Raw genomic sequence first — 54,018 nt, forward strand, 5'->3', positions numbered from 1 at the left:
GGCGAGGCATTTCCTCAGCGATACAGAACCAGCTCGCCGTCCTCGTGGGGGGCGGTCAGGCGTCCGCTGCGGCCGCGGAAGATGGCCACGGCGTTTCCGCCGGCGCGGTACAGGACCACCTGGCCGTCCTCATAGCCCCAGGACGACACGAACATCAGCGGGCCGAAACAGCCCGAGCTGGAGCCCGCATAGCGGCCGAAGGCGGGGTTGGTGGTCAGGTTGACCGTGCACTGGCGGCGCATGCCGGTGTTGGAGACCTCGGTATGGCGCCAGGTTCCGGCGTAGTCCTCGGCCCAACGGCCATAGCGTCCGCCCCGGCGGGGACCGTCGTCGTAGTCGCGATGATCGCCGGCCTCGGGCCCCGGGCCCGTATCGTCGAGGCGGCGCATGGTGATTCCGGCGCCGACGAATCGGCCTTCCACAAACATCAGACGCGTGCCTTCGCTGTCGCCCGCGGTCCGGTACATGGCCAGCTCGCCGTTCTCGACCCGCCAGTTGGACAGGCGGCCGAGACGCGAGGGGCAGTCATGGGTCTCGATCCGGCGGATGCCGAGGAAGCCGTTTTCGCGCATGTCGAATCGACAGTCGCCCACATCACGGCCGCCATCGGTCACGACCCAGTCGCCGAAAACGTCCTGGGGACGGGCCGGTTCGGCGCGGCGGCGCAGGCCCTGATCGGGATCGTCCCGTCGCTCGGCCATGCCCAGCAGGGCGTCGAAGGCGGCGTCGGCGTCGAAGGACACCTCGCCGCTGCGCGTGGTGGTGCGGGTCTCGGTGCGGGTGGTGTTCCCGTCCTGGGTCGTGGTGGTCGTGGATCGCGTGGTCGAGCTGGAGCGGGACTGGGCCGTGGCGGCGTCGGCCGCGAGCAGGGCGGACACGGCCGCGACGACGGCGAGAACAGACTTGGACATGGAACCTCCCCCGAGTTTTTAGGGGGCCCTTTCTAGGGTGGGTTAACGCCGTTATCAATCGTCGCGGGCGCGGCCGGCCACCGCGTTCAGGTGCGCGCCGACGGCTTCGATAGGGCGTTGGCCCAGCGCCTTGCGGCGGGCCAGAAGCTCGGGTGATCCGGCGTCATAATCGGCCATGAGGCGGCGGACGAAGGCGCCGTCCCGGACTTCGACCAGCACGTCGTCCATGGCCTTGCGCGAGGCGTCGTTGATGACGCGGGGGCCGGTGAGATAGGCCCCGTATTCGGCGGTGTTGGAGATGCGGGCGAAGGCGCCGGCGATGCCGCGCTCGAACATCAGGTCGGTCACCAGCTTGACCTCGTAGAAGCACTCGAACCACGCCACCTCGGGCGGATAGCCGGCGTCCACCAGCTTCATGAAGGCCTGATCGATCAGCTCGCCGACGCCGCCGCACAGGACCACCTGCTCGCCGAACAGGTCGCTTTCGCACTCGTCCTTCATGGTGGTCTCGAGAATGCCCTTGCGGCCGCAGCCCAGCGCCGCGGCGTAGGACAGGCCCAGCCCCCTCGCCTGCCCCGTGGCGTCCTGATGCACGGCGAACAGGCAGAAGACGCCGTCGCCCTGTTCGTAGATCTCGCGGATGCGCGGGCCGATTCCCTTGGGCGAGGCCAGGATCACGTCCACGTCCGGCGGCGGCTGGATCAGGCCGAATCGCACGGACAGGCCGTGAGCGAACACCAGCGCCGTGCCCGGCCGCACATGGGGCGCCAGCTCGTCGGCCCACAGGTCGCGGTGGGCCTCGTCCGAGACCATGATCGCCAGCACCTCGGCCCACCGGGCGGCCTCTGACGCCGTGACAACCTTGAAGCCGTCGGCCTCGGCATTCGCCCGCGTGGCGGAGTCGGGCTTCAGGGCCACGCGGATGTCGGCGACGCCGGAGTCGCGCAGGTTCAGGGCGTGGGTGCGCCCCTGACTGCCGTAGCCGATCACGGCCACCTTGCGGGCGCGGATGATCGACAGGTCGCAGTCGCGGTCATGGAAAACGGGCAAAGGCGTGCTTAGGTGTTCAGTCATGAGCACAGACATAACCCCTTCCGCCGTCGTCGCCTTCTGGAAAGAGGCCGGGCCCGCAAAGTGGTTCGCCAAGAACGACGCCTTCGACGCCGAATTCCGCCGCCGTTTCCATGACGCCCACGTGGCCGCCGCCCGGCGTGAGCTGGACGACTGGATGGAGACGCCCGAGGGCGCTCTGGCCCTGCTGATCCTGCTGGACCAGTTCCCCCGCAACAGCTTCCGGGGCACCGCCCACGCCTTCGCCACCGACCCCCTGGCCCTGATGTTCGCCGAGGACGCGGTGGAGCGCGGGCATCACGAGGCGTTCGACTTCCCCCTTCGCAACTTCATGCTGCTGCCGTTCGAGCATTCCGAGCGGCTGGAGGACCAGGACCGTTACATGGCGCTGGCGGCCGGAGACGCCGAATCCTTGAAGTGGGGCCGAATCCATCGGGACATCATCGTCCGCTTCGGGCGTTTTCCTCATAGAAACCCGGAACTTGGCCGCAAGACCACACCCGAGGAACAAGCCTTCCTGGACGAGGGCGGCTTCGGCGGCTGAGTGAGACTCCGCGCGCGAAAAACAGTGCAATGGGAGTGCAACTTCCATCAGCCCAACCTTTCCTCCCGCTCACCCCAGCGAAGGCGGGGGTCCAGAGGGCGGGCGCCGGATTAGACGTTCGTACTGCGGCCTCCTGTCCGCCACCTGGCCTTATGATCTGGATCCCGGCCTTCGCCGGGATGAGCGGATGTGTATGTCCGGTGAGACTCCGGAAGCGAAAAACAGTGCAATGAGAGTCTCACTTCATCGTCCAGAGGGCGGGCGCCGGACTAGACGGTCGTATCCGCGGGCTCATGTCCGCCACCTGGCTCTATGATCTGGATCCCAGCCTTCGCCGGGATGAGCGGATGTGTGTGGCGCCCCCCTGCCTGGCCCCCGACGTTCGGAGGAAGTTTACGGCCTCCCCGGGGTGTGCGGAGAAAGTGCTCCGCAAAAGCTGGCAAAGCCTTTGTTCAAGGGGAACTGGCCTTGCGAAATGCGGGATTAACCGGCCCCTTTCCTCGCCAGCCAATCGGACCTGGAGGCTGACGAAGCCTGACAGTTGAGCGGCGCCCCATAGGCTGTTACGGCGATCAGCGTTAGGCGATTTCCACGATCTGACCGGGGAGGTTCACATGGCTCGTTTCAAACTCATTCTCTGCGCCGCCGTCGCGAGCGCCACGGCCCTGGCGGGCGCCCTGCCCGCCGAGGCCCAGAACCGCCGATCGGGCGCCCAGCGCACCCAGGACGACATGATGGCCCAGATCCCGCGCTGCGCCCGCAATCTGGGCACCGTCGCCATCGCCGACGGCCAGGCGGACGTGTTCCGCGAGTTGCAGCTGTCGCCGCCCCAGAGCCTGTTGCGGGCGGTGATCCAGCGTTCGGGCTGCTTCACCCTGCTGGACCGGGGCGCGGGCATGAGCGTGGCCCAGCGCGAGCGGGACCTGGCGGCGGGCGGCGACCTGCAGCGGGGCTCCAACGTGGGCGGCGGCCAGATCCGCGCGGCGGACTATGTGCTGGTGGGCGAAGTGGCCAGCCAGAACTCCAACTCCGGCGGCAACGCCTGGCGGGCATCGCGGGCGGGCTTCTGGGCCGCCGCAACTCGACCCTGGGCGCCGTGGTCGGGGGCATCAGCACCCGGCGGTCGGAAGCCAACACGGTGCTGTCCCTGACCGACGTGCGCACCTCCGAGACGGTGATGGTCACCGAGGGCTACGCCTCGCGCAACGACATCAGCTGGGGCGCCGGCGGCGCGGCGGCGGGCGGCTCGGGCTTCGGCGGGGCGGTCGGCGGCGGCTACGAGAACACCGAGATCGGCCGCATGGTGGCCCAGGCCTTCATCCAGGCCTATGCGGACATGGTCACCCAGATGGGCGGCATGAGCGCTGACGCATCGGAAGCCGCACCGGTCCAGACCTTCGTGGTGCAGCAGGCCACCACCATGCGCTCGGCGCCCGAGACCGGCTCGGTGGTCCGCGCCCTGCCCGAGGGCCTGCGCGTCTATCCCACCGGCAACCGCGACGGCATGTGGTGGGAGATCATGGACGACAACGACAACATCGGCTGGGTCCAGAACGACCGGCTGGCGCCGGGAACCTGATCGACCTTCAAACGCGAACGGAAGACGGCCTCTGAAGCGATTCAGAGGCCGTTTTCGGAGGCCCAGCGGTCCACGGCGCGGCGGGCGGCGAACAGGCTCATGCCCGGATTGGCGGCGCGCACGGCGTCGGCGGCCTCGTTGCGGGCCCCTGGCGGGCATGGTGTTTGGCGGCGCCGGGCAGGTCGGCCTCCTCGACGGCCACGCCGCCGGCTTCATAGCGGCGGGCCCGCTCCACCGTGTTGTCGGCGCGGATGTTGCGGCGTCGGCGGTTGCCGATGCGCTGGGGGTCCTTGCGGGTGTGGGATCGCCCCATCAGGTAGCCGAACAGGAACATGGCCGTCAGGGCGACGATCGACACCAGATTGATGTTCGCCGCCAGGGTTTCCAAAGCGTCCACAAGCGCCTCCGTCATGTTGTGCATCAAGGGTACAGGAGGCTAACCCCCCACACCGCGAATCGGTTCTGTATGGCGTCATGAACGCCCTGGCCGCCATCGCAGACCCTGAAGCCCGCACCGACGCGACGCCGGCGCCCGCCGACCATCCCGAGTTCCAGTATCTTGGCCTGCTGGCCGACATTCTGCAAAACGGCGTGGAGCGGGGCGACCGCACGGGCACCGGGACGCTGGGGGTGTTCGGCCGTCAGATGCGGTTCGACCTGTCCAGGGGCTTTCCCCTTCTGACCACCAAGAAGCTGCACCTGCGCTCGATCCTGGTGGAGCTGCTGTGGTTCCTGCGCGGCGAGACCAACATCGCCTGGCTGAAGGACAACGGGGTCAGCATCTGGGACGAATGGGCGGACGCCCAGGGCGAGCTGGGCCCGGTCTACGGCAAGCAGTGGCGGTCGTGGTCCGCGCCGGACGGACGGGTCATCGACCAGATCACCCGGGTGGTGGAGAGCCTGAAGACCAACCCCAACAGCCGCCGCCACATCGTCACCGCCTGGAACCCGGCGGATGTGGACGACATGGCCCTGCCGCCCTGTCACTGCCTGTTCCAGTTCTTTGTCGCCGACGGCAAGCTGAGCTGCCAGCTGTACCAGCGGTCGGCCGACGTGTTTTTGGGCGTGCCGTTCAACATCGCCTCCTACGCCCTGATGACCCTGATGATGGCGCAGGTGACCGGGCTGAAGCCCGGCGAGTTCGTACACACCTTCGGCGACGCGCACCTGTATCTGAACCATCTGGATCAGGCGAAGCTGCAGCTGACCCGTGAGCCGCGCCCCCTGCCGACCATGACGATCGCCCCCCGGGACGACCTGTTCGCCTTCGGGCGGGAGGACTTCGTGCTCGAGGGTTATGACCCGTGGCCGCACATCAAGGCGGCGGTGGCGGTGTGATCCTTTCCGAACTCTCAGCCTCGGTCCTGCGCATCTCCGACATCTACGCCCGGGAGCACGGCATCGACCGCGACCGGGACTGGGCGCTGCTGAAGATGCAGGAGGAGCTGGGCGAGCTGACCGCCGAGCATCTGCGGATGAGCGGGCGGGCGCGGGGCGAGGCCGATCACGACAAGCTGGGCGACGAGGCGGCGGACGTGCTGGGCATGCTGCTGATCTATTGCGACCGGGCGGGCATCGACATCGAGGACGCCATGCGCCGCAAGTGGCTGAAATGGCTGGAACAGGACGCGGCCTGAGATGATTCCCCTGTCCCTCGTGGTGGCGCGCGCGCGAAACGGCGTGATCGGGCGTGACGGCGATCTGCCGTGGCGACTGAGGTCCGACCTGAAGCGGTTCAAGCAGATCACCCTGTCCAAGCCCTGCATCATGGGGCGCAAGACGTGGGACAGCCTGCCGCTGCGGCCCCTGCCCGGCCGGCTGAATCTGGTGCTGACGCGGGATTCCTCGTTCGAGGCCACGGGGGCGGTGGCGTGCGAGAGCTTTTTCGAGGCGGTCGAGATCGCCGCCGAACAGGCCGAGGAGGAAGGCGCGGAAGAGATCTGCGTCATCGGCGGCGTGGCGCTGTTCGAACTGGCCCTGCCCCGGGCGAAGCGGCTGTACATCACCGAGGTGGACGCGGAGCCCGAGGGCGACGCGGTGTTCCCGGCCTTTGACGAGAGCGCTTTCGTGGAACTGGCGTCAGAGCGCCATGAGCCGGGCGAGGCGGACGATCACGCCTTCACCTTCAGGATTCTGGAAAAACGCGTTTAGGGACAGGGCGCCCAGCGGCGGCCCACGCGCGGCGCGTCTCCGCAGCGGGCGATCAGGGCGGCCTTGAGCTGGCCGGACAGCAGGCGCGCCAGAGAGCCGATGGCGAACATCATCAGGCCCATGAAGGCCAGCATGGCGCCCAGGGCGATGCGTCCGCCCAGATCATGACCGCCGACGCCGAACACGCCCAGGGCCACGGCCGCGCCGAGGAATCCCAGGGTTCCAGCCACGCCCACGAGCCAGGTCGCGCGCCACAGGAAGAGCGCCAGCATGCCGACGCGGGGCCGGTTCGCCAGGTTTTCGATCAATTTCGGGTCCATGTCCGCCCTCCTGAAACGCAGGATCACTCATGAACGAACAACGATCCATGAACGAAACCTGACGGCGCCTCATCCAGATAGGAAGCGGCGGAAGAAAGGCCAGAGGCTTAAGCTCTCGTAATGCGCGGAATTCCGGCCAGTCCCGGCGCGACTGTGGCACTGTGTCGGCAGGCCCGTTGACGGCCGGGGGTCGAGGGGACGGCGATGGGTGTTTTCAGCTGGCTGACCGGCAGCCGGGCGGCGCTCCCGGGCGTGGCGCGCGAGTCGGCGGCGGCCCTGCGCGAGCGCCTGCTTGGCCTGAACCGGGACACCGCGCCCTGGACGGTCCGCGATGGCGCGCCGGAAGGCGTCGATCTGGTCGCCGAATGGCGGATCGTCGATGCCGAATGGTACGAAATCTTCGCCAAGGCCGGGACCCGGCGGGTCTTCAAGGTGCTGATGAAGTTCGACGAGGCGCAGGGTGTGGTGCGCTCGGCCGATCAGGAATGGTCGGTGGAATGGCGGGCTGGGACGCCGGACCTGAGTCTGGCGGGATCGGCGTTCCGGGGCCAGCAGTGGGAAATGAGCTTCGAGAGCGTCCATGCCTTCCGCGAGGACGGCTCGTGGGGCGAGGTCTACAGCTACAAATTCAACACCGGCGAGCTCAAGGGACCGCTGCGCAAGGCGGTCGCCGAGGCGGGCTGGGGCTGGAAGGGCGTGGCGTTCGGCAGGCTGTGAACCCGGGTCTGCCCCTGTAAACCCGTCATCCTCGGGCTTGCCCCGAGGATGACGGAATATTGAAATTGCTGAACGATCTGGCGCGGCTTGCCGGTCAACGACCTAGCTCAGCGTCATCATCGCCGAGCGTTCGAAATCCTTCAGCTCGTCCAGCCGGCCGTCGCGGATCTTCTCGACCCAGTGCGGATCGGCCAGCAGGGCGCGACCGACGGCGACGAGGTCGAACTCGTCAGCCTCGAGCCGTTTGATCAGGCCGTCCAGCGAGGCCGGCTTGGAGCCGGCGCCGCCGAAGGCCGCGATGAACTCGCCGTCGAGACCCACCGAGCCGACGGTGATGGTCGGCAGGCCGGTGATCTTCTTCGTCCAGCCGGCGAAATTCAGGTCGGAGCCCTCGAACTCCGGCTCCCAGAAGCGACGCTGCGAGCAGTGGAAGACGTCGACGCCGGCCTCGATCAGGGGGGTGAGCCACTGTTCCAGTTCGGCCGGGTCGTGGGCGTTCTTCACCGTGAAGTCCTGCGACTTCCACTGCGACAGGCGCAGGATCAGGGCCATGTCCGGGCCGACGCCCTCGCGCACGGCCCGAACCACCTCGGCGCCGAAGCGGGCGCGGTCGGCGATGGTCCCGCCGCCCCAGCGGTCGTCACGGTCGTTGAGGGCGGACCAGAAGAACTGGTCGATCAGATAGCCGTGGGCGCCGTGGATCTCGACGGCGTCGAAGCCGAGTTCGCGGGTGGCGCGGGCCGAGCGGCCGAAGGCGGCGATGGTGTCGGCGATGTCCTCGTCGGTCATCGGCTCCAGCTTGCGTTTGCCGGGGGCGGTGAAGCCCGAGGGGCTGTCGATCTTGCCGAGCGGGGTCCAGTCCTCACCCTGCCGCGGGCCGAGCCCACGTGCCAAAGCTGGGGCGCGATCAGGCCGCCGGCGGCGTGGACCTCGTCGACCACCTTTTTCCATTCGGGCAGGGCCTCGCCGTGGAAAACCGGCACCTTCGGGTCATTGCGGGCGGCGGGACGTTCGACGACCGTGCCCTCGGTGATGATCAGCCCGACCCCGCCCTCGGCCCGGCGGCGGTAGTAGCCGGCCACGTCGCTGGTGGGGACGCCGCCCGGCGAGAAGGACCGCGTCATCGGCGCCATGACGATGCGGTTGGGCATCTTCAGGGACTTGACCTGGAAGGGGCGGAACAGGGCGTCGACGGACATGGGCGGCTCGAGCTGAGTGACTGGAACCGTCAAGGTGGCAATTAGAGTTGCGTTTGGAAACCCTGGAGGTCGAGCTTTTTCGAAAGGGCTTCGGCAAGGCCTGAAAATCGGCCTGCGATGTCGCCGTCGGGATCGCCGGCCACGACCGGCACGCCGGCGTCGGCGCCTTCGCGCAGGGCCGCGTCGAGCGGCAGGTCACCGAGGAAGTCCACGCCCAGTCGGGCGGCCTCGGCCTCGGCGCCGCCGCGGCCGAAGACGTCGCCGGACATGTTCTCGATCAGGCCGAGGGTGGGCACATTGACCCGGTCGAACAGGGTCTTGGCGCGGCGGGCGTCGGCAAGCGCCACTTCCTGCGGCGTGGAGACGATGACGGCGCCGTCCAGGGGCGTCTTCTGGATCAGGGTCAGCTGCACATCGCCGGTGCCGGGGGGCAGGTCCACCACCAGCACGTCCAGCGGTTCGTCTTCCGTACCCCAGCGGGTCTGGGTCAGCATCTGGGTGATGGCCTGACTGGCCATGGGGCCGCGCCAGATCATGGCGTCGTCGGCCTTCATCAGCAGGCCCACGGACATGGCCTTCAGACCCCAGGCCTCGTGCGGGACCATGGCGCCGTCCTCATAGGCGGGCTTGCCGGAAATCCCCAGCATGGTGGGGGCCGAGGGGCCGTAGACGTCGGCGTCCAGCAACCCCACACGCAGGCCCCGCGCGGCCAGGGCGCAGGCCAGGTTCACCGACACGGTGGACTTGCCCACCCCGCCCTTGCCGCTGGCCACCGCCAGCACGCGGCGCACATGGGCGGGCCGGTCGGTGGGGACCGGGGCCTTGGCCCGGCCCTGATCCACGGCCTGGGGCGACAGGCCCGCGGTGCGGCGGCGCGGCGGGGTCGCCACGGCCTCGGCGGTCAGGACCACCGAGACGCGGGCCATGCCGGGGATGGCCTTCAGCGCCGCCTCGGCCGCGTCGCGGACGGGGGCGTAGAGCGCCGTGTCGCCGGCGGGGACCTCCAGGGCGAAGCCGGCGCGGTCGTCGGCCACCACCAGCCCCTGCACCAGCCCGGCGGCCATCAGCCCCTGCCCGCTTCTGGGGTCGATCACGGCGTCGAGGGCGGCGATGACGGCGGCGCGGTCGGGCAAGGAGTCTCTCCGGCGGGTTGCTTAGGGGGCGTGCGTCGTCATATCGGGTGTCATGGCCCAGAACCAAGCGCCGATCGCCCCCGTCACCCTGATCGGGGGCGCCACCGCCTCGGGCAAGTCGCGCCTGGCGCTGGATCTGGCGCGGGCGAGCGGGGCGGTGATCATCAACGCCGACAGCCAGCAACTGTATGCGGACCTGCGCGTGCTGACCGCCCGTCCGGGGCCGGACGAGGAGGCGCAGGCGGAGCATCGGCTGTACGGCGTGGCCGATGCGACCGACGCCTGGTCGGTGGGCACATGGTTGCGGGCGGCGGAGGCGCTGCTGAATGACTATGGCCCCGCCCGGCGGCCGGTGATCTTCGTGGGCGGCACGGGGCTGTACTTCAACGCCCTGACGCGCGGCCTGGCCGACGTGCCGCCGGTGCCGCCGGAGGTGCGCGCCGGGCTCGACGCCCGGTTCCTGGCCGAGGGCGAGGCGGCGTTCCGGCGCGCGCTGGCCGAGGTCGACGCGCCCGCCGAGGCGGCCATCGAGGCGGGCGACCGGCAGAGGCTGGTGCGGGCGCTGGCTGTGGCGCAGGTGGCGGGGCGTCCCCTGTCCGCCCTGCGCGCCGACAGCCGGCCGATCCTGGCCCCCGGCAGCTATGAGGCCATGGTGGTGGAGCCGGAGCGAAAGGCGCTCTACGCCGCGTGCGACACGCGGGTGTCGGTGATGATGGCCAACGGAGCGCTGGAGGAAGTGCGCGCCCTGATGGCGCGGGACCTGCCCCATGGCCTGCCGATCATGAAGGCGGTCGGGGTGCGCGAACTGAGCGCCCATCTGCGGGGTGAGCTGTCGCTGGACGATGCGCTGGACATCATGCGCCAGGCCACCCGCAACTACGCCAAGCGGCAGCTGACCTGGTTCCGGAACCAGACGCCGGACTGGCGCAGGGTGCTCCCGCCCGCCTGACGCCGGGAACGACCCCGCGATTGGTCGGTGGACGACGACGCGACAAGCCGGTTGACATATTTCGATGATTAGCTAATTATCGATTCATGAGCTCAGTCTTCAAAGCCCTCGCAGACCCGACGCGCCGCAAGGTGCTGGAGCTGCTGCGCGCCAATCCCATGACGGCCGGAGAGCTGTGCGAACACTTCCCCGTGTCGAAGCCCACCATGTCGGCCCACTTCAACGTCCTGAAGGAAGCCGACCTGATCGACGCCAGCAAACAGGGCACGACCATCACCTACCGGATCAAGCTGTCGGTTCTGGAGGACGCCCTGCTGGGGTTCGCCCAGGCGCTGGGCATCGGCCCGGATGCTGACACCGCCAAGGCGGATCGAAACACGCCTGAACAAGGAACAGGATCATGAAACGCCTTCTTCCCTCTATCGTGCTGACCATCGCCTTTCTGGCGGTGGCCGCGGGCCTGAAATACGCCGAGAGCGCCGGCCTGGTCGGCGACGACATGGCCCAGCGGGTCGTCCAGGTGATGATCGGCCTGATGCTGGCCGGCTTCGCCAATGTCGCGCCCAAACGGATCGGTCCCCAGCGGATGTCGCGCGAGGCCGAGGCCCGGATGCAGACGGCCCGCCGGATCGGCGGCTGGTCCCTGACCCTGGCGGGGCTGGCCCACGCCGCACTGTGGGCCTTCGCCCCCGTCGACTTCGCCGTGACCGCCGCCATGATCGTGGTGGGATCCGGCCTCGCCATCGCCATCGGCTACGCCATCTGGGCCTGCCGCAAGCTGGGCGCACCGCCGGCGTCCGAAGCGACCAACGGCTCCTGAGCCGCCGCCGTCGCTGACAGACGGCCCTCTCGGCGGCGCCCCGCCGCCTGAACCTCACCCACAGGATCATTTCCATGACGCATCAACATCGCGGCGCAAGCCGTGCGCGCACCCGCATGTCCGCCGCCTGCCGACTGGCGTTGGCCGCGACCCTGACCATCGGCCTGTTTCAATCGCCCGTCGGGGCGGTCCCGGCCCAGACGCCCGCGCCCCGGGAAGCCTCATCGCCCATCCAGGCGTCGGCCCCAAACCCCGCCCTCTGGGTCGTTCGCGACGCCGATTCCACCCTCTACCTGTTCGGAACCGTGCATTTCCTGCGCCCGACGACGGAATGGGAATCGTCTCGCGTCACCGAGGCTTTCGACAGCGCCGGCCTGCTGGTGCTGGAAGTCGCCGATCCCAACGATCAGGCCGCCCTTCTCCCGCTGATCCAGCGGCACGGCCTGGCGCCGGACACGCCCCTGTCCAGCCTGCTCACGGCGGAGGAGCTGGCCACCCTGGATGCTGCGGCGCGGACCATCGGCGCCAGCGCCGCAGCCCTGGACGGCCTGCGCCCCTGGCTGGCCGGCGTGACCCTGTCGGCCTCCAGCCTCGTCCGGGCGGGCTATGATCCCGGATCGGGGGCGGACCTGATCCTGCGCGCCCGCGCCGAGGCCGCAGGAACACCGATCGCGGGCCTCGAGACGCCGGAAGACCAGATCCGGATGCTGGCGGGCTTTCCCGAGGCGGGGCAATTGACCTTCCTGCGCCGCACACTGGCCGAGTTCGACAACGCCCTGACGATCCCGGACCAGCTGGTCGAGGCCTGGGCGACCGGCGACGTGGAAGCGATCCAGGCCCTCGCCGTCACGCCCATGCGTCTTGAGAGTGAGCTGATTTACCAGACCGTTCTTGTTGAGCGGAATCTCCGGTGGACGGACCGGATCGAGACCCTGCTGGAGGGATCAGGCACAACCTTCATCGCGGTCGGGGTGCTGCATCTGGTAGGCGACGACAGCGTGCCGGCCATCCTGCGTTCGCGCGGTGTGGACGTTGTGATCGCGCCCTAGGAGGCGCGCCCTATTGGAACCCCGGCCCTGATCGCCTATATTGGGGGTGTCCGGGTTCGCCCGGACTATAGCGATAAACGCGCTTGTAATAAGCGGACCGGACCCGGGTGCGATTCCCGGCGGCTCCACCACCTTCTTCCCCGCGTTATCGGCGGAGGCAGCATGGGGCCGACTAGCATCGACGGACGTGTAAAGAAGATTGCTTTCGCTCGTCCTGGCCCACCGTATCGGGCCTTTATCTAAATGCGAACGATAACTTCGCTGAGGAATACGCTGTCGCCGCGTAATGCGGTTCCGGCATTTCCGACCTAAGTCCTGAGGGTTCAGATCCTCAGGCGGGGCCCGGGAGGCGCCTGGCAACAGAAGCCTCCCACTTTGCCCTGTTTTGAACTTTCGCCGCGCCGCCGCCGCCGCTATCACTCCGCCACACGGGTCAGGCGGACCCGATCGGGCTTGCGGAGACAAAATGGCTGAGACGCCGGTGCGCGACGAGATGGGCTATGAGGCCATGGCCCAGAACGCCCTGAGGGGCGTCGTGCGCGCCGCGCTCGAGCGGGCCGCCATGCCCGAGGGCCTGCCCGGCGAGCACCATTTCTACATCACCTTCAGACCCGGGCGAAGGGCGTGTCCGTCCCGGCCGACGTGTCCGAAAAGTACCCGGACGAGATCACCGTGGTGATGCAGCACCAGTACTGGGACCTGACCATCGACGATGAAGGGTTTTCGGTGCTGCTGAAGTTCGGCGGGCAGCCCAAGAAGCTGGTGACGCCGTGGAGCGCCGTGGTGCGGTTCTATGACCCCAGCGTGCAGTTCCTGCTGCAGTTCGAGGCGCCCGAGCTTCCCACCGAGCCGGAGCCGGAGGATGAGCCGGAGACGCCGGCCCCGCCCGTGGACGACGGACCCAAGGTCGTCTCTCTGGACCAGTTCCGCAAGAAATAGGCTGACGTCGCCTGACGCTCACGCTTCTCCCTCTTTTCATCCCGGCCGCCGTTGCTAGGGTGACGAGGCTGGAGGGATGGGATGCGGGTGTTTCGCTGTCTTTCAATCGTCCTTTGCGTCCTGGGCCTGACCACGCCCAAGGCGATGGCGCAGTCGGGCGACTTCGACGGCTGGTCGGCCGTGGTCATCGCCGGAGACTGGACCGACAGTCGCGGACAGCCCATCCAGGCCTTCGACAACGCCGTGCGCGATCTGACCAGGTCCTTTCAGCGGGCCGGCTTCAATCCCGACCTGAGCGCCGCCTATTCGCTGCGGCCCGACGGCGGCGTCAGCACCCGAACCGCCATAGAGGGCGCGGCGGCGGTCGCGGGGCGGGGCGGCGACGGCTGTCTGGTCTATTTCACCTCTCACGGCGCGCCCGGCCGGATCGTGTTCGGGCCGGGTGAACAGCTGGAGCCCGGGCGCATGAACGCCCTGATCGGCGGCTGGTGCGGCCAGCGACCGACGGTGGTGGTGGTGTCAGCCTGCTATTCCGGCAGCTTCATGGGCGCCCTGTCCCGTCCGAACCGCATGATCGTCACGGCCGCGCGGGCTGATCGCAGTTCGTTCGGATGCAGCGCGGACGCCACCTATCCGTATTTCGACGACTGCGTGATCCAGAGCCTGGAGACGGCGAGCGACTTCATCGCCCTGGCCGGTCAGGCCCGGCGGTGCGTGGCCGAGCGCGAGCAGGCCGAGGGACTGACGCCGCCGTCGGAGCCGCAGGTCTTCATCGGCGGATCCATGCAGCTGCTGCTTCCCACCCTGCGGTTCGACCGGCCGTCGAAGTGACCGGAATTTCGCTGGCGTGATCGCGGCCCTCGCGCGAACATATCGGGAACATTGATCCAGCGGGAGGGATGACGATGCCAAACGGCGGATGCCATTGCGGCGCGGTGCGCTACGAGATGACAGCGGAGGTGGCGCACCATGCGTTGTGTCACTGCACCGACTGCCGCAAGGCCAGCGGAGCGCCGGCGGTGGCCTGGGCCATGGCGGCGGCGGATCAGGTGACGATCACCGGCGAGCCCGTCACCTACGCCTCGTCGGAGCATGGCCGGCGGATGTTCTGCGGCGCCTGCGGGACCAGCCTGTTCTACACCAATGAGACGATCTTTCCGGGCATGATCGACGTGCAGAGTGCGACCCTGGATGATCCGGATGCGATTCCGCTGGGCGGCCAGATCCAGACGGCCGAGCGGATCGGCTGGATGGGCCATCTGGACGACCTGCCCAGCTTCGAGCGATATCCGGGGCCGCCGGAATCCTGAGGCCGGTTCAGCGGGGCCGCACGGCGATGGTGATGCGCTCGCGTTCGCCCTCGTGCCGCTCCACCAGCAGGCGGGCCACCTGGGCGTCGTCGTGGAACAGATAGCCCTTGATGGCGTCCAGCAGGGCCTTGGCCAGATTGTCCAGGTCGATGTGCGGCGGCTCGCCCACATGCTCCATGCGGATGTCCACGGCGAAATCGCCCCACGACGGGCGCGACGACCATTCCTTGCGCATGAACTCATAGACCAGCGGCTTGTAGTATTTGGCCTGGGTGGTCAGGCCGTCGATCATGATCTCGACCGCGTCGCCCCGCTCGCGGGCGCGCACCTTGCCGGTTCCGATCCAGTCCTGATCCATGGCGCCCTCGGCTTGCCCCCTGCGGTCTGCGTGCTACACCGCCGCGCACCTTCCCGCCATGCCTGACCACGAGCGCATCATGACCAAGACACGGACAGAATCCGACACCTTCGGCCCCATCGAGGTTCAGGCGGACCGCTACTGGGGCGCCCAGGCGCAGCGGTCGCTGGGCAATTTCAGGATCGGCTGGGAGAAGCAGCCCCTGCCGATCGTGCGGGCGCTGGGGATCGTCAAGCGCGGCGCCGCCGAGACCAACATGGCGCTGGGCCGGCTGGACAAGGACCTGGGCAAGGCCATCGTCCAAGCCGCCGACGAGGTCATCGAGGGCAAGCTGAACGACCACTTCCCGCTGGTGGTCTGGCAGACCGGCTCGGGCACCCAGTCCAACATGAACGCCAATGAGGTGATCTCGAACCGCGCCATCGAGATCCTGGGCGGGGAGATGGGCTCGAAAAAGCCGGTCCACCCCAACGACCACGTCAACATGAGCCAGTCGTCCAACGACACCTATCCCACGGCCATGCACGTGGCCTGCGCCGAGGAAGTGGTGCACCGGCTGGTCCCGGCCCTGCAGACCCTGCGCAACGCCCTGAACGACAAGGCCGAAGCGTGGAAGGACATCATCAAGATCGGCCGCACCCACACCCAGGACGCCACGCCCCTGACCTTGGGCCAGGAGTTCAGCGCCTATGTGCAGCAGGTGACCAAAGGCATTGAACGGATTGAGCAAACCCTGCCCGACCTGATGCAGCTGGCCCAGGGCGGCACCGCCGTGGGCACCGGCCTGAACGCGCCCATCGGCTTTGCTGAGGGCGTGGCGGACAAGATCGCCCAGATCACCGGCCTGCCCTTCACCACGGCCCCCAACAAGTTCGAGGCCCTCGCCGCCCACGACGCCATGGTCATGACCCACGGCGCCATCAACACGGTGGCCGCGTCCCTGTTCAAGATCGCCAACGACATCCGCTTCCTGGGCTCGGGCCCCCGGGCGGGTCTGGGCGAGCTGGCCCTGCCGGAGAACGAGCCGGGCAGCTCCATCATGCCGGGCAAGGTCAATCCGACCCAGTGCGAGGCCCTGACCCAGGTGTGCGTGCAGGTGTTCGGCAACCATGCCGCCATCACCTTCGCCGGGTCGCAGGGGCATTTCGAGCTGAACGTGTTCAATCCGGTGATGGCCTACAACTTCCTGCAGTCGGTGCGCCTGATGGCCGACGCCGCGGTCAGCTTCACCGACAACTGCGTGGTGGGCATCGAGCCGCGCCGGGACAACATCCAGAAGGGCGTGGAGAACAGCCTGATGCTGGTCACCGCGCTGAACGCAAAGCTGGGCTATGACGCCTGCGCGAAGATCGCCAAGACGGCCCACAAGAACGGCACCACCCTGCGCGAGGAGGCCGTCGGCGGCGGCTATCTGACCAACGAGGAGTTCGACGAGTGGGTCCGGCCCGAGAAGATGATCGCGCCGGGCTGAGGGCGGTTGTAGCGGGCCGCGCCGTTTCGACGTAGTCTGGGCCCATGGGCAAGGTGGACCTGAACATCGGCATCGACCCCGAACTGCTGGCCCAGGCCGAGCGGCTGGGCATCGACGTCGGCGGCATGGACGAGCGGACGCTGCGGCTGCACCTGCAGAAGGTGGACCCCGCCGGCGCCGAAGACCGCGCCCGGCGATGGGCCGACGAGAATGCCGAAGCGATCCGGGTGCACAACGAGTTCGTCCGCAAGCATGGGCTGTTGTCGGATCACTTTCGGCCCTGGTGGCTGTGAAACAGTTCGATCTTTATCGGAATCCGTCTGCGGCTCTTCAGGAAGTCGCACCCTATCTTGTTATCCTGTCCTCTCACTTGTTTGCGGACCTTACCGAGGTCGTCGTCGCCCCGGTGGTCCGGCATGGACAGTTGGAAGCCAGCAATTTCGACGTACCGGTTGAATGGAACTCCGAAGCTTTCAACGTCAGCGTCATTGGCCTGGCCGCAATTCGCAGCATTCATCTGAGAGACTGCGTCGGCAACCTTCTCGACCATGAGTTCGACATCCGCCGGGCGCTGGACCGGCTGTTCACGGGGTTCTGAGGCGATGGCGGGCGAGATCATCAATCTGAACAAGGCGCGCAAGGATCGGGCGCGGGCGGAGGCCAAGGCGACGGCCGCCGCCAACCGGGCTGCATTCGGGCGCACCAGAGGCCAGAAGGACGCCGCGCGGCTCGAGGCCGAGCGGCTGAAGCGCGATCTGGACGGGGCGAAGCGCGACGACGATTAGGCGGCGGACACCCGCGGGGCCTTGATCAGCAGCATCTGGCCAGCCAGCACCAGCGCCAGCCCGGCGAAGGCGGCGAGGCCGAAGGTGGCGCCCTCGAACAGGACCGACACCAGCATGGCCACCGGCGGCGTCAGGGCCGAGATGTAGGACGCCAGGGCATAGCCCCGCGCCCGCGCCAGGGTGAAATACAGCAGGAACGCCACCACCGAGCCCAGCATCGACAGGTGCAGCAGGGACAGCACGTAACGGGGGGTGAACTCGAACGTCCACTCCACCCCGATGGCGAGGCCGAACAGGGCCAGGAAGGCCGTGCCGTAGGCCATGGCCCAGGCGGTGGCGGGAATGACCGGTGCGGCGGCCGTCTGAACCTTCCAGGCGAACACATTGCCCACGGCGGAGGCGCTGACGGCGATCAGGGCGAAGGTCAGGCCGATCAGGGCGCGCTGGTCCATGCCGGCGCGCAGCAGCTCCGACGCGAACAGCACCCCGACGCCCAGAATGCCCAGCCCGGCGCCGGCCCACGACAGCCGCGCGGCCTTCTGGCGGGCAACCACGCGGAAGATCACCAGATTGAGGAAGGCCAGGGCGGCGAAGATCACCGCCACCACGGCGGAGGCCACCCGCTCCTCGGCCCAGTAGACGAAGGCGTAGCCGATGGTGAAGACGAACAGCCCCTGCCCCATCAGCGCCAGATGCTGGGCCCGGGTCATCTTCAGGGAGCGGCCGGTGAGCAGGCACCCGGCGAAGATCACCGCCGCCGCGAGGCCGAAGCGATAGGTCACCGAGGCCACCGGATCGACCGTCCCCAGCTGAAGGGTGATCGCATACCAGGTCGTGCCCCAGATCAGGGCGCAGATGAGCACGCAAGCGAGGGCGACGGGGCGGGACACGGAGGGCGATCTCGAGCGTTTCAGGGGGACGGGGACGCTGCGATAACACCCCTGCCCCGCCGCGTCCCATCACAAGCGGAACCGGAATGTATCCGGCGTCCGATTACGGCCTCAGATGCCGCTGCCGGCCGCCTCGGTCGGGGGCGGGATGCCCAGCAGGAAGGCGCGGATCCAGGCGGTCATCAGGGCGCGGTCGTTGGGATGGCGCAGGGTCTCCAGCGCCTGATCCGCCACCGCATCGGGGATGCGGCCTCGCCGCAGCTCCACCAGGGCGGCGGCGTAGTCGGGCTGGAACTCCGGATGGCACTGGAAGGACACCGCGTCCTCGCCCCAGGCGAGACCCGCGTGGGGGGTGAAGTCGCTGGCGATGGTGACCCGGGCGTCGGAGGAGACGGCCACCACCTGATCCTGATGGGACACCGGAACGGCCACGCTGTCCGCTTTCGGGAACATCCAGGGCTCGTGGCGGAGGACATCATAGCGATGCAGACCGACGCCCCAGCCTTGTTCGACTTCTCGACGTGCCCGCCGAAGGCCTGGGCCATGGCCTGATGCCCGAAACAGATGCCCAGAATGCGGGTGCGGCCCCGCGCGGCGCGCAGCCAGTCCAGCAACTGCGGAATCCAGAAATGATCCTCATAGACCCCAGCCGCCGAGCCGGTGACCACCACCCCCTCGAAGGCGGACGGATCGTCGGGCAGACGGCCCTCCTGGACATTGAACCGCGTGGTGGGCACGCCGTCGCCCAGCAGCGCCCGGAAGCGCGCGGGATAGTCGTCGAAGTCGTCGCGCAGCGCCTCGGGCGGGACGCCGGTCTCAAGGATGGCGATGCGGGTCATGGTTTGCTCCGGGGAAGGAAGCGGCCCAGCATGGCGGCGTGATCGCCGTCGGGAAAGTCCTGCTCCACCCACCAGTCCTCGAACGCCCCCAGGGTCCGGCCCACCGCCGGGCCGGACGCGCCGGCCCGCGCCGCGTCGTGGCCGTCCACCGGCAGGCGCGGGATGGGCCAGGCGGCGGCCTGATCCAGCAGGCGCCGCGCCTCAACTTCCCGTACCGGCGCCGCAGCCCAGGCGCGCAGGACCTGATCCTCGAACCGACGGCGGCCGAGCCGGTACAGGGCCGCGCGTCCGGCGCGTTCGTCCATGGCCACGCTGACCGCGGGCTCTGCCGGCAGGGCCAGCACCAGCCGCTCCTTCTGGGCGTTGGACAGACGGAGGGCCCGCGCCGACGCCCGCACCCTGTCCGCATCGGCCGGGAGCAGGGCCGACAGACGCAGCAAGGCATCCGGAGAGACCCGGACCATGGACTCGAACAGGCTCAGACCGGCGTGATCGGGCAGCACCCGGTCCAGCACCCCGCTTTCGGCCATCAGGCGCAGGGCGGGCGCCGGGCCCGGCGCGGCCAGCAGCTTGAGCAGTTCCTTCGACACCCGCTCGGCCGACAGGCGGACCATGCCGTCCTTCAGGTCCGCGCACGCCTTCAGCCCCGCCGCGTCGGCCGGTCCGCGCCCGTACCAAGCGTGAAAACGGAAGAATCGCAGGATCCGCAGATAGTCCTCGCGAATGCGGGTCTCAGGCTCGCCCACAAAGACGATGCGGCCCGACAGGGCGTCATCGACCCCCTGCCCCGTCGGATCGAACACCTCGCCGTCCGGCGCGGCGTAAAGCGCGTTCAGGCGGAAGTCGCGCCGCCCCGCGTCCTCGGCCCAGTCGCTGGTGAAGGCCACGGTGGCGTTGCGCCCGTCGGTGGAGACGTCCCGGCGCAGGGTGGTGACCTCGTGAGGCTGACCGCCCGAGATCGCCGTCACCGTGCCGTGCGCCAGCCCCGTGGGCGCGGCCTTCAGCCCAGCGGTCTTGATCGCCGCCATGACCGCCTCGGGCGCCAGGGTGGTGGCGATGTCGATGTCATCCACCGGCTGGCCGATCAGGGCGTTGCGGACGCAGCCGCCGACGAAGCGGGCGCAGCCGGGTCCGCCCGCCGCCTCCAGCGCCGCGATCACCGCCCGCGTTTGCGGCGCCGTCAGCCAGGACTGATCGCTCAGGCGCGTCACGCCACCGCCTCGCGCGCCGGGTCGTGCAGACGGCCCCAGAGCGACCGCAGCATCCCCGCCGTGGCGCCCCAGATATAGCGCTCGCCCCACGGCATGGCCCAGAACCAACGCCGCGTGCCGTCGGGGGCGTCATAGAACTCGCGCCGGTGATTGGCGTCATCCATGAGGAAATCCCACGGCGTTTCGAAGGCGTCGGCCACCTCGCGCGGGTCGGTGGTCAGGGTGAAGCCCGGCCGCACCCAGGCCACCACCGGCGTGACCAGAAATCCGGTCACCGTCTCATAGGCGTCGGACAGGCCCAGCGGCTCCACATGGTCGGGGGAGAGCCCCACCTCCTCCACCGCCTCGCGCAAGGCGGCCTGCACCACCGTCTCGCCGGGATCGAGCCGCCCGCCGGGAAAGGCGATCTGGCCGGTGTGGCTGGCCAGGGAATCCGAACGCCGGGTCAGCAAAAGAGTCGGTCCATCCCCGTGGTCCACCACCGGAATCAGCACCGCCGCCGGACGCAAGGGCCGGTCCAGACGCGGCGCATCGGGGTTCAGATCGAAATCGGAGAACCGCGCCCGGCCGGAGGTCGCGTCCAGCGGGTCCAAGGCTACAATCAACTGTTGACGCAAGCCGCTCACGTCACGGCGCCCAGGGCGAAATCGATCCCGCCCGACCGCACCGTCATGCGGCCGTCCGCCAGAGCCGCCATCTCCACCAATTCATAGAAGACCGACCGTTCTATGCGAGCCTCAAGGTCGCCGCGCACATGCACATAGGGCGTCGGCTCGCCGGTGGCGGAATCCGTCTCGACGCGCACGGGGTGCTCGGCGCCGGCCGCGACCCGCTCGCCCATATCCGTGGTGAAGACCAGATCGTCGCCCTCGCGGTCCACCCGCACGGCGCGGAAGGGCACATCCTCCACCGTGATCTTCAGCTTCTCGACCGGCGTGACCAGATAATAGCCGTCCGGGTCCTTGCGCAGCACCGTGGCCAGCAGTCGCACCAGCTGGGGACGGCCGATGGGCGAGCCCTCGTGCATCCAGACGCCGTCGGCGCGGATGACCAGATCCATCTCGCCGCAGTTGTCGGGATTCCACAGATGCACCGGCGCAGGGCCGCGCCCGTCCTCCGCGTGTCCGGCGACCGACTGGATGAGGCTGAGGGTGTCTGGGGTCATGCCCTGATGGTAGGCGCCGCAGGTCTCATCGGAAAGGGGCCTCGCCGGAAAGGGCCCGCCGGAAAACGTCAGTCGGCGCGAACCGGACCGCCGGGCGCCGCGGCCGCTTCCAGCGCCAGCCACAACAGGCGCGCTGGATCGACCGGGCCGGGCATGACCGCGCCATCGATGCGCTGGAACCCGAAGCGTTCGAAATAGGGAGGATCACCCACCAGCAGGACACCCGCCGCCTGGGCCTCCCGGGCCCAGTTCACGCAGGTGGCGACCAACTCCGCGCCGATGCCGGCGTTGCGCTCGGTCCGCTCCACGGCGATAGGGCCGAGGAAAAGCGCAGGGGCGCCGCCGATGGTGATGGTCCACAGCCGCACGGACCCGATGATCCGGCCGTCCTGTCGCGCCACGTAGCCCACCGCCGGATCGCGGCCTTCGCGCAGCCGCTCGGCGGTCTTGGCCAGACGTCCGGGACCAAAGGCGGCCTCGACCACGCGCGCCACCGCCGCCGCGTCGAACACGGTTTCGGCCTGGATGACCGCGGGCTGGGGCGAAAGGGCGATGGTCATGGTGCGGCCAGGTTCGGAGGGACCGCGCATCTGCGGCCCGCGCCCCCGCCCGTCAAGGAAAATTGGGCGCGCACGAATCCACTTACGCGACAGTCGCACCGCTTATAGTTGTCCGCGAGCGCTGACCGGCCGTGTCATCACACCTATCAGGCATTGTGTCCCTAGGCGATCAGACGCAACCTACCCGACACGGAACGGGGAGAGGCGAAAATGGGCTGGCTGTTTTTAGCGCCTGCGTTGTTCGGAATCTGGAAGTATCGATACTTCGCCTATTGGCGTTGGGTGCTTTGGGTTGGCCTAACCCTCTACGTGTTCGCCGCTCTTTTTTGGTCGGGCGGAACTATGAATGATCCTACTGGGGACGGATTGATCACAGGCGCTATTCGACAAGCGAGCAACGATGGTCCCGAGGTTCTTTGGGGTCTTTTAGCGCTTGTACTCACGGTGGTGATTTGTGTGCTTCTGCTGAAGAGGGCGCATCGAACTACCAAGTCGCCTTACCCGGGTGGCGATGCGGCTAAGTCCGCCTCATGGCCACGTAAGCTGGCAGAAAGTGTCGGCCTAATAGCAGCAGTCTTCTTCGCAAATCTGCTCTTAGGGGGATTTCTGGCTTATACCCAAACGCAGTTCTATGAAGTGGGGCCTGATATCGTCCACCAAGACAGCTTTCTTTCTCATCTTGAGAGCGATGTTTTGTCGTCAGCAGCCCAAATAAACAGCAGCGTACCGACGCAAATAGACGAAATAACGGTTCTAGAGAGAGCGAGCGCCGAGGGAACTACGCTTGTTTATCACTACAATATTGAAAGCAGCGCCTCACCGAGAGATATTGAAGCAGCAATGGCTCCTCGTATTTTTCAAGGGGTTTGTTCGGACATCACCATGACTGCTGCGATGCGCGACGGCGCTTCCTTCCGATACGAGTACACCAACACCCGAGCGGAATTGGCCTCAGTCGAAATTTCAGAATCGAACTGCCACCCAGAAATGCCGATCATTCCAAACGGAGCATCGGCTAGTTTAGCTCCGTCCCCAAATCATGAATAGTTGGAGCAAACCCGAAGTCTTGTACCCACCAACTAGCCGGCTCTGGAGAAGTCGGGCGCGCGCCTCTGGCTGAAGGCCATGAAGGCCTCCATGGCTTCGGGGCTCTTCATCTGGGCGCCGAACGCCTCGCCCTCGGCCAGCATCAGGGCCCAGATCGCCTCGGCGTCGCGCATCAGGCGCTTGGTCGAGCGGATGGAGTTGGGGGCCCGCGCCGCCAGCAGGGCCGCGAGGCGCCGGGCCTCCTCATCGACCTGACCGGCCGGAACCGCCCGGTTGGCCAGGCCCCAATCCAGCGCCTGACGCCCCGTGATGGGCTCGCCCAGGGCGAACAGTTCGAAGGCCCGCTGGTGGCCGATGACGGCGGGCAGCAGCGCCGTGGACGCCGCCTCCGGGGCCAGCGCCAGATTGACGAACGGAACCGACAGCAGGGCGTCGTCCGCCACCACCACCATGTCGCAGTGGAGCAGCAGGGTCAGACCGATGCCCACCGCCCGGCCCCTCACCGCCGCCACGGCGGGGCGGTCCAGCTCGGCCAGGGCCTTCAGGAATCGGAACACCGACATGTCCAGCGGCTCATCGGTCTGCGACCCGATGGCGATGAAATCGCCGATGTCGTTGCCGGCGCAGAAGCTGTCGCCCTCGGCGCGGAACAGGATCACGCGCACGTCGGGATCGGTCTTCGCCCGCTCGGTGGCTTCGGCCAGCACCGTGTACATGGCCTGGGTGATGGCGTTCTTCTTGTCGGGCCGGGCCAGGGTGACGGTGAGCACGCCTTGCTCAAGCGCGACGTGAACATGCTCGCTCATGCGGGTTCTCCAGTTTCGATTCGGGTCCACCAGTCCACGCCGTCCGCGTCGCGATCGCGGCCGATACGGCCCTGGGCCTCCAGATAGTTCAGGTGGGCGATGGCCTCGCCCGTGGCCATGCCCAGCACGCCCTCGCCAACCGCGCGGCCGAACAGGGAGGGAAAGACATCCACCGCCCGCTTCGGCTCGGCCAGGGTGCGCTCCAGCCGCCGCAGGGCCACGTCATGGCCGCGCAGCAGGGCCTCCAGCCGGGCGTGAGCGCCCCGGAAGGGTTCGCCGTGGGAAGGCAGCACCAGGGCGTTTTCGGGAATGCGGCCCTTCAGGGCCTCCAGCGAGTCCAGCCAGTCCTTCAGCGGATCCGACTGCGGCTCGGTCGGCCAGACCGAGATGTTGGACGAGATGCGCGGCAACAGCTGATCGCCCGAGATGAACAGGTCATCCCGCTCGCGCAGCAGACAGACGTGCTCCGGCGAGTGCCCCGTGCCGACGATGATGCGCCAGGCGTCGCCGTCGATCTCGATCCCGTCCCCGTCGCTGAGGCGGGTGAACTCCGGCGGCATGGGCCGCACCGCCTTGCCGAACATGCCGTAACGGGTGCGATAGCCCTCGATCTGTTCGTCCGACCAGCCGGCGGCGCGATAGAAGGCCGCGCCCGACTCCGGCGCCGGGCCGGTGTCGGCCAGCAGCATGCGCCCGGTCACATACTCCAGCCGCGACATGAACAGGGGCGCGCCCGACCGCTCGCACAGCCAGCCCGCCAGACCGATGTGGTCCGGGTGCATGTGGGTGCAGATCAGGCGGGTGACCGGCCGGCCTTCGAGCGGTCCGGCGAGGGCCGTCTCCCAGGCGTCGATGGTGTCCGGCAGGCCCAGTCCGGTGTCGACGATGACCCAGCCCTCGCCGTCGCGGATGGCCCAGACGTTCACATGGTCCAGCGCCATGGGCAGGGAGAAACGCAGCCACAGGACGCCCTCGGCGACCTGGACCGCCTCACCCGGCGCCGGGATGTCCAGCGCCGGATAGTCCGGCCCGGCCGCGCCCTTGCGGGGCTCCGGTGCATTGGCCTGGCCGTCGGGCAAGCGCGTCTCCATTAAAAACTCATTGCCACTTTGCCCTCCGCATGATCGCGCGTCAAAGGTCATCTGAGCGCCACAGACGGAACACATGCCGCCGTTAGGACTTGACCCAACAATCAGAGCGGGCGAAGCGTCCGCCAACGTGTAAAGCTAGGTGAGGATAGCCCTTTGAAGCTGCGTAATTCCCTGCTCGCCCGGTCCGCCGTCGTGCTGACCGTCGTCGGATTCAGCCCCCTTCCCGCCGCTGCGGCGGCGGACTCGGCCCCTATGGCCGGCGTCGCCACGACCGCCGCTGCGGCGGCCATGCAGTCCCGCACCCGTCGAGGGGCTCAGTCGCAGGCGGCGCCCGAAGTCCGCACCGGTCCCGAGGTTCTGGCCGAGGCCCAGGCGGTCGTGACCGCCACCAATACTGTCTGCGACGTCGTCAACGCCGTCAGCCCGGGCCGCAACGGCGATATCAACATCTACGAGGTCGCCTGCGCCACCGGCCTGGGCCACATCCTCACCGACGGCGCACAGCCCGCGTCGCGGAACTGCATCATCGTCGCCCAGCAGGCCGAGGAATACGCGCTTGAAAACCCCGACGCGCCCGCCCAGGTGACCTGCACCCTGCCCGAGAACGCCAACGCCGAACAGATCATGGCGGGCTACATCCAGTCCGCCGGCGTCACCTGCCAGGTGGACCAGACCCGCTGGGTCGGCCGCACGCAATCGGGCGAGGAACGCTACGAAGTCGGCTGCGCCGGCGTGGACGGTTACTGGCTTCGCGTGAACCCCGCCGGTGAATACCTGGATCGGCTGGAGTGCATCGAGGTCACGGCCGCGGGCGGCGAGTGCACCTTCACCACGAACGAAGAGCAGCTGGCCGGCTTCCAGGCGCGTTTCGCGTCGGTCGCGCCCCAGGCCTGCACGCCCGAAGCGGGCCGCTTCGTGGGCGCCAACGCGGATTTTCGCTTCTATGAAGTGAAGTGCAGCGAGGGCTTCGGCTTCATCGCCCAGACCAACCCGGCCGGTGAACCGCAGGGCGCCCGTGACTGCAGCCGTCCCCAGCTCGTGCCCGGCGGCTGCACCCTGACCGACAGCGCGGCGGCCCAAGGCGCCGCTGCTGAGCAGCGGGCCGCCGCCCTGGCCCAGATCGGCCGCACCTGCTCGGTCAACGAAGAGCGCATCGTCGCGGTGGAGAGCCCGGCGGACGGATCTCCGGGCCGCGAAATCTACGAGTTCGAATGCGCCGATCAGCCTTTTGGCCTGACCGGCTTCTTCCCGGTCGCGGGCGGTTCGGGCGAGGTCGAGGCGTTCGACTGTTTCACCATGGATGCGCGCGGTCTGGAGTGCCAGTTCGTCTCCCGTGACACGATCAGCAACGAGTTGACCCGCATGGTCACGGCCAGCCAGCGCAACTGCAATGTGGTCGACTATCGCGTGGTCGCCCGTATGGCGAACCTCGAGGGCGACGTGGCCGAGGTCAAGTGCGACGACGGCCGCGGCTGGTTCGGCGAGTTCCCGGACGACCGTCAGGCCGCCGGGCAGTTGGTGCCCTGCGCCGCCGCCGCCCGTCAGGGCGACGAGTGCGTGCTGTAAGCTCCACCTCTCCATCCAACGGAAAGGCCCGTCGCGCTCGCGGCGGGCTTTTTCTTTTGCGCGGGTCCGCTGTGCGTTAGCGTGGCCCCGTCCTGAACCGCTGAGTCCCTGATGCGCATCGCCACCTGGAACGTGAACTCCGTCAACGCCCGCCTGCCCACCGTGCTGGACTGGTTCAGCGAGGCCCAGCCGGACGTGGCCTGCCTGCAGGAGATCAAGTGCGTGGACGAGAAGTTCCCGCGGGAGGCGTTCGAGGACCTGGGCTACAACGTCGAGACCCACGGCCAGAAAACCTACAACGGCGTGGCCCTGCTTTCGAAATTCCCCCTGTCCGATGTGCGGCGCGGCTTGCCCGGCGACGATTCGGACGATCAGGCCCGCTACATAGAGGCGCTGGTGGAGGCGCCGGCGCCGGTGCGGGTGGCGTCCATCTACCTGCCCAACGGCAATCCGCTGGGCACCGAGAAGTTCGACTACAAGCTGGCGTGGTTCGAGCGCCTCCGGCTGCACGCGTCGGACCTGCTGACCCATGAGGAGGCCGTCGCCCTGTGCGGCGACTTCAACGTCATCCCCACGCCCGAGGACGCGAAGAACCCCGAGGCCTGGGTGACAGACGCCCTGTTTCAGCCCGAGAGCCGCGAGGCGTTCCGGGCCCTGAAATGGCTGGCTTCGCCGACAGCCACGAACTGGGTGATGAGCCGGCGGGGACCTGGACCTTCTGGGACTATCAGGCCGGAGCCTGGCGGCGGGACCACGGCATCCGCATCGACTTCGCCCTGCTGTCCGCCCTGGCGGCCGACCGCTTCCGGGGCATCGAGACCCACCGCGACGCCCGCGACATGGAGAAGCCCAGCGATCACGTACCCGTCGTCGTCGATCTGGATCCGGAGCCGCCCGCGTGGTCGATGCGCTGAGGATCATTCTGCTGGTGGCCCTGGCCGCCGCCGCCCTGACCACGGCGGGCCTGACCCTGGCCTGGTGGATGGAGCCCCGGCGGCGCCTGCACCGGGCCCTGGACAAGACCCTGGGCGGCTCGCCCGAGGTCGAGGCGGTCTCTCCCGCCGAAGGCGCGCCTGCGCCCTGGATTTCGACAGCGCACAGGCGGCCGTGCTGTGGGATCGGGGCGCCAACGGCCTGGTCTATGACTTCGACGAGATCGACGGCGCCGAGATGATCGTGGACGGCCATGTGCTGGCCCGCGTGCGCCGGGGCGAGGCGCGCCGGGCGCTGGACGTGATGGCGCCGGACGCCGGTCAGGTGGTGCTGCGGCTGATGTTCGCCGACCCGCGCCATCCCGAATTCGAGCTGGACCTGTGGAATGTCTCGACGGGGGCCTCGACCGGCTCACCGCCGGAAGCGCTCAGGCTGGGGCGCCGCTGGCTGTCTCATGTGGAAGCCCTGATGAAATAGGCGCGCCGCGCCCTTTCGACATGTCGCCCGAAAGGCTAGAATCAAACCTCGTCATCCTCGGGCCTGTCCCGAGGACCCACGCGTCCGCCGCACGTTCATGAGATGTGTCAGCGGGATGGGCCATCCATCCGCTGTTCCCGCGACCTCATGCATGGGTCCTCGGGACAAGCCCGAGGATGACGGATTTCTGTAATTTCACCCGCGAGTTTTCCCGTGCCCCGCCTGTTCGACGCCTATGTCATCGCCAACTGGACCGCCGCCGAGGGCAAGAAGCTGGGCGAGCAGTCGCTGTGGATCGCCGTGGCCAAGCGCGACGTGCGCATGCGGCTGAAGGTCGAGACCCACAACGCCGCCACGCGCGCCGACGGCGAAAAGCTGCTGGCCGACATCCTGGGCGACCTGAACAAGCGCGGCGACCGGGCCCTGATCGGTCTGGACGCGCCGCTGGGCTTCCCCGTCGGCACGGCCGCCCGGCTGTCCCTGAAGGATCCGACCTGGTCCGGCCTGTGGGCCTTTCTGGCCGACAATGTGCGGGACAAGCCCGACAACACCAACAACCGCTATCAGGTGGCGGCCAAGATGAACCGGCTGATGACCGACGAGGCGCGGCCGTTCTGGGGCGCCCCGGCCAGTCAGGCCCAGCGCTGGCTGACCACCACCAAGCCCGAGGGCGGCTACGGCGACATCCCAGAACTGCGCGCCACCGAAGTCGCGGCCAAACAGGGCAAGCTGCAGCCCAAGACCGTGTGGCAGATGCACGGCGCGGGCGCGGTCGGCGGCCACGCCCTGATCGGCATTCCCACCGTGCGTCGCGTGGTTGAGCGGCTGGGGTCCGCCGCCGCCGTCTGGCCGTTCGGCACGGGCTGGCGCGCCTTGACGCCCGAGGACGTGGCGCCCCTGTCGGCGCTGGTGGTCGAGGTCTGGCCCGCCATGTTCGGCGGCGCGCCCGAACCGGGTGAGTTCAAGAGCCAGGCCCAGGTCCGCGTCGCCGCCGAGACCTTCGCGCGTATGGACGAGAAGAACGAGCTGGCCGCCGCCTTCGCCCCGCCCAAGGGCGCGTCGGACGACCTGATCCGTCAGGTCGAGACGGAAGAAGGCTGGATCCTCGGCGTCCGTTAAGCCGGCATCCGCCGCGCCACCCGCACAAACCGGCCGGTCAGCAGGGCCGCCGACACCAGGCTGGCCACGATCACGCCCCAGACGATGCCGTCCACGCCCATGCCCATGGGGAGCGCGAACAGCCACGACAGCGGCATCATCACCACCCCGTAGCTGAACACATGCATGGCCGTGGGCCACCACACGTCGGCGGCGGAGCGCAGGGCCTGGGCCGCCACCACCTGGATGCCGTCGGCCACGAAGAACAGGGTCGCCAGGATCAGGGCCGGGACCGCGATGGCCACCAGCGCCGGGTCGTGGTGTAGACGCCGATGATCACCTCCGCCCCCGGCCACACCACCAGGGCGATGACCAGCGCCAGCAGTCCCGTGACGCTCAACCCCAGCACGCCCGCGCGGATCAGGCCCGCCCGGTCGTTGGCCCCATAGGCCCGGCTGACCAGCACGCCGGTCGCCGCCGACAGGCCCATGGGGTTCATGAAGACGATGGCCGACAGGTTCAGCACGATGGCCCAGGCCGCCACCTCCAGCCCGCCCAGCCAGCCGGCCACGATGCTCATGGCCGCGAAGGCGCTAACCTCGATGAAGTAGGACGCGCCGGCGCCCACCCCCACCTTGTACTGCTCGCGCTCGACCACGCGGTCGCGGCGCGGCTTGCGGAAGATCCCCAGCGCCCGCGCATCGGGCATGCGCACGATATAGACCAGCAGAAACACCACCAGCGCCAGCCGCGCGGCGAAGGTGGCCCAGCAGGCCGCCACCGCCCCGTCCACCGGCAGGCCCGAGGTTCCCGGCACCAGCCACAGGTTCATCAGCAGGTTCAGCCCGTTGGCGATCCACATGGCCCACATGCCCGGCCGGGGCCGCGACAGGGCCTCGAGGAACAGCTGGGCCGCCACCGAGATCAGATAGAACGGCAGCGACAGGGCCAGCACCATCAACGGCGCCGCCGCATCCTGCCCCAGCCCGTCCTCCAGCCCCACGCGCACCAGCGCCCAGGGCCCCGCAAGGATCAAAGCGAGCGCTGAAATGAGACCAAGCTGAACCGAATAGACCAGGCCGCGCCGGAACACCGCCCCGGCCTCCTCCCGCCGCCCCTGGCCGATCAGGCGCGCGGTCATGACCTGGGTTCCCATCAGCAGGCCCACCGCCGTGGTCACGAACACCGACGACGGCGCCCAGGCCAGCGAATGAAGGGCCAGCTCGCGCGCCGCGTACTGGCCCACCACGATGGCGTCGGTCAGGCCCATGGTCATTATGCCCACGCGCGCCAGAACCACCGGCCAGGCCAGGGTCAGAAGTTCGCGCAGATCGGCGCGCATTTCGGGGCGGAGAGCGGCGGTCATCGAAGGGTCAGGTCAGGGCTTTGAGCAAAAGGGCGCGGAACCTGACGCCGCGGCCCCGGCTTGGCAATAGCGCCCCCGCCACACACTCTGATGAAACCGAACGCCGGGTGAGGGATTGGCAAAGGGAGACGACAGGGAGAGACAGATGGCGGGCTACAGAAACTGGTGCGGAATCCTGCACCCCCTTCACGCGATCCTGCTGGCCTTTCCCATCGCCCTGTTCAGCTTCGCGGTCGCCACCGACATCGCCTATCTGAACACGGCCCAGATCCAGTGGTCGAACTTCTCGGCATGGTCGATCACCCTGGCCTTGTTCTTCAACGGCCTCGTTGTGGCCTGGGCGATCGTCGAGGCGGTCATGGCCCGGCGCTCGCCCGGCCTGACGCGTAGCCTGATCTATCTGGCCGTCCTGGTGGTCATGTTCATCGTCGGCTTGATCAACATCTTCCGGCACAGCCAGGACGGCTGGGCCTCGGTCGGCGCGCCCGGCCTGATCATGTCCATCATCTGCGCCCTGCTGGCCCTGATCGCCGGCTGGATGCTCCATTCCAGATCCACCGTTCGGGAGGTCGTCCAATGAGGATGCGGCTCGTCAGCATCGCGGCCCTGTCCCTGGCCCTCGCCGGCTGCGGCGGGTCCAGCGACCCGGAGGTTCAGGAAACCGGCGCCACGCCGGACCTGCCCGAGCTGGACCAGAGCCTGATCCCGTCCATGCACATCGCCCCGCCCGGCGAATGGAACGGCGACCTGCCCACCGTGCCCGAAGGCTTCACCATCAGCATCGTCGCCGACGATCTGAGGATCCCGCGCCAGATGCTGATGCTGCCAAACGGCGACCTGCTGATCGCCGAAGGCTCAGGCGGCGGCGCGCCCGCGCTGCGGCCCAAGGATGTGCTGGCCGGGCTGATCAAGGCCCGGGGCCGCTCGTCGGTCGAAGGCGGCGACCGCATCACCCTGATCCGCGACGCCGACGGCGACGGCGTGCCCGAGCTGCGCACCGTCCTGATCGACGATCTGAACGCGCCCTACGGCATGGCCTTCGTGGACGGCAATCTCTACGTGGCCAATCAGGACGCGGTCATGCGCTTCCCCTATCAGGAGGGCCAGACCGAGATCACGGCGCCGGGCGAGGCGCTGACCCCCCTGCCCGCCGAACTCAACCACCACTGGACCAAGGCCATGACGGCCAGCGCCGACGGCCGCTTCCTGTATGTGGGCATCGGCTCCAACAGCAATGCAGGCGAGCGGGGCATGGCGGTGGAGGAAGAACGCGCGGTGGTCTGGGAGATCGACCGCGAGACCGGCGCCCGCCGCACCATCGCCCGAGGCATCCGCAACCCGACCGCCCTCGCCATCGAGCCCACGACCAACCAGCTCTGGTCCGTGGTCAACGAGCGGGACGAACTGGGTCCGCAACTGGTCCCCGACTATCTGACCCAGGTCCGCGACGGGGCCTTCTATGGCTGGCCCTACAGCTACTGGGGCCAGAACCTGGACCCCCGCGTCCGGCCGCAGGATCCCGATCTGGTCGCCACCGCCATCGCGCCGGACTATGCGCTTGGCAATCACGTGGCGGCTCTGGGTCTGGACTTCGCCGTCGACGGCGGTTTCGGCGGGACGTTCGCCAGCGGCGCCTTCATCGGCGAGCACGGCAGCTGGAACCGGCAGGACCTGTCCGGCTACAAGGTGTCCTGGGTCCCCTTCACGGGCGGTCGTCCGTCCGGCCCGCCCGTGGACTTCGTCACCGGCTTCCTGAACGATGACGACGAGGCCCGGGGCCGCCCGGTCGGCGTTCTGTTCGACCCGCGCACCCGCGCCCTGTTCATCGCCGACGACATGGCCAATGTGGTGTGGCGGGTCGCCCCGACGGCGTCACGCGGGAGCCAGTCGCCTCGGGAATAGTCTGACAATTGACTTTCCCACGCCGGGCGACCAACGTCTGATCAAATTTGCCGGGGAGGCGAACATGGTCCGGACGTTAAAGGTGCTTTTCCTCGTCGCCGTTGTTGCGGCGGCGGCCCCCGCAGTGGCGCAGCAGGCGCCCATGACGGCCATGGATGCGCCGGCGGAGCCGAACGCCCTCCCCCTCGACACAGGCGGCGTCGAGGGCTCCGAAGCCCCCGAGAGCTGGTTCAGCCAGTGGGGCGACACCTTCGTCCGCAACGTGACCGTGGCCACCCTGACCCCGGTCCTGCCCGAGCCGGGCACGGCCAACGGCGCAGCGGTGATCTTGGCGCCGGGCGGCGGCTTCATGTTCCTGTCCATGAGCAACGAGGGCTGGGAGGTGGCTCAGGCCCTGGCGGATCAGGGCGTGGCCGCCTTCGTGCTGAAGTACCGCGTCCGCCCGACGCCGGCGGACCTGGGCGAATTCGAGCAATCGGTGACCGCCATGTTCGCCGGGGCCGGCCCACGGCCCGCAAGGCCCGGTGGCTTTTCGCTGGCCGATCCGGTCGAGGACGCCACGGCGGCCTTCGCACTCGTCCGTTCGCGCGCCGATGAGTGGGGTGTCGACCCCGACCGCATCGGCATGGTCGGCTTTTCGGCCGGGGCCGGAACGACCCTGGCGACTACGCTCACCGCCCCCGAGACGCGCCCCGCCTTCATCGCCCCCATCTACGGCGCCATGACTGCGGTCGAGGTCCCCGAGACCGCGCCGCCCATGTTCGTGGTCCTGGCGGCCGACGACCCCCTGTTCGCCAACAGCGGATTCGGCCTGGTGGAGTCGTGGCGCACCGCGGGACGCCCGGTGGAGTTCCACCTCTATCAGAACGGCGGCCACGGCTTCGGCCTGGGCAATCCGGGCATGACCAGCCTGGGCTGGTTCGACGGTTTCATGCGCTGGCTGGAGCTGAACGGATTCCTGCAGGCCGGGCCCTGAACTTTTGCAACCGTGATCACCCCGACGCCGTCGGGGCGGCGGCGTCACGCGTCTTCCACAGCGACCAGAACACCCCGGCCGCCAGGATCGCGGCCGTGATCGCCAGCGACCACTCGGGCGGGATCTTGCCCAGTCCAAGCAGATCCGCCGCGAACACCTTGCCGCCGATGAACACCAGCAGCACCGCCAGCGCCTGTTTCAGATAGGCGAAGCGGTGGATCACCGCCGCCAGGGCGAAATACAGCGCGCGCAGGCCCAGGATGGCGAAGATGTTGGAGGTGTAGACGATGTACGGATCGGTCGTGATGGCGAAGATCGCCGGCACCGAGTCCACCGCGAAGATCACGTCCGCAATCTCGATCATAACCAGCGCCAGGAACAGGGGCGTGGCCGACAGCACCATGCGGCCGCTCGAATTAGGCTGACGCACGAAGAACTTCTGACCGTGGAGCTGGTCCGTCACCCTCAGGTGACGCCGCATCCACTTCACCAGCGGGTTCTTGCCGATGTCGGAATGCCCGTCCCCGGCGAAGAACATCTTCACCCCGGTCAGGATCAGGAACGCCGCGAAGATGTAGAGCACCCAGCCGTACTGGCTGACCAGGGCCGCGCCCGCGCCGATCATGATGGCGCGCAGAACGATCACCCCCAGGATGCCCCAGAACAGCACCCGGTGCTGAAGCGCGCGTGGAATGGCGAAATAGCCGAAGATCAGGGCGATGACGAAGACATTGTCCATCGCCAGGCTCTTCTCGACCGCGAAGCCGGTGAGATACTCCACGCCTGACTGCTGGCCGAGCTCCCACCAGACCCAGCCGCCGAAGATCAGGGCCACGGCGATGTACATGCTGGACAGCAGCAGGCTCTCGCGCACGCCGATCTCATGCTGGTCGCGGTGCAGCACGCCCAGATCCAGCACCAGCAGCGCCAGAACCACGCCCATGAAGGCCAGCCACATCCAGGCGGGCTTGCCCACCATTCGGCGGCGAAAAACGTCATCAGGTCCATCAGGACTCCCCTGTCTCATGGAGCGGCCCGCGGCGCGCGCATGTAGGGATCGGCCGGACAGGCCGTCGCGCACCGAGCTCGCTCGATGCGGTCCGACATCACGTCTGCCATCAGACGCCAGAGGGGCCCGGCCCGCCGGCGCGCAGATAGGCGAAACCGCGTCGCCATTCAAGCCGGGGGCTCGCCGCTCAGTCGGCCACATCCAGTTGCAGGGCCGGTCCGCCCTGGTGGCGCGGCCAGACCGCGACCCGGCTTCCAACGCGCTGGAAGATCAGGTCCAGCCGCGTTTCGCCCACGGCCAGCCCGGCCACGGTCAGACGGTCCAGGCCGGCCGGCAGGCAGGGCCGGTCGATGCGGATGGTCCTCGCCAGGGCGTCGATGGACAGGCCCAGGCTGGCCTGCAGCATCAGAAACACCGACCCGGCGGCCCAGGCCTGGGGCATGCAGGCCACGGGATAGGGAATGGGCGGCTCGCCGGTCTGGCGATTGAAGCCGCAGAACAGCTCGGGCAGCCGCATCTCGAAATGGGCGGCCGAGGCGTAGAGTTCGCCCAGCATCAGGGCCACGGCGTCGCGCTCGCCGTAATGCGCCATGCCCGCCACGCCCAGGGCGGTGTCGTGGGGCCAGACCGAGCCGTTGTGATAGGACATGGGATTGAAGCGCGGCTGGCGGCTGGCCAGGGTCCGCAGGCCCCAGCCCGTCCTGAACCGCCCTGACAGCAGCCGTTCGGTCACCCGTCCGGCCCGCTCCGCCGAAGGCAGGCCGCTGAACAACAGGTGCCCCGCGTTGGAGCCCAGCACCCGGCACGGCGCGCCCTCCCCATCCACGGCGATGGCGTAGAACCCCCGATCCTCCATCCAGAAACGGTCCTCCACCAGCGCGCGCAGGCGCTCGGCGCGGTCGCTCCACGCCGCCGGGCTCCCCTCTCCCAGCAGGGCCGACAGGTCGGCCAGCGCCCGCCAGGCGGAATAGGCGTAGCCTGGACCTCAAGCAGGGCGATCGGCCCCTTCGGATAGGCGCCGTCGGCGTGGAAGATGGAGTCCTCGCTGTCCTTCCAGCCCTGATTGGAGAGGCCGGTGTCCTCGGCGCGGGCGTAGTCGATCAGGCCGTCGCCGTTGGAGTCCCCGTGATCCGTCATCCATCCGGCGGCGGCCAGAAGGTTGGGCCAGATCTTGCGGATGAACGCCAGATCACCGGTCCGCCGGGCATAGGCGCCGGCCAGGGCCACGAACAGGCAGGTGGTGTCGACGCCGCCGTAATAGAGACCGAACGGAACCTCCTTCAGGGCCGACATCTCGCCCTGTCGGGTCTCGTGCATGATCTTGCCGGGCGCGGAGTCCTGGAAGGTGGAGGTTTCATCCGCCTGACGCGCCGCCAGATAGGTCAGGACGCCCCTGGCCAGGCTGGGATCCAGCCACAGCATCTGCCATGCGGTGATGATCCCGTCGCGCCCGAACGGCGTGGAGAACCAGGGCACCCCCGCATAGGGGTACGGGCCGGTGGGCAGGTCGGTGGTCAGCAGGGCCACGTCCGCCCGGGACTGGTCCAGCCACTGGTTGAAGCGCGGACTGTGGGCGCCCCGCACCGTGGCGCCGCGCCGCCGTTTGGCCCGCATGGCCAGACGGGCCTGCAGCGCGGCCACCCGCCACCGGTCCCGGCCCGGCGTCTCGCCGCCTTCGACGCCCGCCTCCATGAACAGGTCGAACTGCTCCCCGCGCGACAGGCGGATCCGGAAATCCGCGCGCTCGGTCGACAGGGCCGCCGGCGGTTCGGAGAACGACAGCCAGGTCTGGCGCTCCACAGTGTCCAGGCCTCATAGCCGAACTGAACCCGCCCCCCATCCGCCACCGGGGGCCTGGTCCTGCCGCGCCGTTCACGCCGCGTGCCGCGCACCTCGAAGATGTCTCGGAAATCGGCGCCGTATTCAAAGGACAGGGGCGCCACGATCGGGTCCACCCCGTGATTGGTCAGGCGCACCCGCTCGTACAGCCGCCGGTCCCACAGAAAGCGCCGCCGCTCCACATGGATCACGCCGCCCGGCGCGGAGCGTCCCCCCATGGGCGGCAGGGGCCGGTTGGTGGCGTGGCAGGTGAAAAAGACATTGTCGTCCGACACCGCCGAACTCAGGCGCGAGGGCCGGTCATGGCCCACCAGAAGCACCAGCCGCGACAGGATGCGGGAGTCCCGGTCAAACAGGCCGTCGGCCCCGCCGCGCAGGTCGCCCCATGGATCAGCCACCAGGAAGGTGTCGCCTTCCTTGAGCGCCAGCAGGCGATCCAGCACGACACCCTCGGTCACCAGATCGGCTGCGGGAATCGCCGTTGCATCGTCCATGTCGCGCTCCAGACTTGTGGCGATCAGGCCAGGGGCGCGAAGGCCCGCTCTTCGCCGATGGCGCGCCGCACGTCGGGGATGATGAGGGGATCGATCACCTCGGCAGAACGATGTCGACGCGCGCCTGAAGCTGGGCATAGACCTCAAGATAGCGCCGAGCCATGGCGGCGGCCGAAAAGCGCTGCTCGAACCGCGCCCGGATCGCTCCGCGGTCCAGCAGAACGGCCCGCCCGGCGGCCTCCACGGCTTCGTCCACCGTCTCCACCAGATAGCCGGTCACCCCGTCCTCGATGATCTCGGACGTGGAGCCGCAGCGGAACGCCACCACCGGCGTGCCGCAGGCCATGGCCTCGATCATCACCAGGCCGAACGGCTCGGGCCAGTCGATGGGGAACAGCAGCGCCTCGGCGCCGCCCAGGAAGGCGGACTTCTGCGGGTCGTTGATCTCGCCCACGAACTCCACCAGGGGATTGTCCAGCAGAGGCCGGATGTGGCTATCGAAATAGACCCGGTCAGCCGGGTCCACCTTGGCCGCCATCTTCAGGGGCCGGCCCAGGCGGGTGGCGATCTCGATGGCCCGGTCCGGCCGCTTCTCCGGCGACATGCGGCCGAGGAAGGCCAGATAGCCGCTGGACTTCGGCGAGAACTCATACAGTTCCGACGGCATCCCGTGCTGGACCGTGGCCTCCCAGTTGGCGGCCGGGATCGGGCGGCGTTGATCGTCCGAGATGGACACCAGCGGGAACTGGGGCCAGCGGGCATACACCTCGGGCAGGTCCTTCAGGTCCAGACGCCCGTGCAGGGTCGTCACCGTCCGCCCTGCCCGGTCCGCGAAGAACGGGAAGTGCAGCATATCGGTGTGGAAATGGATGATGTCGAAATCGTCCGCCCGCTTCAGCACCTCGGCCAGAAGCGTCAGGTGTGCGGCCAGATCCGACTTCAACGGCGCGGGGTCCAGGCGGATAGGCTGGTCGCGGACGACCACAAGCTTCGCCCGGGTGCGCGCATCGGCGGTGGAGAACAGGGTCACCTCATGACCCAGTTCAACCAGGGCGTCGGTCAGGTGCGCCGCCACCCGCTCGGTGCCGCCGTACAGGACAGGAGGCACGGCCTCATACAGGGGCGCGACCTGGGCGATCCTCATCAAGTTCTCCGATGCGTAAAATGCGGCGACGGGACAGTTACCGGCGGCTGAGCCGTTTGGTTCCCGGGCGCCGCGCCTGCCCCGCCGTTTCGTCGGCGAACAGACGCGTGGCCACCATACGCTCTTTTCGGCTCCGGGACTAATCGAGTGAGCGCGTGCATCCCCTTGCAAGGCAACCGTTTCAGCCGGATCTGCGTTCAACAGTCCAGCTGAAGCGAGAAAGCGCATGCCGTCACCTGCCGACCCTTCCAAGACACAGGCCGAGTTCGGAATCCCCGGACTGGACGACGTCCTGTCCGGCGGGCTGGACCGGGACCGGGTGTATCTTCTGGAGGGCAATCCGGGGACCGGAAAGACGACAGCGGCGCTGCGTTTCCTGATCGAGGGCGCCGGCGAGGGCGAGCCGACCCTCTACATCACCCTGTCGGAAACGGAGGCGGAGCTGCGCAGCACGGCGCAGTCCCACGGCTGGTCCCTGAACGGGGTGGAGATCTTCGAGCTCGTGCCGCCCGAGAACCTTCTGGACGAGGATCAGCAGCAGAGCCTGCTATATTCGTCGGACCTCGAACTCGGTGAAACCACGCGTCTGATCCTGGACGCCGTGGAGCGGGTGAAGCCCACACGGGTCGTTATCGACAGCCTCTCGGAAATCCGGCTGCTGGCGCAGGGTTCGCTGCGCTATCGGCGTCAGGTTCTGGCGCTGAAGCACTATTTCGCCAGACACGGCGCGACCGTGCTGCTGCTGGATGACCTCACCACCGATGTGAACGACAAGACCGTCCACAGCGTCGCGCACGGCGTGATCCAGCTGGATGAACTGGCGCCCGAGTACGGCTCCGAGCGCCGCCGGCTTCGCATCATCAAATACCGCGCCCGAAAATATCGGGGCGGCTACCACGACTTCGTCATCCGCAGCGGCGGTCTCGAAGTCTTTCCCCGCATCGTCGCCGCCGAGCACCGCATCGGTTTCGACCGCGTTGCAGTCTCCAGCGGGATTGTCGAGCTGGACACCCTTCTGGGAGGCGGGATCGAGCGTGGTTCGAGCGCGCTGATCCTCGGACCGGCCGGAACTGGCAAATCCCTGTTCGCCATCCATTTCGCCGTGGCGGCGATCGCGCGGGGCGAAAGGGCGGCCCTGTTCCTGTTCGACGAGGAGATCGGCCTGCTGTTCGACAGGATGCTCGGCATGGGCATTGATCTGGCCGCCCTGCAGCGTGATGGGAACCTGGTCGTGGAACAGGTCGACGCCGGGGAGATGTCGCCCGGAGAGTTCGCCACACGGGTCAAGCGCTATGTCAGCGAGCAGAATATCCAGACGGTGGTGATCGACAGCCTGAACGGCTACCGGGTCGCCATGCCCGAGGAACAGTTCCTGATCCTCCACATCCGCGAACTGCTGCAATATCTGAACCGCCAGGGGGCCTCGACCTTCCTGACGGTCGCCCAGCATGGCCTGGTGGGCAGCCTGTCGGCGCCGGTGGACGTGACCTATCTGGCCGACACGGTCGTCCTGCTGCGCTATTTCGAGTCAGCCGGAACGGTGCGGCGTGCGGCGTCGGTGATCAAGAAACGCGCGGGCCAGCATGAGAAAGCCATCCGCGAGTACACCATCACGGATGACGGCCTGACCCTGGGCGAGCCCCTCACCGGTCTGCACGGAATTCTCCGGGGCGTGCCGGACGTGGTCGGGTCCGGAACGCCGCTGATGGAGAATTCCCCCGCATGAGTCCGCCAGCGCTTTCGGAGCGCGCCCTGATCCTGGCGCCCAGGGGGCGAGACGCGGATATCGCGGGGGCGATCTTGCGCGAGGCAGGCGTGTCGGCCCGGATCTGCGGCGGCCTCCCGGACCTGATCGCGCAGATGAACAGGGAGGCGGGCGTCGCCGTGGTCGCGGACGAAGGCCTGCACAGGGCCGACCTGACCCCGCTGGTGCGATGGATCGACGATCAGCCGCCCTGGTCCGATTTTCCGTTCATTCTGCTGACCGTCCGCGGCGGCGGCATCGAGCGCAATCCTGCCGCGCAACGGGTGTCGGCCCTGCTGGGCAATGTGGCCTTTCTGGAGCGGCCGTTTCATCCCACCACCCTTGTCAGCGCGGTCCAGACGGCGCTGCGCGGCCGTCGACGTCAGTATGAGGCGCGCGAGCGCATGGAGCAGATACGCCGCGCGGAATCCCTGCTGGAGCGGCGCGTCCGGGACCGCACCGCCGAGCTGGAATCCGCAAACCGGCAACTGGCCTCGCAGATCGTCGAGCGAGAAAGGGTGGAGACCGCCCTGCGGCAGGCACAGCGCCTCGAGGCTGTCGGCCAGCTGACATCAGGCGTGGCGCATGACTTCAACAATCTGCTCACGGTCGTGCTCGGCAATGTGGAGCAGATGAAGAAGAAGGTCTCGGATCCCGCCCTCACCCGACGCCTGGAGATGATGGCGGAGGCCTCGCGGCGTGGCGCCACCCTGACCGCCCAGATGCTGGCTTTCTCCCGCCGTCAGAAGCTTGAGCTGCGGCCCGTGGACCTCAACGAGACGGTGATGGGCATGCGGGACCTGCTGGCCAGTTCGATCGGCGGCAGCGTCCAGATTCAGCCCCCGGATCTGGCCGATGATCTGTGGCCCGCCATGATCGATCCGACCCAGATCGAATTGGTGATCCTCAACCTGGCCATCAACGCCCGCGACGCCATGGATGTGGGCGGCTCCCTCACGATCACCACCCGTAATGTTGAGGTCGAAGAGGCGCAGGACGACCTGCCCGCCGGCCAATTCGTGATGGTCTCGGTGACGGACACCGGCTCGGGCATGAGCGAGGACGTGCTGGCCAAGGCGTTCGAGCCGTTCTTCACCACCAAGGCGGTCGGCCAGGGATCCGGGCTGGGCCTCAGTCAGGTCTTTGGACTGGCGAATCAGGCCGGGGGCGGGGTCAGGATCACCTCGCAGTCGGCGAAGGCACGACCATCGAGGTTTACCTGCCGCGGGCCAAAGGTGTGATCGAAGCCGCCCGGCCTTCGTCCGAGCGGCATACGGCGCGCCAGGGCGAACAGCGTCGGGTGCTGGTCGTTGATGACGACGACGCAGTCCGCGAAGTGGCCGCCGGCTATCTTGACGACCTGGGCTATGAGGTGGTCGAGGCCGGCAGCGGCGGCGCGGCGCTGGAGCATTTCGAGAACGGCTGCGAACCGACCGCCGTGCTGATGGACTTCGCCATGCCGGGCATGAATGGTCGCGAACTGGCTCGCGAGATCGGCAAGCGCCGCCCGGGCGTTCCGGTGGTCTTCGTCACCGGCTACGCCGACGCGGAAGCCTTTTCTGACACGGACCCCGCGTCCATCCTGCACAAACCCTACACCCGCAGCGAGCTGGCTGCGGCGCTGGATCGCTGCCTGGAGGGCGTCCGCTAGGCCCGCCGACGCCGCGCGCGCCTTGCCACCCCCCGGCTTTTGCCCTATAGGCCGCCGCTTTCCAGGGCTTCGGTCCTGGCGTGGAGTTCCAAAGGGTTCGGGAAGTCATTCCGGCCGCCGCGTCAGGATCCATCGTGGGATTGGACTTTACCCGGTCCACCTGCGCCGGCGCCCATCAAGGGAGACGACTGCATGGCTCTTTACGAGCACACGGTCATGTCGCGCCAGGACATCAGCGCGCAACAGGCCGAACAACTCAACGACACCATCAAGGGCTTGATCGAGGAAGCCGGCGGCACCGTCGCCAAGATCGAGTACTGGGGTCTGAGGAACCTGACCTACCGGGTCAAGAAGAACCGCAAGGCGCACTATTCGCTGCTCGCCGTCGACGCGCCGCCGGCCGCCATGGCCGAGGTCGAGCGCCAGCTGTCCATCAACGAGGACGTGCTGCGCTGGCTGACCGTTCGCGTGGAAGAGCTGGACCTGGAGCTGTCGCCCCTGCTGGCCCGCCGCGAGCGTGAGCGCGAGCGCTCCACGCCTCGCTCCGACGACAACGCCGCGCCCGCCGCGGCGTCGGCTGAATAAGGAACCGGATCATGACCGATACGACTGCCCCCTCCCCGGGCGCTCCGGCCGGCTCCGGCCCCGCCCGCCGCCCCTTCAATCGTCGCCGCAAGGTCTGCCCGTTCTCGGGCGATAACGCGCCGAAGATCGACTACAAGGACGTGAAACTGCTCCAGCGTTACGTCTCCGAACGCGGCAAGATCGTGCCCTCGCGCATCACCGCCGTCTCTCAGAAGAAGCAGCGCGAACTGGCCAAGGCCATCAAGCGCGCCCGCTATCTGGCCCTCCTGCCCTACGTGGTGAAGTAAGATGAAGGTCGTTCTGCTTGAACGCGTCGAGAACCTCGGCGCCATCGGCGACGTCGTCACCGTCAAGGACGGCTTCGCCCGTAATTTCCTGCTGCCCCGCGACAAGGCTCGTCGGGCGACGGAAGCCAACCTGAAGGCCTTTGAAGTCGAACGCGCCGCCATCGAGGCCCGCAACGACAAGAACAAGGCCGAGGCCCAGAAGACCGCCGACAAGATCGACGGTCAGACCTACGTCATGATCCGCCAGGCGGGTGAGACGGGCCAGCTGTACGGCTCGGTCGCCGGTCGCGACGTGGCCGAAACGGTCCAGGCCGCAGGCTCGAAGATCGAGAAGTCGCAGGTCGTCCTGCACGTCCCGATCAAGACCCTGGGCGTCCACGAAGTGCAGGTCCGCCTGCACGCCGAGGTCCGCGCGACGGTCAAGATCAACGTGGCCCGCTCGGCCGACGAAGCCGAGCGTCAGGCCAAGGGCGAGGACGTGATCGCCAGCCAGTTCGATGACGAGCGTCAAGCCGCCAGCGACCAGGCCAAGGATCTGCTGGACGGCGGCGCCGGCCAGCACGAGGTCTCCTACGTCGAAGAGGTCTGATCCTTCTCGACCGGGTTATCGAAACGACGGCGCGGAGAGCCTTCTCCGCGCCGTTTTTCGTGGACTATGCTCAAGCGTCACCATTCAGGAGCAGGCCATGCGCCGTACCGCCCTCGTTGCCGCCGCCTTCGCCGTCAGCCTAGTCGCCCTGCCCGCATCGGCCCAGGACGGCCGCATGACCGTGGCCGCGTTCCTGGACACAGCGGACGACATCCCGCGCAATGCCACGGCCCTGCTTCGGGCCGACACCCGCCGGCTGTTGTCCGAGGTCCGGACCGCCACACGAACGATCCGCGCCGAGCAGGACGCCGCCGAGGCCGCCGGACGCACCCCGCGCACATGCATGCCCGAACGGGTCAGCATGGACGCCGACAGTCTGCTGTCGCGCTTCAACGCCATCCCCGCGGCCCGCCGCAACATCACCGTGACCCAGGCCCTGCGGGAATGGATGGCCGAGGAGCACCCCTGCCCGCGCTGACCGGAAAGACGAAATCCGGGCCGTCCACAGGCGGGCCGGACTCATCCCCCGTCTTCTGGACGTCCGCCCCTGACGCAGGGACGTGCGACGGCTAGACCCGTCAGTCCATGAACGCGCTCAGCCCCATCTCCACCGACGCCCGGCCCGTGGCCGCCCTGCCTCACAATCTGGAGGCCGAACAGGCGCTGCTGGGTTCGCTGATGTTCGACAATGCGGTGTTCGAACGCCTGTCAGACCGGCTGCGCGGCAGCCATTTCTACGAGCCGTTCCACCAGCGCCTGTTCGACGCCATCGAGGATCATGTGCGCCAGGGCATGCTGGCCGAGCCCACCATCCTGATGGAGCGGTTCAAGACCGACCCGGCGTTCCAGGAGTTCGGCGGGCTGCGCTATCTGGCCGATCTGGTGGACCGGGCCCCGCCCGGCGCCAACGCCCCCGACTATGCCCGTCTGGTCTATGACCTGGCCCTGCGCCGCGACCTGATCCGCATCGGCGGCGACATCATCAAGGAGGCCCCGGATCCCGAGACGGCCGCCCTCGAACAGATCGAACAGGCCGAACAGTCGCTCTACAATCTGGCCGAGACGGGTCAGCCGTCGTCGGGCTTCGTCAGCTTCGGCCACGCCCTGGCCGGGGCGGTGGAGATGGCCAGCGAGGCCTATCAGCGCGACGGCAAGCTGGCCGGTCTGGCCACCTACCTTGATGATCTCGACCAGAAGCTGGGCGGGCTGCACCCGTCCGACCTGCTGATCCTCGCGGGCCGCCCGTCCATGGGCAAGACGGCCCTGGCCACCAACATCGCCTTCAATGTGGCGCGCAACTACCGTTGGGAGCCCACCCCCGAGGGCCGCAAGACGGTGGAGGGCGGGGTCGTCGCCTTCTACTCGCTGGAAATGAGCGCCGAGCAGCTGGCCATGCGGATCCTGGCCGACGCCTCGGGGGTGTCGTCCGACCGCCTGAGAAAAGGCGAGATCGACGCCTCGGACTTCGGCCGCATCCGCGACGCCGCCGCCGAGATCGGCGAGGCGCCCCTGTACATCGACGCCACCGGCGGCCTGTCCCTGTCCAAGCTGGCGGCCCGCGCGCGGCGCCTGAAGCGCATGGAGCACGGTTTGGACCTGATCGTCGTCGACTACCTCCAGCTGATCACCGTCGGCGAGGGCAACGGCCAGAAGAACCGGGTGCAGGAGGTCTCCGAGATCACCGGCGGACTGAAGGCCCTGGCCAAGGAGCTGTCGGTGCCGATCCTGGCCCTGTCCCAGCTGTCCCGCCAGGTGGAGTCCCGCGAGGACAAGCGGCCCCAGCTGTCCGATCTGCGCGAATCCGGCTCGATCGAACAGGACGCCGACGCCGTCATGTTCGTCTATCGCGAAAGCTATTACCTGGGCCGCACCGAGCCCCGCGAGGGCACCGAAGAGCATCTGAAGTGGCAGGAGGACATGGACCGCCTGCGCCACCAGGCCGAGGTGGTCATCGGCAAGCAGCGCCACGGTCCCATCGGCATCGTCAAGCTGTCCTTCGACGAGGACACCACCCGCTTCGGCAACCTGGCCCAGCCGGGCCGCTACGAGCCGAACTAGGGGCGTCGGCGAAAGAAAATCCGCGTAAATGGCAGACTTCCCCTTCAAACGCAGGATTCTTGCGTCATAAGGGGCGTATGCCCTCCCCCGCCAGCCTGACCGTCGACCTGAACGCCCTCGCGCACAATTTTCATGCGCTGGAGGCCGCGTCCGGCGCGCCCGTGCATCCGGTGGTCAAGGCCGACAGCTACGGCCTGGGCGCGACGCCGGTGGCCCGACGGCTGATGGCCGAGGGGGCGCGCACCTTCTTCGTGGCGCGGGCGGCGGAAGGCGTGGCTCTGCGCGCGGCGCTGGGGCCCGACCCCGCCCTCTATGTGCTGGACGGCTGTCACGGCGATGCGGCGGGCGACCTGAAAGCCGCCGACCTGCGGCCCATCCTCAACCAGCCCGTCCAGCTCGAGACCTGGCGCGCGGCGGGCGGCGGGGCCTGCGGCCTGCAGATCGACACGGGCATGAGCCGTCTGGGCTTCCGGCCCGAGGACGCGCCCGAACCCTTCGAGGGGCTGGATCTGGTCATGAGCCACCTGGCCTGCGCCGACGCCCCCGCCGACTCCCTGAACCGGCGCCAGCGCGACGCCTTCGCCGGGATCAGCGCCAAATACCCGGGCGCATCCGTTCGTTCTCCAACTCCGGCGGCTGCTTCATGGGGGCGGACTTCGCCTTCGACGCCGTGCGGCCGGGCATCTGCCTGTACGGCGGCGGTCCGGAGGGCCGGCCCGACGACCGCATCAAGCCCGTGGCCACCCTCAGCGCCGAGGTGGTGCAGGTGCGCCTCGTGCCCAAGGGCGAGACCGTGGGCTACTCCGCCGGCTGGACCGCCCCGCGCGACAGCACCATCGCCATCGTCGCGGCGGGTTACGCCGACGGCGTGCTGCGGGCCTATTCGCCCAGGGGCAAGGTCTGGCTGGCCGACGCCCTGCGGCCCATCGTCGGGCGGGTGTCCATGGACGTGATCGCCGTGGACGTGACGGACGCCGACGTCGCCGTCGGCGACCTGTGCGAAATCTATGGCCCCAACCGCAACATCGACGATCAGGCGACGGCGGCCGGGACTATCGCCTATGAACTGCTGACGTCCATCAACCCGCGCGTGCCGAGGGTCTACGTCGGCTGAGCACGTCAGGATCGGACGCACCCCCGCCGGCCTCATCTATCCCTGACCGCGATTCCTGCTAGACCCGGCCCATGGCCAGGGACGGTGCGATCTATGTCTGTCAGTCCTGCGGGGCGGTCCACGGCAAGTGGTCCGGCCAGTGCGGCGCGTGCGGCCAGTGGAACTGCATCGTCGAGGAAAGCCAGTCGGCCCCGCCCGGCGCCCTGAAGCCGGCCTCCACGGCGCGCGGGCGCGGCGTAGTGTTCGAGACCCTGCAATCCGACACCCCCGAACCGCCGCGCATCACCACAGGGGTCGGCGAGTTCGACCGGGTCTGCGGCGGCGGCGTGGTGCCGGGCTCGGCCATCCTGCTGGGGGGCGACCCCGGCGTGGGCAAGTCCACCCTGCTGCTCGAGGTCACGGCGAAAGCGGCCCTGGGCGGCGCACGCGTGGCCTACATCTCCGGCGAGGAGGCGGTGGAGCAGATCCGCGCCCGCGCCCGGCGCATGGGCTTCGCCGACGCCCCGGTGAACCTGGCCTCGGCCACCGCCCTGCGCGAGATCGTCTCGACCCTGAAGCGCGACAAGTTCGACATCGTCATCATCGATTCCATCCAGACCCTGTGGTCCGACGCCATGAGGCGGGGCCGGGTTCGGTCACCCAGGTGCGCGCCTGTGCGGGCGAACTGGTGCGACTGGCCAAGCGTCGGGGATGGCGGTGGTGCTGGTGGGCCATGTGACCAAGGACGGCCAGATCGCCGGGCCGCGCGTGGTTGAGCACATGGTGGACGCGGTCCTCTCCTTCGAGGGCGAGCGCGGCTATCCGTTCCGCATTCTGCGCGCAGCCAAGAACCGCTTCGGCGCCACCGACGAGATCGGCGTGTTCGAAATGACCGACGCGGGCCTGTCCGAGGTGTCCAATCCCTCGGCCCTGTTCCTGGGCGAGGGCGGCGAGCGGGCGGCGGGCGCGGCGGTGTTCGCGGGCATCGAGGGCTCGCGCCCGGTGCTGGTGGAGTTTCAGGCCCTGGTGGCCCCCAGCGCCTACGGCACCCCGCGCCGCGCGGTGGTGGGCTGGGATTCGGGGCGGCTGGCCATGCTGCTCGCGGTGCTGGAGGCGCGCTGCGGCATCGGCTTCGGAGATCGGGACGTCTATCTGAATGTGGCGGGCGGCCTGCGGGTCTCGGAGCCGGCGGCGGATCTGGCGGCGGCGGCGGCGCTGATCTCCTCGGCCGTGGACGTGCCCCTGCCCCAGCGGGCCGTGGTGTTCGGCGAAATCAGCCTGTCGGGCGAGGTGCGCGCCGTGGGCCGGGCCGAGGTGCGCCTGCGCGAGGCGGCCAAGCTGGGCTTCGATCAGGCCATCGCGCCGGAAAGCGCGGCGAACGGCGGAAAGAATGTTAAGGTCATGGGGCTATCTCGACTCGCAGAGGCGGTCGAGCGTATCTCGCAAAGCACGTTCTGATTTTCACCGCGCTCCAGGGACCCTCGCCGACCGTGACTGGCTACGACCTGTTCGCCATCGTCGTCATCCTCGCCTCGGGCGCAGCCGGATGGATTCGCGGAGGCCTGCGGGAGCTGATCACCCTGGCCGCCTTCGCGGTGGCGGCGATCCTCTCCCTGCTGGCCCTGCCCCTGTCCGGCCCCGTGGGACGCGCCGTGGTCGATCCCGACTGGGCCGGGTCCATCGCCGCGGCGATCGTGGTGTTCCTGATCGTCTATTTCGGCATCCGCATCACCGGCACGATCATGAGCCGCCGCCTGCGCGACCACAAACAGCTGGGCGGCGTCGACCGCTTGCTGGGCGCGGGTGTGGGGGGCGTACGGGCGCTGGTGCTGCTCGGCGCCATCCATCTGGTGTTTCACGCCGCCACACCCGCGGACCAGACGCCAGACTGGTTCCGCGAGGCCGCCGTCTTCCCGCTGGGCCACGCCTCCGCCCGTGTCATCCAGACCGTACTGCCGACCCTGGGTCGCGGCGCGGACGCCCTTTCACCGGTCATCGGATCGTCCGTGCGCGACGGTTTTTCCGACGATGACACAGCCACGCCCCAATCCGACGCTAGCGCGGCGCCGGACTCGCCCTAAGTAAGCTTCCCGCCGTCATCGGAGCCTCCACGATGAGCAGCCACCAGATCAACGACGTCGTCGTCCACCGTGAACACTGGCGGGACGTCGATGACGACCGCCCCCGTCTGGAGTGCGGGGTCTGCGGGGTCTGGGGGGTTCAGGACGCCTCGGCGGTGGTGGCGCTGGGCCTGCACGCCCTGCAGCACCGGGGGCAGGAAGCCTGCGGCATCGCCTCGGTCACCAAGACGCGCTTTCACACCGAACGACACATGGGCCTGGTGGGCGACGCCTTTTCCGGGGCCGAGCTGGTCACCCGCATGCCCGGCCGGGCGGCGGTGGGCCACACCCGCTACTCCACCGCGGGCGGCAGCTTCCTGCGCAACATCCAGCCCATGTTCGCGGATCTGGATTCCGGCGGCATCGCCATCGCCCACAACGGCAACCTGACCAATTTCCTGGCCCTGCGGAACGAGCTGGTGGACCAGGGCTCGATCTTCCAGTCCACCTCGGACTCCGAGGTCATCCTGCACCTGATCGCCCGCTCGCGGAAATCGCGCATCGTGGACCGCTTCATCGACGCCATGATGCAGATCGAGGGCGGCTACGCCCTGGTGGCCCAGACCCGCAAGAAGATGATCGGCGCCCGCGACCCGCTGGGCATCCGTCCGCTGGTGCTGGGTCAGCTGGGCGACGCCTGGGTGCTGGCGTCCGAGACCTGCGCCCTGGACATGATCGGCGCGGTCTTCGTACGCGATGTGGAGAACGGCGAGGTCGTGGTCATCGACGAGGACGGCCTGCGCTCCATCAAGCCCTTCCCCGACAAGGCCGCCCGTCCCTGCCTGTTCGAATATGTCTATTTCGCGCGGCCCGACAGCGTGGTGAACGGCAAGGCGGTCTATGAGGTCCGCAAGGCCATGGGCGCCCAGCTGTCGCGCGAGCACGGCGTCGAGGCCGACGTGGTGGTGCCGGTGCCGGACTCCGGCGTGCCGGCGGCCCTGGGCTATGCGCAGGAAAGCGGCATTCCCTTCGAGATGGGCATCATCCGCAGCCACTATCTGGGCCGCACCTTCATCCAGCCCAGCCAGGGCGTGCGCGAACTGGGCGTGCGCATGAAGCACAGCCCCAACCGCGGGGTTCTGGCGGGCAAGCGGGTCGTGCTGATCGACGACTCCATCGTGCGCGGCACCACCTCGGTGAAGCTGGTGCGCGCCGTGCGCGCGGCGGGCGCCAAGGAAGTCCACCTGCGTTCAGCCAGCCCGCCGATCATGTGGCCGGACTTCTACGGCATCGACATGCCCGAACGGTCCCAGCTGATGGCCGCCAACCTGTCGCTGGAGGAGATGCGCGCGCGGCTGGAGGTGGACAGCCTGGGCTTCCTGTCCGTCGACGGCCTGTATCAGGCCATGGGCGCGGGCCCCCGCGATCCCGTCAATCCGCAGTTCACCGACCATTATTTCACCGGCGACTACCCCACCCGCCTGCTGGACCGCGAAATCGAGGAAAACGGTCGGGACGTCTCGTCGAGGCAACTTTCCCTGCTCGTCAGCGCTTAAGGGCGCATGAGCACGGAACTCGGCTACTTCACCCTCGACACGCCCGACATCGACAGGGCGCGCGCCTTCTACGGCGGCCTGTTCGGCTGGACCTTCGATGACGCGGCCTCACACGAGACCTACGCCCATGTGGCCGACGCGGGCATCCCGTTCGGCTTCGTGAAGGGCGAGCACAGGGACTATTCCCACCTGTATTTCCGGGTCGACGACATCGACGCCGTCTGTGCGCAGATCGTCGATCTGGGCGGCAAGTGCGCGGTTCCCGCCTCCAGCAAGTCAGGCCGCAGCGTGAAAGCCAGTGACGACCAGGGCGTCAGCTTCAGCCTGTGGGAGCCCGCCTAGGGCCTGGCCCTCTGGACAGTTTTATATTTGTCTGAGTTAATCACCCCGCCCTGACACCCCAACGATCAGGGAGGGAGGATCTCATGGCCAGAACCGCATGGATCGCCGCCGCGGCGGCCCTCGTCTCGATCTTCGCGTCATTCGCCTCGGCCCAGAGCGGCGATGAGGACGACATCCTCGATCAGGTCATCAACAGCCCGCCGGTCCAGTCCTGGCAGGTGACCGGCCTGCGCGCCACGCCCCGACCGGTCCGGGCCCAGGGCGTGCTCGGCGATCAGGCGATCCGCGTCGCCGTCCCCCGCCCCGGCGCCAATCCGTGGGACATCGCGGGCCGGATGAGCATCGCAGGGGAAATCAGCCAGGGCGACACCATCCTGCTGGCCGTCTGGGCGCGGACGCACACCCCGCCGGACGGCCAGCGCTTCGGCGTGCTTTCGGGCATACGGGTTGAACAGAGCGTTGCCCCCTACACTGCCATCGCCCAGGATTCGGCCGTCGTTCCGTCGGAATGGACCATGGTCTATGCCTCCGGCGTGGCGCAGCAGGACTATCCCGGCGGCTCCACCAACGTCTCGGTGCATCTGGCGAGCGCGGCCCAGACCATCGAGCTGGGACCGGCCTTCGTACTGAACCTGGGACAGGACTATGACCCCGCCCAACTGCCCCGGAACGTCGCGCCGGAATAGGGCTGCGGCGCTCCGCCTCTTTCACCGCCGCCCCGGCGCGCGTAAGCAGGCGCCATGACGGATCAGCTTCCCCTGAAGGACCGCGTCGCCCTTGTGGTCGGCGCCTCGCGCGGCATCGGATACGAAAGCGCCATCGCCCTGGCCAAGGCCGGCGCCCACGTGATCGCCACGGCGCGCACCGAGGGCGGGCTCGAGGAACTGGACGACGCCATCTTCGCCGCCACCGGACAACACGCCACCCTGATCCCGTTCGATCTGGTGGACGGCGGGGCCATCGACCGCATGGGCGGCGCCCTGTTCGAGCGCTTCGGCAAGCTGGACATCTGGGTCCACACCGCCGCCACCATGGGGCCCGAAGGCCTGGTGCCCGTCAGCCACGCCGACCCGCGCCAGTTCGCCAAGATCGAGAAGGTCAACTTCACCGCCGTCTATCGCCTGATCCGCTCTCTCGAGCCTTTGCTGCGCGCGTCCGACGCGGGCCGGGCCGTCTATCTGACCTCATCCCTGGCGTGGGAGCCGCGCGCCTTCTGGGGCGCCTATGCGGCCACCAAGGCGGCGGGGCAGAATCTGGTCCAGTGCTGGGCCGACGAGATCGAGTCCACCAACATCCGGGTCGCCGTCCTCGACCCCGGCCGGATGCAGACCCGCCTGCGCGCCCAGGCCTATCCGGGCGAGGATCCCTCCGCCCTGCCCCACCCGTCCGAGATCGCGCCGCTGATTGTGGACCTGTGCCGCCCCGACCGCGAACCGCCCGGCGGCATCATCTCGTTCCGCGAATGGAAGGACGGCCCGCCGGTGTCGGCGCTGGTCTAGGGCAGTTTGAGAAGGACGTGCAGCCACCCCGTGGCCTGTAGCGCGTCGAAAGACTCAAACACCGGCACGGCGAGGAAGAACACCAGACCGTCCCGCAGGGTCAGCAGGAAAAATGCAGGCCGGACGGCCAGCTCCCCCTCGTCCCGCCAAAGCGAGAAATTGGGGATGAAGCGGGGTGTTCGCTCGCGATAGGCGCTGTAGTCGGCCCCGAAAACATTCTGCAGCCAGGCTTCTTCGCGCCGGACCGTCAGCGAGAAAACGACCCAGGTGGCCACGGCGAAAAGGGCGGCGATGGTCACGCTGCCGGTCTGTGCGCCAACCCCGAATGCGCCGATGAAGCTGAAGACATAAAGCGGATTTCGCGTGATCGAATACGGCCCCCGCGAAACGATTTCGGCTTTCTTCCGTCCGCCGATGTAAAGCGAGCACCAGGCGCGGCCGATGATGGCCAGAACGATGGCCGCCAGCCCGAACGCCTCCACACCCTCATGGAGGGTGCTGTGAAGTCCGCTGGCCGACTGGGAAATCAGGCTCAACCCGATCAGGGCGACAAGGGCGACCAGAATAACCGCCTTTCGCACCTTCTGGACGGCCTGAAGGTCGAAGGGTTGTTGCGCTGCTTGCATGTCGAGGCCGCCTGCTCAGCACCCTGCATGGCGCGGGGCCTGACAGGTTGCGCCGGGGATGATGGCGGCCTTATGGCCAGGCACGCGACAGGCGCTCAAGCGCCCGCCGTCACCGCTTCGGCTTCGACGGTCCGCCGGTGCGGATGCGGCCCGAGCGGGACACCTGACGGGCCCCGCCCCGCGCGCGCTTGCCGGGGATGGACGCGGCCTTGGCCTTTGAGGCCGCGCGCTGCTTGGCCTTGAGCACCGTGGGCCTCGGCGGGGCGGCCTTCTTGGCCGGCGCATTGCCGGGCAGGCCCCTGGCGGACTCCTTCGCCTCCTCGGCCTTCTGGGCCTTGGTCACGCGGCGCGGCGCGGTCTTGGCGTCGCCCTTGGGCCGGCTCGGTCCGCCTGAGCCGTCCACGAACGGATTGGCGCCCGACTTGGCGGTCAGCCGCATGGGCGTGCCGGGCAGGTCGAAGCTCTCGCGCAGGCTGTTGATCAGATAGCGCTTGTACTGCTCCGGCATCTGCGACGCCCGGTTCGCGAACATGACGAAGGTGGGCGGGCGCGCCTTGGTCTGGGCGATGTATTTGGGCTTGATGCGGCGGCCGTCCACGGCGGGCGGCGGGTGGCGCTGCACGGCCAGGGCCAGCCAGTCGTTCAGATCCCGCGTCTTGACCTTCACCGACCAGGTGTCGTGGGCCTTCAGGATGGCGGGCATCAGCCGCTCCACCCCGCGCCCGTTGTGCGCCGACAGGGCCACGAAGGGCGCGCCCTTCAGCTGGGGCAGCATGCGGTCGGCGGTTTCCTTCAGCGACGCCATGCGGGACTGGGGCTCTTCCTCCAGATCCCATTTGGAGATCACATAGATCAGCGCCCGACCCTCGCGCTCGACCAGGTCGGCCAGCTGCAGGTCCTGGGTGTCGAAGGCGTTCTCCCGGTCCATGACCAGCACCACCACCTCGGCGAAGGTGATGGCGCGGATGGTGTCGGCCACCGACAGCTTCTCCAGCTTCTCCTGCACCCGCGCCTTGCGCCGCATGCCTGCGGTGTCCACCAGGCGGATATTACGGCCCTCGTAGGTCCAGTCCACCGAGATGGAGTCGCGGGTGATCCCCGCCTCCGGTCCCGTCAGCAGACGATCCTCGCCCAGCAGGCGGTTGATCAGGGTGGACTTGCCGGCATTGGGTCGGCCGATGATGGCCACGCGGATGGGCTTTTCGGCCTCTTCCTGCTCGGCCACCTCGATATCGCGGCTGGCCTTGACGATCGCGGCGTACAGATCGGCCATGCCCTCGCCGTGCTCGGCGGAGATGGCCACGGGCTCGCCGAAGCCCAGCCCATGGGCCTCGCCCACGCCGCCGCCGCTCTCGCGGCTTTCGGACTTGTTGGCCAGAAGCACGACCGGCGTCTCGTGACGCCTCAGATGGTCGGCGAAGATGCGGTCGAGCGCGGTGACCCCCTCGCGGGCGTCCATCATGAACAGGATCAGCTCGGCGTCATCCAGCGCCGCCTCGGTCTGTTCGCGCATGCGCGATTCCAGACTGTCGTCGGTGACGTCCTCATAGCCCGCCGTGTCGATCAGGGTCAGATCGATGTCGCCGATGTTGCCGTCCGCATAGCGACGGTCGCGCGTCACCCCCGGCCGGTCATCGACCAGGGCGAGCCGCTTTCCCACCAGCCTGTTGAACAGGGTGGACTTGCCCACATTGGGGCGACCGACGATAGCGACCTTGAGGGCCATGAGAACGTTATAGGCCCTTTTCAGGTCAGCGGATGCTGACCAGCTGACCGTTGTCGGTCACGACATAGAGAGCGCCGTTGTAGGCGATGGGGGCGATATAGGCCGGCGCGCCCAGGTTCAGACTGGCGACCTCCTGGCCCGTCTTGTGGTCATAGGCCACGGCCTGGCCGTCGGAGTTGACCAGGATCAGACGGTTGGACGCCAGGATCGGTCCGCTCCACACCGGACGAACCGTGCGCTTGCCCACGCCGAAGAACAGACCGCCCTCGGTGCGCGTGCGGCCCTCGTTGATGTCGCGGATCCAGTAGACCTGGCCGTCCTGGCGGTTGATGACGGTCAGTTCGCCGGCCTTGGAGACCGCATAGACCACATCGCCCGCCACCCAGGGCGCGTTGACGCCGGTCAGGGGCAGTTGCCAGGCGGGCTGGCCGGTGCGCACGTCCATGGCGCTGATCAGGCCGGAGTGGCTGACCGCATAGACCA

General features: G+C 68.4%; 59 protein-coding genes, 1 other RNA gene and 7 pseudogenes (1 of these 67 only partly in view). 44 read left to right on the top strand and 23 right to left on the bottom strand.

What is annotated here, in order from left to right:
• Positions 1-14: 14 nt before the first annotated feature.
• Positions 15-911 carry an AprI/Inh family metalloprotease inhibitor gene (locus tag MBEBAB_RS03135; protein WP_021696480.1) on the bottom strand — a complete coding sequence of 299 codons (897 nt, stop codon included), beginning with the start codon at positions 909-911 and terminating at the stop codon, positions 15-17.
• Positions 912-965: 54 nt separating this feature from the next.
• A complete protein-coding gene (gene ilvC, locus MBEBAB_RS03140; RefSeq protein ID WP_045318755.1) occupies positions 966-1,985 on the bottom strand; it encodes a ketol-acid reductoisomerase in 1,020 nt (339 codons plus the stop codon).
• On the opposite strand from ilvC, the gene MBEBAB_RS03145 reads away from it, so the two are divergent.
• The 3 genes from MBEBAB_RS03145 to MBEBAB_RS17140 all read left to right on the top strand — a co-directional run bounded on the left by MBEBAB_RS03145 (position 1,984) and on the right by MBEBAB_RS17140 (position 4,105).
• Positions 1,984-2,526, top strand: a complete 543-nt coding sequence (locus MBEBAB_RS03145; RefSeq protein ID WP_045318756.1) for a DUF924 family protein — start codon at positions 1,984-1,986, stop codon at positions 2,524-2,526. The two genes, ilvC and MBEBAB_RS03145, sit on opposite strands and share 2 nt — an antisense overlap.
• Positions 2,527-3,140: 614 nt before the next feature.
• Positions 3,141-3,677: a penicillin-binding protein activator LpoB gene (locus MBEBAB_RS17135; protein ID WP_242397046.1), complete on the top strand. Its 537-nt coding sequence runs from the start codon at positions 3,141-3,143 to the stop codon at positions 3,675-3,677.
• Entirely contained in the window at positions 3,665-4,105 is a 441-nt protein-coding gene (locus MBEBAB_RS17140; RefSeq protein WP_242397047.1) for an SH3 domain-containing protein, read from the top strand. The genes MBEBAB_RS17135 and MBEBAB_RS17140 overlap by 13 nt, the downstream gene beginning before the upstream one ends.
• 97 nt (positions 4,106-4,202) lie before the next feature.
• Here MBEBAB_RS17140 and MBEBAB_RS03155 read toward each other — a convergent pair whose 3' ends face one another.
• Positions 4,203-4,526 carry a hypothetical protein gene (locus tag MBEBAB_RS03155; RefSeq protein ID WP_045318757.1) on the bottom strand — a complete coding sequence of 108 codons (324 nt, stop codon included), beginning with the start codon at positions 4,524-4,526 and terminating at the stop codon, positions 4,203-4,205.
• A gap of 53 nt (positions 4,527-4,579) precedes the next feature.
• Here MBEBAB_RS03155 and MBEBAB_RS03160 point away from each other — a divergent pair, with 53 nt between their 5' ends.
• From MBEBAB_RS03160 to MBEBAB_RS03170, 3 genes are read left to right on the top strand one after another with little or no spacing between them, the layout of a single operon-like run.
• Complete coding sequence (locus MBEBAB_RS03160; protein ID WP_021696485.1) at positions 4,580-5,443, top strand: thymidylate synthase; 864 nt, start codon at positions 4,580-4,582, stop codon at positions 5,441-5,443.
• Positions 5,440-5,742 carry a nucleoside triphosphate pyrophosphohydrolase family protein gene (locus MBEBAB_RS03165; protein WP_021696486.1) on the top strand — a complete coding sequence of 101 codons (303 nt, stop codon included), beginning with the start codon at positions 5,440-5,442 and terminating at the stop codon, positions 5,740-5,742. Before MBEBAB_RS03160 ends, MBEBAB_RS03165 begins: the two co-directional genes overlap by 4 nt.
• 1 nt (position 5,743) lies before the next feature.
• A complete protein-coding gene (locus tag MBEBAB_RS03170; protein ID WP_021696487.1) occupies positions 5,744-6,256 on the top strand; it encodes a dihydrofolate reductase in 513 nt (170 codons plus the stop codon).
• On the opposite strand, the gene MBEBAB_RS03175 is transcribed toward MBEBAB_RS03170, so the two are convergent.
• A complete protein-coding gene (locus MBEBAB_RS03175) occupies positions 6,253-6,576 on the bottom strand; it encodes a hypothetical protein (RefSeq protein WP_021696488.1) in 324 nt (107 codons plus the stop codon). The two genes, MBEBAB_RS03170 and MBEBAB_RS03175, sit on opposite strands and share 4 nt — an antisense overlap.
• A 204-nt stretch (positions 6,577-6,780) precedes the next feature.
• Between MBEBAB_RS03175 and MBEBAB_RS03180 the strand changes: the two genes are divergently transcribed.
• On the top strand, positions 6,781-7,293 hold the full coding sequence (locus tag MBEBAB_RS03180) for a hypothetical protein (RefSeq protein ID WP_045318758.1): 513 nt from the start codon (positions 6,781-6,783) through the stop codon (positions 7,291-7,293).
• A 102-nt stretch (positions 7,294-7,395) separates the two neighbouring features.
• Here MBEBAB_RS03180 and MBEBAB_RS03185 read toward each other — a convergent pair.
• Both MBEBAB_RS03185 and MBEBAB_RS03190 read right to left on the bottom strand, forming a co-directional pair.
• Positions 7,396-8,492: pseudogene (locus tag MBEBAB_RS03185) on the bottom strand (NADH:flavin oxidoreductase).
• Positions 8,493-8,533: 41 nt separating this feature from the next.
• On the bottom strand, positions 8,534-9,625 hold the full coding sequence (locus MBEBAB_RS03190; RefSeq protein WP_021696491.1) for an Mrp/NBP35 family ATP-binding protein: 1,092 nt from the start codon (positions 9,623-9,625) through the stop codon (positions 8,534-8,536).
• A gap of 52 nt (positions 9,626-9,677) precedes the next feature.
• Here MBEBAB_RS03190 and miaA point away from each other — a divergent pair, with 52 nt between their 5' ends.
• From miaA to MBEBAB_RS03225, 8 genes and pseudogenes are all read left to right on the top strand, one after another.
• Positions 9,678-10,574, top strand: coding sequence for a tRNA (adenosine(37)-N6)-dimethylallyltransferase MiaA (gene miaA / locus MBEBAB_RS03195; RefSeq protein WP_021696492.1), 897 nt, complete (start codon positions 9,678-9,680; stop codon positions 10,572-10,574).
• An 86-nt stretch (positions 10,575-10,660) separates the two neighbouring features.
• Positions 10,661-10,978 (top strand): autorepressor SdpR family transcription factor, encoded by a 318-nt coding sequence (locus MBEBAB_RS03200; protein ID WP_045318759.1) that lies wholly within the window; start codon positions 10,661-10,663, stop codon positions 10,976-10,978.
• Positions 10,975-11,394, top strand: coding sequence for a hypothetical protein (locus MBEBAB_RS03205; RefSeq protein ID WP_021696494.1), 420 nt, complete (start codon positions 10,975-10,977; stop codon positions 11,392-11,394). The genes MBEBAB_RS03200 and MBEBAB_RS03205 overlap by 4 nt, the downstream gene beginning before the upstream one ends.
• 74 nt (positions 11,395-11,468) lie before the next feature.
• Complete coding sequence (locus tag MBEBAB_RS03210; RefSeq protein ID WP_231378918.1) at positions 11,469-12,443, top strand: TraB/GumN family protein; 975 nt, start codon at positions 11,469-11,471, stop codon at positions 12,441-12,443.
• A 9-nt stretch (positions 12,444-12,452) separates the two neighbouring features.
• Positions 12,453-12,818: a transfer-messenger RNA gene (gene ssrA / locus MBEBAB_RS15520) on the top strand.
• A gap of 91 nt (positions 12,819-12,909) precedes the next feature.
• Positions 12,910-13,382: pseudogene (locus MBEBAB_RS03215) on the top strand (SspB family protein).
• An 81-nt stretch (positions 13,383-13,463) separates the two neighbouring features.
• Positions 13,464-14,213: a C13 family peptidase gene (locus MBEBAB_RS03220; protein ID WP_021696497.1), complete on the top strand. Its 750-nt coding sequence runs from the start codon at positions 13,464-13,466 to the stop codon at positions 14,211-14,213.
• Positions 14,214-14,287: 74 nt separating this feature from the next.
• Complete coding sequence (locus tag MBEBAB_RS03225; RefSeq protein WP_045318769.1) at positions 14,288-14,692, top strand: GFA family protein; 405 nt, start codon at positions 14,288-14,290, stop codon at positions 14,690-14,692.
• Between the two features lie 7 nt (positions 14,693-14,699).
• Here MBEBAB_RS03225 and MBEBAB_RS03230 read toward each other — a convergent pair whose 3' ends face one another.
• Positions 14,700-15,050, bottom strand: a complete 351-nt coding sequence (locus tag MBEBAB_RS03230) for a RusA family crossover junction endodeoxyribonuclease (protein WP_021696499.1) — start codon at positions 15,048-15,050, stop codon at positions 14,700-14,702.
• Positions 15,051-15,129: 79 nt separating this feature from the next.
• Here MBEBAB_RS03230 and fumC point away from each other — a divergent pair, with 79 nt between their 5' ends.
• The 4 genes from fumC to MBEBAB_RS03250 are packed head-to-tail and all read left to right on the top strand — an operon-like array spanning position 15,130 to position 17,306.
• Positions 15,130-16,521 carry a class II fumarate hydratase gene (gene fumC, locus MBEBAB_RS03235; RefSeq protein ID WP_045318770.1) on the top strand — a complete coding sequence of 464 codons (1,392 nt, stop codon included), beginning with the start codon at positions 15,130-15,132 and terminating at the stop codon, positions 16,519-16,521.
• Between the two features lie 44 nt (positions 16,522-16,565).
• The gene (locus tag MBEBAB_RS03240) at positions 16,566-16,814 is read left to right on the top strand and encodes a type II toxin-antitoxin system CcdA family antitoxin (RefSeq protein WP_021696501.1); all 249 of its coding nucleotides are present in this window, start codon (positions 16,566-16,568) and stop codon (positions 16,812-16,814) included.
• Positions 16,805-17,119 (top strand): CcdB family protein, encoded by a 315-nt coding sequence (locus tag MBEBAB_RS03245; protein ID WP_158332113.1) that lies wholly within the window; start codon positions 16,805-16,807, stop codon positions 17,117-17,119. The genes MBEBAB_RS03240 and MBEBAB_RS03245 overlap by 10 nt, the downstream gene beginning before the upstream one ends.
• A gap of 4 nt (positions 17,120-17,123) precedes the next feature.
• On the top strand, positions 17,124-17,306 hold the full coding sequence (locus MBEBAB_RS03250) for a DUF4169 family protein (protein WP_021696503.1): 183 nt from the start codon (positions 17,124-17,126) through the stop codon (positions 17,304-17,306).
• On the opposite strand, the gene MBEBAB_RS03255 is transcribed toward MBEBAB_RS03250, so the two are convergent.
• From MBEBAB_RS03255 to MBEBAB_RS03280, 6 genes and pseudogenes are all read right to left on the bottom strand, one after another.
• Positions 17,303-18,196: a DMT family transporter gene (locus MBEBAB_RS03255; RefSeq protein WP_045318761.1), complete on the bottom strand. Its 894-nt coding sequence runs from the start codon at positions 18,194-18,196 to the stop codon at positions 17,303-17,305. The genes MBEBAB_RS03250 and MBEBAB_RS03255 overlap by 4 nt on opposite strands.
• A gap of 111 nt (positions 18,197-18,307) precedes the next feature.
• Positions 18,308-19,035 (bottom strand): annotated as a pseudogene (locus MBEBAB_RS03260) (glutamine amidotransferase-related protein).
• A complete protein-coding gene (locus MBEBAB_RS03265; RefSeq protein WP_021696506.1) occupies positions 19,032-20,246 on the bottom strand; it encodes a CCA tRNA nucleotidyltransferase in 1,215 nt (404 codons plus the stop codon). The pseudogene MBEBAB_RS03260 and the gene MBEBAB_RS03265 overlap by 4 nt, the downstream one beginning before the upstream one ends.
• Positions 20,243-20,839 (bottom strand): NUDIX hydrolase, encoded by a 597-nt coding sequence (locus tag MBEBAB_RS03270; RefSeq protein WP_231378916.1) that lies wholly within the window; start codon positions 20,837-20,839, stop codon positions 20,243-20,245. The genes MBEBAB_RS03265 and MBEBAB_RS03270 overlap by 4 nt, the downstream gene beginning before the upstream one ends.
• A 29-nt stretch (positions 20,840-20,868) precedes the next feature.
• Positions 20,869-21,411 (bottom strand): DUF1285 domain-containing protein, encoded by a 543-nt coding sequence (locus MBEBAB_RS03275; protein ID WP_021696508.1) that lies wholly within the window; start codon positions 21,409-21,411, stop codon positions 20,869-20,871.
• 68 nt (positions 21,412-21,479) lie between these two features.
• Positions 21,480-21,971, bottom strand: coding sequence for a GNAT family N-acetyltransferase (locus MBEBAB_RS03280; RefSeq protein WP_021696509.1), 492 nt, complete (start codon positions 21,969-21,971; stop codon positions 21,480-21,482).
• 210 nt (positions 21,972-22,181) lie between these two features.
• Here MBEBAB_RS03280 and MBEBAB_RS16025 point away from each other — a divergent pair, with 210 nt between their 5' ends.
• Positions 22,182-23,018 carry a hypothetical protein gene (locus MBEBAB_RS16025; RefSeq protein ID WP_148291423.1) on the top strand — a complete coding sequence of 279 codons (837 nt, stop codon included), beginning with the start codon at positions 22,182-22,184 and terminating at the stop codon, positions 23,016-23,018.
• Between the two features lie 32 nt (positions 23,019-23,050).
• Here the strand turns inward: MBEBAB_RS16025 and MBEBAB_RS03285 are convergent, their stop codons facing one another.
• The gene (locus MBEBAB_RS03285; protein WP_021696510.1) at positions 23,051-23,824 is read right to left on the bottom strand and encodes an enoyl-CoA hydratase; all 774 of its coding nucleotides are present in this window, start codon (positions 23,822-23,824) and stop codon (positions 23,051-23,053) included.
• Positions 23,821-24,915 (bottom strand): MBL fold metallo-hydrolase, encoded by a 1,095-nt coding sequence (locus tag MBEBAB_RS03290; protein WP_081703397.1) that lies wholly within the window; start codon positions 24,913-24,915, stop codon positions 23,821-23,823. The genes MBEBAB_RS03285 and MBEBAB_RS03290 overlap by 4 nt, the downstream gene beginning before the upstream one ends.
• A 153-nt stretch (positions 24,916-25,068) precedes the next feature.
• Here MBEBAB_RS03290 and MBEBAB_RS14940 point away from each other — a divergent pair, with 153 nt between their 5' ends.
• The 5 genes and pseudogenes from MBEBAB_RS14940 (at position 25,069) to MBEBAB_RS03310 (ending at position 29,010) form a co-directional block, all read left to right on the top strand.
• Positions 25,069-26,481, top strand: a complete 1,413-nt coding sequence (locus MBEBAB_RS14940) for a hypothetical protein (protein ID WP_021696512.1) — start codon at positions 25,069-25,071, stop codon at positions 26,479-26,481.
• A 111-nt stretch (positions 26,482-26,592) separates the two neighbouring features.
• Positions 26,593-27,395, top strand: a pseudogene (xth, locus tag MBEBAB_RS18550) (exodeoxyribonuclease III).
• The gene (locus MBEBAB_RS18555; RefSeq protein ID WP_373852826.1) at positions 27,380-27,655 is read left to right on the top strand and encodes a hypothetical protein; all 276 of its coding nucleotides are present in this window, start codon (positions 27,380-27,382) and stop codon (positions 27,653-27,655) included. The pseudogene xth and the gene MBEBAB_RS18555 overlap by 16 nt, the downstream one beginning before the upstream one ends.
• Positions 27,589-27,891, top strand: a complete 303-nt coding sequence (locus MBEBAB_RS18560; protein ID WP_373852827.1) for a hypothetical protein — start codon at positions 27,589-27,591, stop codon at positions 27,889-27,891. Before MBEBAB_RS18555 ends, MBEBAB_RS18560 begins: the two co-directional genes overlap by 67 nt.
• A gap of 213 nt (positions 27,892-28,104) precedes the next feature.
• Entirely contained in the window at positions 28,105-29,010 is a 906-nt protein-coding gene (locus MBEBAB_RS03310; RefSeq protein WP_021696514.1) for a hypothetical protein, read from the top strand.
• On the opposite strand, the pseudogene MBEBAB_RS03315 reads toward MBEBAB_RS03310, so the two are convergent.
• Positions 29,007-30,355 (bottom strand): annotated as a pseudogene (locus MBEBAB_RS03315) (MATE family efflux transporter). The gene MBEBAB_RS03310 and the pseudogene MBEBAB_RS03315 sit on opposite strands and share 4 nt — an antisense overlap.
• A gap of 145 nt (positions 30,356-30,500) precedes the next feature.
• On the opposite strand from MBEBAB_RS03315, the gene MBEBAB_RS03320 reads away from it, so the two are divergent.
• The 3 genes from MBEBAB_RS03320 to MBEBAB_RS03330 all read left to right on the top strand — a co-directional run bounded on the left by MBEBAB_RS03320 (position 30,501) and on the right by MBEBAB_RS03330 (position 33,233).
• Positions 30,501-30,935, top strand: coding sequence for a DUF2231 domain-containing protein (locus MBEBAB_RS03320; protein WP_021696516.1), 435 nt, complete (start codon positions 30,501-30,503; stop codon positions 30,933-30,935).
• On the top strand, positions 30,932-32,257 hold the full coding sequence (locus MBEBAB_RS03325) for a PQQ-dependent sugar dehydrogenase (protein ID WP_021696517.1): 1,326 nt from the start codon (positions 30,932-30,934) through the stop codon (positions 32,255-32,257). Before MBEBAB_RS03320 ends, MBEBAB_RS03325 begins: the two co-directional genes overlap by 4 nt.
• Before the next feature lie 64 nt (positions 32,258-32,321).
• Positions 32,322-33,233 carry an alpha/beta hydrolase gene (locus tag MBEBAB_RS03330; RefSeq protein WP_045318762.1) on the top strand — a complete coding sequence of 304 codons (912 nt, stop codon included), beginning with the start codon at positions 32,322-32,324 and terminating at the stop codon, positions 33,231-33,233.
• A 16-nt stretch (positions 33,234-33,249) separates the two neighbouring features.
• Here MBEBAB_RS03330 and MBEBAB_RS03335 read toward each other — a convergent pair whose 3' ends face one another.
• The 4 genes from MBEBAB_RS03335 to MBEBAB_RS03345 form a co-directional block, all read right to left on the bottom strand.
• The gene (locus MBEBAB_RS03335; protein WP_021696519.1) at positions 33,250-34,212 is read right to left on the bottom strand and encodes a TerC family protein; all 963 of its coding nucleotides are present in this window, start codon (positions 34,210-34,212) and stop codon (positions 33,250-33,252) included.
• A 217-nt stretch (positions 34,213-34,429) separates the two neighbouring features.
• Positions 34,430-35,194, bottom strand: a complete 765-nt coding sequence (locus MBEBAB_RS17145; protein ID WP_373852831.1) for an amylo-alpha-1,6-glucosidase — start codon at positions 35,192-35,194, stop codon at positions 34,430-34,432.
• A gap of 562 nt (positions 35,195-35,756) precedes the next feature.
• Positions 35,757-36,575, bottom strand: a complete 819-nt coding sequence (locus MBEBAB_RS17150; protein ID WP_242397049.1) for a glycogen debranching N-terminal domain-containing protein — start codon at positions 36,573-36,575, stop codon at positions 35,757-35,759.
• A gap of 94 nt (positions 36,576-36,669) precedes the next feature.
• Complete coding sequence (locus tag MBEBAB_RS03345) at positions 36,670-37,719, bottom strand: glycosyltransferase family 4 protein (protein WP_021696521.1); 1,050 nt, start codon at positions 37,717-37,719, stop codon at positions 36,670-36,672.
• A 226-nt stretch (positions 37,720-37,945) separates the two neighbouring features.
• Between MBEBAB_RS03345 and MBEBAB_RS03350 the strand changes: the two genes are divergently transcribed.
• From MBEBAB_RS03350 to MBEBAB_RS03415, 16 genes and pseudogenes are all read left to right on the top strand, one after another.
• Complete coding sequence (locus MBEBAB_RS03350) at positions 37,946-39,445, top strand: ATPase domain-containing protein (RefSeq protein WP_021696522.1); 1,500 nt, start codon at positions 37,946-37,948, stop codon at positions 39,443-39,445.
• Positions 39,442-40,704, top strand: coding sequence for an ATP-binding protein (locus MBEBAB_RS03355; protein WP_021696523.1), 1,263 nt, complete (start codon positions 39,442-39,444; stop codon positions 40,702-40,704). Before MBEBAB_RS03350 ends, MBEBAB_RS03355 begins: the two co-directional genes overlap by 4 nt.
• The gene (locus MBEBAB_RS17155) at positions 40,701-41,114 is read left to right on the top strand and encodes a response regulator (RefSeq protein ID WP_021696524.1); all 414 of its coding nucleotides are present in this window, start codon (positions 40,701-40,703) and stop codon (positions 41,112-41,114) included. The genes MBEBAB_RS03355 and MBEBAB_RS17155 overlap by 4 nt, the downstream gene beginning before the upstream one ends.
• Before the next feature lie 192 nt (positions 41,115-41,306).
• Positions 41,307-41,699: a 30S ribosomal protein S6 gene (gene rpsF / locus MBEBAB_RS03360; protein WP_021696525.1), complete on the top strand. Its 393-nt coding sequence runs from the start codon at positions 41,307-41,309 to the stop codon at positions 41,697-41,699.
• An 11-nt stretch (positions 41,700-41,710) separates the two neighbouring features.
• Positions 41,711-41,986: a 30S ribosomal protein S18 gene (rpsR, locus tag MBEBAB_RS03365; RefSeq protein ID WP_021696526.1), complete on the top strand. Its 276-nt coding sequence runs from the start codon at positions 41,711-41,713 to the stop codon at positions 41,984-41,986.
• Between the two features lies 1 nt (position 41,987).
• Positions 41,988-42,575, top strand: coding sequence for a 50S ribosomal protein L9 (rplI, locus tag MBEBAB_RS03370; protein ID WP_021696527.1), 588 nt, complete (start codon positions 41,988-41,990; stop codon positions 42,573-42,575).
• 97 nt (positions 42,576-42,672) lie between these two features.
• A complete protein-coding gene (locus MBEBAB_RS03375) occupies positions 42,673-43,053 on the top strand; it encodes a hypothetical protein (RefSeq protein ID WP_045318763.1) in 381 nt (126 codons plus the stop codon).
• A gap of 107 nt (positions 43,054-43,160) precedes the next feature.
• The gene (locus MBEBAB_RS03380; RefSeq protein WP_021696529.1) at positions 43,161-44,633 is read left to right on the top strand and encodes a replicative DNA helicase; all 1,473 of its coding nucleotides are present in this window, start codon (positions 43,161-43,163) and stop codon (positions 44,631-44,633) included.
• A gap of 77 nt (positions 44,634-44,710) precedes the next feature.
• Positions 44,711-45,276 (top strand): annotated as a pseudogene (locus MBEBAB_RS18565) (alanine racemase); the annotation flags it as partial.
• Positions 45,277-45,747, top strand: a complete 471-nt coding sequence (locus tag MBEBAB_RS18570; protein ID WP_373852832.1) for an alanine racemase — start codon at positions 45,277-45,279, stop codon at positions 45,745-45,747.
• A 71-nt stretch (positions 45,748-45,818) separates the two neighbouring features.
• Positions 45,819-47,184 (top strand): annotated as a pseudogene (gene radA, locus MBEBAB_RS03390) (DNA repair protein RadA).
• A 32-nt stretch (positions 47,185-47,216) separates the two neighbouring features.
• Positions 47,217-47,807 (top strand): CvpA family protein, encoded by a 591-nt coding sequence (locus MBEBAB_RS03395; RefSeq protein WP_021696532.1) that lies wholly within the window; start codon positions 47,217-47,219, stop codon positions 47,805-47,807.
• A 32-nt stretch (positions 47,808-47,839) separates the two neighbouring features.
• On the top strand, positions 47,840-49,342 hold the full coding sequence (gene purF, locus MBEBAB_RS03400) for an amidophosphoribosyltransferase (protein ID WP_021696533.1): 1,503 nt from the start codon (positions 47,840-47,842) through the stop codon (positions 49,340-49,342).
• 6 nt (positions 49,343-49,348) lie between these two features.
• Positions 49,349-49,684 carry a VOC family protein gene (locus MBEBAB_RS03405; protein ID WP_021696534.1) on the top strand — a complete coding sequence of 112 codons (336 nt, stop codon included), beginning with the start codon at positions 49,349-49,351 and terminating at the stop codon, positions 49,682-49,684.
• A gap of 83 nt (positions 49,685-49,767) precedes the next feature.
• A complete protein-coding gene (locus MBEBAB_RS03410) occupies positions 49,768-50,370 on the top strand; it encodes a hypothetical protein (RefSeq protein WP_021696535.1) in 603 nt (200 codons plus the stop codon).
• Positions 50,371-50,424: 54 nt separating this feature from the next.
• Positions 50,425-51,183 (top strand): SDR family NAD(P)-dependent oxidoreductase, encoded by a 759-nt coding sequence (locus MBEBAB_RS03415; RefSeq protein WP_021696536.1) that lies wholly within the window; start codon positions 50,425-50,427, stop codon positions 51,181-51,183.
• Here MBEBAB_RS03415 and MBEBAB_RS03420 read toward each other — a convergent pair.
• From MBEBAB_RS03420 to MBEBAB_RS03430, 3 genes are all read right to left on the bottom strand, one after another.
• Positions 51,180-51,719: a methyltransferase family protein gene (locus MBEBAB_RS03420; RefSeq protein ID WP_242397050.1), complete on the bottom strand. Its 540-nt coding sequence runs from the start codon at positions 51,717-51,719 to the stop codon at positions 51,180-51,182. The genes MBEBAB_RS03415 and MBEBAB_RS03420 overlap by 4 nt on opposite strands.
• Positions 51,720-51,918: 199 nt before the next feature.
• Positions 51,919-53,535, bottom strand: coding sequence for a ribosome biogenesis GTPase Der (gene der / locus MBEBAB_RS03425; protein ID WP_021696538.1), 1,617 nt, complete (start codon positions 53,533-53,535; stop codon positions 51,919-51,921).
• Between the two features lie 25 nt (positions 53,536-53,560).
• Positions 53,561-54,018, bottom strand: partial view of a PQQ-like beta-propeller repeat protein gene (locus tag MBEBAB_RS03430; RefSeq protein ID WP_045318773.1) — the end only. 913 nt of this gene lie beyond the right edge of the window; 458 of the gene's 1,371 nt are visible here — the last part of the coding sequence; its start codon lies beyond the right edge, outside the window; its stop codon occupies positions 53,561-53,563.

Source organism: Brevundimonas abyssalis TAR-001, assembly GCF_000466985.1.
Classification (GTDB): domain Bacteria; phylum Pseudomonadota; class Alphaproteobacteria; order Caulobacterales; family Caulobacteraceae; genus Brevundimonas; species Brevundimonas abyssalis.

Coding starts and splice junctions, on each gene's coding strand:
- MBEBAB_RS03135 (WP_021696480.1), bottom strand. CDS start 911: ATGTCCAAGTCTGTTCTCGCCGTCGTCGCGGCCGTGTCCGCCCTGCTC.
- MBEBAB_RS03145 (WP_045318756.1), top strand. CDS start 1,984: ATGAGCACAGACATAACCCCTTCCGCCGTCGTCGCCTTCTGGAAAGAG.
- ilvC (WP_045318755.1), bottom strand. CDS start 1,985: ATGACTGAACACCTAAGCACGCCTTTGCCCGTTTTCCATGACCGCGAC.
- MBEBAB_RS17135 (WP_242397046.1), top strand. CDS start 3,141: ATGGCTCGTTTCAAACTCATTCTCTGCGCCGCCGTCGCGAGCGCCACG.
- MBEBAB_RS03155 (WP_045318757.1), bottom strand. CDS start 4,526: ATGCACAACATGACGGAGGCGCTTGTGGACGCTTTGGAAACCCTGGCG.
- MBEBAB_RS03160 (WP_021696485.1), top strand. CDS start 4,580: ATGAACGCCCTGGCCGCCATCGCAGACCCTGAAGCCCGCACCGACGCG.
- MBEBAB_RS03170 (WP_021696487.1), top strand. CDS start 5,744: ATGATTCCCCTGTCCCTCGTGGTGGCGCGCGCGCGAAACGGCGTGATC.
- MBEBAB_RS03175 (WP_021696488.1), bottom strand. CDS start 6,576: ATGGACCCGAAATTGATCGAAAACCTGGCGAACCGGCCCCGCGTCGGC.
- MBEBAB_RS03180 (WP_045318758.1), top strand. CDS start 6,781: ATGGGTGTTTTCAGCTGGCTGACCGGCAGCCGGGCGGCGCTCCCGGGC.
- miaA (WP_021696492.1), top strand. CDS start 9,678: ATGGCCCAGAACCAAGCGCCGATCGCCCCCGTCACCCTGATCGGGGGC.
- MBEBAB_RS03200 (WP_045318759.1), top strand. CDS start 10,661: ATGAGCTCAGTCTTCAAAGCCCTCGCAGACCCGACGCGCCGCAAGGTG.
- MBEBAB_RS03205 (WP_021696494.1), top strand. CDS start 10,975: ATGAAACGCCTTCTTCCCTCTATCGTGCTGACCATCGCCTTTCTGGCG.
- MBEBAB_RS03210 (WP_231378918.1), top strand. CDS start 11,469: ATGACGCATCAACATCGCGGCGCAAGCCGTGCGCGCACCCGCATGTCC.
- MBEBAB_RS03220 (WP_021696497.1), top strand. CDS start 13,464: ATGCGGGTGTTTCGCTGTCTTTCAATCGTCCTTTGCGTCCTGGGCCTG.
- MBEBAB_RS03225 (WP_045318769.1), top strand. CDS start 14,288: ATGCCAAACGGCGGATGCCATTGCGGCGCGGTGCGCTACGAGATGACA.
- MBEBAB_RS03230 (WP_021696499.1), bottom strand. CDS start 15,050: ATGGATCAGGACTGGATCGGAACCGGCAAGGTGCGCGCCCGCGAGCGG.
- fumC (WP_045318770.1), top strand. CDS start 15,130: ATGACCAAGACACGGACAGAATCCGACACCTTCGGCCCCATCGAGGTT.
- MBEBAB_RS03240 (WP_021696501.1), top strand. CDS start 16,566: ATGGGCAAGGTGGACCTGAACATCGGCATCGACCCCGAACTGCTGGCC.
- MBEBAB_RS03250 (WP_021696503.1), top strand. CDS start 17,124: ATGGCGGGCGAGATCATCAATCTGAACAAGGCGCGCAAGGATCGGGCG.
- MBEBAB_RS03275 (WP_021696508.1), bottom strand. CDS start 21,411: ATGACCCCAGACACCCTCAGCCTCATCCAGTCGGTCGCCGGACACGCG.
- MBEBAB_RS03280 (WP_021696509.1), bottom strand. CDS start 21,971: ATGACCATCGCCCTTTCGCCCCAGCCCGCGGTCATCCAGGCCGAAACC.
- MBEBAB_RS16025 (WP_148291423.1), top strand. CDS start 22,182: ATGGGCTGGCTGTTTTTAGCGCCTGCGTTGTTCGGAATCTGGAAGTAT.
- MBEBAB_RS03285 (WP_021696510.1), bottom strand. CDS start 23,824: ATGAGCGAGCATGTTCACGTCGCGCTTGAGCAAGGCGTGCTCACCGTC.
- MBEBAB_RS03290 (WP_081703397.1), bottom strand. CDS start 24,915: ATGGAGACGCGCTTGCCCGACGGCCAGGCCAATGCACCGGAGCCCCGC.
- MBEBAB_RS03320 (WP_021696516.1), top strand. CDS start 30,501: ATGGCGGGCTACAGAAACTGGTGCGGAATCCTGCACCCCCTTCACGCG.
- MBEBAB_RS03325 (WP_021696517.1), top strand. CDS start 30,932: ATGAGGATGCGGCTCGTCAGCATCGCGGCCCTGTCCCTGGCCCTCGCC.
- MBEBAB_RS03330 (WP_045318762.1), top strand. CDS start 32,322: ATGGTCCGGACGTTAAAGGTGCTTTTCCTCGTCGCCGTTGTTGCGGCG.
- MBEBAB_RS03335 (WP_021696519.1), bottom strand. CDS start 34,212: ATGGTGGGCAAGCCCGCCTGGATGTGGCTGGCCTTCATGGGCGTGGTT.
- MBEBAB_RS17150 (WP_242397049.1), bottom strand. CDS start 36,575: ATGGACGATGCAACGGCGATTCCCGCAGCCGATCTGGTGACCGAGGGT.
- MBEBAB_RS03345 (WP_021696521.1), bottom strand. CDS start 37,719: ATGAGGATCGCCCAGGTCGCGCCCCTGTATGAGGCCGTGCCTCCTGTC.
- MBEBAB_RS03350 (WP_021696522.1), top strand. CDS start 37,946: ATGCCGTCACCTGCCGACCCTTCCAAGACACAGGCCGAGTTCGGAATC.
- MBEBAB_RS03355 (WP_021696523.1), top strand. CDS start 39,442: ATGAGTCCGCCAGCGCTTTCGGAGCGCGCCCTGATCCTGGCGCCCAGG.
- rpsF (WP_021696525.1), top strand. CDS start 41,307: ATGGCTCTTTACGAGCACACGGTCATGTCGCGCCAGGACATCAGCGCG.
- rpsR (WP_021696526.1), top strand. CDS start 41,711: ATGACCGATACGACTGCCCCCTCCCCGGGCGCTCCGGCCGGCTCCGGC.
- rplI (WP_021696527.1), top strand. CDS start 41,988: ATGAAGGTCGTTCTGCTTGAACGCGTCGAGAACCTCGGCGCCATCGGC.
- MBEBAB_RS03375 (WP_045318763.1), top strand. CDS start 42,673: ATGCGCCGTACCGCCCTCGTTGCCGCCGCCTTCGCCGTCAGCCTAGTC.
- MBEBAB_RS03380 (WP_021696529.1), top strand. CDS start 43,161: ATGAACGCGCTCAGCCCCATCTCCACCGACGCCCGGCCCGTGGCCGCC.
- MBEBAB_RS18570 (WP_373852832.1), top strand. CDS start 45,277: ATGGGGGCGGACTTCGCCTTCGACGCCGTGCGGCCGGGCATCTGCCTG.
- purF (WP_021696533.1), top strand. CDS start 47,840: ATGAGCAGCCACCAGATCAACGACGTCGTCGTCCACCGTGAACACTGG.
- MBEBAB_RS03405 (WP_021696534.1), top strand. CDS start 49,349: ATGAGCACGGAACTCGGCTACTTCACCCTCGACACGCCCGACATCGAC.
- MBEBAB_RS03410 (WP_021696535.1), top strand. CDS start 49,768: ATGGCCAGAACCGCATGGATCGCCGCCGCGGCGGCCCTCGTCTCGATC.
- MBEBAB_RS03415 (WP_021696536.1), top strand. CDS start 50,425: ATGACGGATCAGCTTCCCCTGAAGGACCGCGTCGCCCTTGTGGTCGGC.
- der (WP_021696538.1), bottom strand. CDS start 53,535: ATGGCCCTCAAGGTCGCTATCGTCGGTCGCCCCAATGTGGGCAAGTCC.